Annotated in this window: 37 protein-coding genes (2 of these 37 running past the window's edge); 20 read left to right on the top strand and 17 right to left on the bottom strand. The window is 62.4% G+C overall.

Features of this window, described 5'->3' with window-relative positions; translation table 11 throughout:
- The 5 genes in view from PspR32_RS18065 to PspR32_RS18040 are tightly spaced (at most 25 nt apart) and all read left to right on the top strand, a layout consistent with a single transcriptional unit that may run on beyond the window.
- Positions 1-1219, top strand: partial view of a ShlB/FhaC/HecB family hemolysin secretion/activation protein gene (locus PspR32_RS18065; protein WP_159388985.1) — the 3' portion only. 509 nt of this gene lie to the left of the window's left edge; only the last 1219 of its 1728 coding nucleotides appear in the window; its start codon lies off the left edge, out of view; the stop codon is at positions 1217-1219.
- A 25-nt stretch (positions 1220-1244) separates the two neighbouring features.
- The gene (locus PspR32_RS26415; protein WP_232531757.1) at positions 1245-18110 is read left to right on the top strand and encodes a hemagglutinin repeat-containing protein; all 16866 of its coding nucleotides are present in this window, start codon (positions 1245-1247) and stop codon (positions 18108-18110) included.
- A 2-nt stretch (positions 18111-18112) separates the two neighbouring features.
- On the top strand, positions 18113-18667 hold the full coding sequence (locus PspR32_RS18050) for a hypothetical protein (protein ID WP_159388984.1): 555 nt from the start codon (positions 18113-18115) through the stop codon (positions 18665-18667).
- A gap of 23 nt (positions 18668-18690) precedes the next feature.
- A complete protein-coding gene (locus tag PspR32_RS26740; RefSeq protein WP_080764697.1) occupies positions 18691-19023 on the top strand; it encodes a polymorphic toxin type 24 domain-containing protein in 333 nt (110 codons plus the stop codon).
- On the top strand, positions 19023-19496 hold the full coding sequence (locus PspR32_RS18040) for a hypothetical protein (protein WP_224793722.1): 474 nt from the start codon (positions 19023-19025) through the stop codon (positions 19494-19496). Before PspR32_RS26740 ends, PspR32_RS18040 begins: the two co-directional genes overlap by 1 nt.
- A gap of 770 nt (positions 19497-20266) precedes the next feature.
- On the opposite strand, the gene PspR32_RS18035 is transcribed toward PspR32_RS18040, so the two are convergent.
- Positions 20267-20815 carry an RNA 2'-phosphotransferase gene (locus PspR32_RS18035; protein ID WP_159388983.1) on the bottom strand — a complete coding sequence of 183 codons (549 nt, stop codon included), beginning with the start codon at positions 20813-20815 and terminating at the stop codon, positions 20267-20269.
- Position 20816: 1 nt separating this feature from the next.
- On the bottom strand, positions 20817-21023 hold the full coding sequence (locus PspR32_RS18030) for a hypothetical protein (protein WP_159388982.1): 207 nt from the start codon (positions 21021-21023) through the stop codon (positions 20817-20819).
- Between the two features lie 278 nt (positions 21024-21301).
- Between PspR32_RS18030 and PspR32_RS18025 the strand changes: the two genes are divergently transcribed.
- Both PspR32_RS18025 and PspR32_RS18020 read left to right on the top strand, forming a co-directional pair.
- Positions 21302-23338, top strand: coding sequence for an NADPH-dependent 2,4-dienoyl-CoA reductase (locus PspR32_RS18025; RefSeq protein WP_159388981.1), 2037 nt, complete (start codon positions 21302-21304; stop codon positions 23336-23338).
- A 78-nt stretch (positions 23339-23416) separates the two neighbouring features.
- Entirely contained in the window at positions 23417-24316 is a 900-nt protein-coding gene (locus PspR32_RS18020) for a 1-aminocyclopropane-1-carboxylate deaminase/D-cysteine desulfhydrase (RefSeq protein ID WP_159388980.1), read from the top strand.
- Here PspR32_RS18020 and PspR32_RS18015 read toward each other — a convergent pair.
- A complete protein-coding gene (locus PspR32_RS18015; RefSeq protein WP_010223278.1) occupies positions 24313-24861 on the bottom strand; it encodes a cytochrome b in 549 nt (182 codons plus the stop codon). The two genes, PspR32_RS18020 and PspR32_RS18015, sit on opposite strands and share 4 nt — an antisense overlap.
- A 171-nt stretch (positions 24862-25032) precedes the next feature.
- Here PspR32_RS18015 and PspR32_RS18010 point away from each other — a divergent pair, with 171 nt between their 5' ends.
- Positions 25033-26319: an arsenic transporter gene (locus tag PspR32_RS18010; RefSeq protein ID WP_010223279.1), complete on the top strand. Its 1287-nt coding sequence runs from the start codon at positions 25033-25035 to the stop codon at positions 26317-26319.
- Between the two features lie 75 nt (positions 26320-26394).
- Here the strand turns inward: PspR32_RS18010 and PspR32_RS18005 are convergent, their stop codons facing one another.
- The gene (locus PspR32_RS18005) at positions 26395-27339 is read right to left on the bottom strand and encodes a DUF1853 family protein (RefSeq protein WP_036996454.1); all 945 of its coding nucleotides are present in this window, start codon (positions 27337-27339) and stop codon (positions 26395-26397) included.
- A gap of 133 nt (positions 27340-27472) precedes the next feature.
- Here PspR32_RS18005 and PspR32_RS18000 point away from each other — a divergent pair, with 133 nt between their 5' ends.
- The 11 genes from PspR32_RS18000 to PspR32_RS17950 all read left to right on the top strand — a co-directional run bounded on the left by PspR32_RS18000 (position 27473) and on the right by PspR32_RS17950 (position 39498).
- Positions 27473-28363 carry an NAD(+) kinase gene (locus tag PspR32_RS18000; RefSeq protein WP_010223281.1) on the top strand — a complete coding sequence of 297 codons (891 nt, stop codon included), beginning with the start codon at positions 27473-27475 and terminating at the stop codon, positions 28361-28363.
- Positions 28363-29334 carry a metallophosphoesterase gene (locus PspR32_RS17995; protein ID WP_159388979.1) on the top strand — a complete coding sequence of 324 codons (972 nt, stop codon included), beginning with the start codon at positions 28363-28365 and terminating at the stop codon, positions 29332-29334. Before PspR32_RS18000 ends, PspR32_RS17995 begins: the two co-directional genes overlap by 1 nt.
- On the top strand, positions 29331-30203 hold the full coding sequence (locus PspR32_RS17990) for a rhomboid family intramembrane serine protease (protein ID WP_010223283.1): 873 nt from the start codon (positions 29331-29333) through the stop codon (positions 30201-30203). The genes PspR32_RS17995 and PspR32_RS17990 overlap by 4 nt, the downstream gene beginning before the upstream one ends.
- A 14-nt stretch (positions 30204-30217) precedes the next feature.
- Positions 30218-30478 (top strand): YeaC family protein, encoded by a 261-nt coding sequence (locus PspR32_RS17985; RefSeq protein ID WP_010223284.1) that lies wholly within the window; start codon positions 30218-30220, stop codon positions 30476-30478.
- The gene (locus tag PspR32_RS17980; protein WP_026001334.1) at positions 30475-31305 is read left to right on the top strand and encodes a DUF2797 domain-containing protein; all 831 of its coding nucleotides are present in this window, start codon (positions 30475-30477) and stop codon (positions 31303-31305) included. Before PspR32_RS17985 ends, PspR32_RS17980 begins: the two co-directional genes overlap by 4 nt.
- Before the next feature lie 14 nt (positions 31306-31319).
- A complete protein-coding gene (gene pepN, locus PspR32_RS17975) occupies positions 31320-33977 on the top strand; it encodes an aminopeptidase N (RefSeq protein ID WP_010223286.1) in 2658 nt (885 codons plus the stop codon).
- 231 nt (positions 33978-34208) lie between these two features.
- Positions 34209-35264 carry a WD40/YVTN/BNR-like repeat-containing protein gene (locus PspR32_RS17970; protein WP_081839698.1) on the top strand — a complete coding sequence of 352 codons (1056 nt, stop codon included), beginning with the start codon at positions 34209-34211 and terminating at the stop codon, positions 35262-35264.
- Between the two features lie 20 nt (positions 35265-35284).
- Positions 35285-37663, top strand: coding sequence for an efflux RND transporter permease subunit (locus PspR32_RS17965; RefSeq protein WP_026001336.1), 2379 nt, complete (start codon positions 35285-35287; stop codon positions 37661-37663).
- Between the two features lie 147 nt (positions 37664-37810).
- Positions 37811-38104, top strand: a complete 294-nt coding sequence (locus PspR32_RS17960) for a DUF5629 family protein (RefSeq protein WP_010223289.1) — start codon at positions 37811-37813, stop codon at positions 38102-38104.
- A complete protein-coding gene (locus PspR32_RS17955) occupies positions 38067-39197 on the top strand; it encodes a lactonase family protein (RefSeq protein WP_010223290.1) in 1131 nt (376 codons plus the stop codon). The genes PspR32_RS17960 and PspR32_RS17955 overlap by 38 nt, the downstream gene beginning before the upstream one ends.
- 121 nt (positions 39198-39318) lie before the next feature.
- Positions 39319-39498 carry a hypothetical protein gene (locus PspR32_RS17950; RefSeq protein ID WP_010223291.1) on the top strand — a complete coding sequence of 60 codons (180 nt, stop codon included), beginning with the start codon at positions 39319-39321 and terminating at the stop codon, positions 39496-39498.
- A gap of 212 nt (positions 39499-39710) precedes the next feature.
- Here PspR32_RS17950 and PspR32_RS17945 read toward each other — a convergent pair whose 3' ends face one another.
- The 13 genes from PspR32_RS17945 to PspR32_RS17885 all read right to left on the bottom strand — a co-directional run bounded on the left by PspR32_RS17945 (position 39711) and on the right by PspR32_RS17885 (position 56077).
- Positions 39711-40304: a glutathione S-transferase gene (locus PspR32_RS17945; protein WP_036996449.1), complete on the bottom strand. Its 594-nt coding sequence runs from the start codon at positions 40302-40304 to the stop codon at positions 39711-39713.
- Positions 40301-43948 carry an AAA family ATPase gene (locus PspR32_RS17940; protein WP_159388978.1) on the bottom strand — a complete coding sequence of 1216 codons (3648 nt, stop codon included), beginning with the start codon at positions 43946-43948 and terminating at the stop codon, positions 40301-40303. Before PspR32_RS17940 ends, PspR32_RS17945 begins: the two co-directional genes overlap by 4 nt.
- On the bottom strand, positions 43945-45186 hold the full coding sequence (locus tag PspR32_RS17935) for an exonuclease SbcCD subunit D C-terminal domain-containing protein (RefSeq protein ID WP_010223295.1): 1242 nt from the start codon (positions 45184-45186) through the stop codon (positions 43945-43947). Before PspR32_RS17935 ends, PspR32_RS17940 begins: the two co-directional genes overlap by 4 nt.
- A gap of 51 nt (positions 45187-45237) precedes the next feature.
- On the bottom strand, positions 45238-46863 hold the full coding sequence (locus PspR32_RS17930; protein WP_100782029.1) for a BatD family protein: 1626 nt from the start codon (positions 46861-46863) through the stop codon (positions 45238-45240).
- Positions 46860-48581 carry a VWA domain-containing protein gene (locus PspR32_RS17925; protein ID WP_159388977.1) on the bottom strand — a complete coding sequence of 574 codons (1722 nt, stop codon included), beginning with the start codon at positions 48579-48581 and terminating at the stop codon, positions 46860-46862. Before PspR32_RS17925 ends, PspR32_RS17930 begins: the two co-directional genes overlap by 4 nt.
- The gene (locus tag PspR32_RS17920; RefSeq protein ID WP_010223298.1) at positions 48578-49654 is read right to left on the bottom strand and encodes a vWA domain-containing protein; all 1077 of its coding nucleotides are present in this window, start codon (positions 49652-49654) and stop codon (positions 48578-48580) included. The genes PspR32_RS17925 and PspR32_RS17920 overlap by 4 nt, the downstream gene beginning before the upstream one ends.
- Complete coding sequence (locus PspR32_RS17915) at positions 49647-50141, bottom strand: DUF4381 domain-containing protein (RefSeq protein WP_159388976.1); 495 nt, start codon at positions 50139-50141, stop codon at positions 49647-49649. The genes PspR32_RS17920 and PspR32_RS17915 overlap by 8 nt, the downstream gene beginning before the upstream one ends.
- Positions 50138-51082 carry a DUF58 domain-containing protein gene (locus PspR32_RS17910; RefSeq protein WP_010223301.1) on the bottom strand — a complete coding sequence of 315 codons (945 nt, stop codon included), beginning with the start codon at positions 51080-51082 and terminating at the stop codon, positions 50138-50140. Before PspR32_RS17910 ends, PspR32_RS17915 begins: the two co-directional genes overlap by 4 nt.
- Positions 51083-51086: 4 nt before the next feature.
- Complete coding sequence (locus PspR32_RS17905; RefSeq protein WP_010223302.1) at positions 51087-52046, bottom strand: AAA family ATPase; 960 nt, start codon at positions 52044-52046, stop codon at positions 51087-51089.
- A 213-nt stretch (positions 52047-52259) separates the two neighbouring features.
- Positions 52260-53588: an MFS transporter gene (locus PspR32_RS17900; protein ID WP_036996443.1), complete on the bottom strand. Its 1329-nt coding sequence runs from the start codon at positions 53586-53588 to the stop codon at positions 52260-52262.
- 45 nt (positions 53589-53633) lie between these two features.
- Positions 53634-54827 (bottom strand): L-2-hydroxyglutarate oxidase, encoded by a 1194-nt coding sequence (lhgO, locus tag PspR32_RS17895; RefSeq protein WP_010223304.1) that lies wholly within the window; start codon positions 54825-54827, stop codon positions 53634-53636.
- A 110-nt stretch (positions 54828-54937) separates the two neighbouring features.
- Complete coding sequence (locus PspR32_RS17890) at positions 54938-55648, bottom strand: FadR/GntR family transcriptional regulator (protein ID WP_010223305.1); 711 nt, start codon at positions 55646-55648, stop codon at positions 54938-54940.
- A gap of 75 nt (positions 55649-55723) precedes the next feature.
- Positions 55724-56077, bottom strand: a complete 354-nt coding sequence (locus tag PspR32_RS17885) for a hypothetical protein (RefSeq protein WP_010223306.1) — start codon at positions 56075-56077, stop codon at positions 55724-55726.
- A 347-nt stretch (positions 56078-56424) separates the two neighbouring features.
- Here PspR32_RS17885 and PspR32_RS17880 point away from each other — a divergent pair, with 347 nt between their 5' ends.
- Positions 56425-57671, top strand: the 5' end (the start) of a protein-coding gene (locus PspR32_RS17880; RefSeq protein WP_159388975.1) for an NAD-glutamate dehydrogenase. 3619 nt of this gene lie beyond the right edge of the window; the window shows 1247 of its 4866 coding nt (coding positions 1-1247); it begins with the start codon at positions 56425-56427; its stop codon lies off the right edge, out of view.

Below are 57671 nucleotides of genomic sequence, written 5' to 3'. Positions count from 1 at the left end.
TGAGTTGGCCATGGCCTTTCCGGGTAAGACAGGCGAGCTGCTCAATCTGCGCGAGATCGAGCAACTGGTGGATCAACTCAACCGCTTGCCATCGAACCAGGCGCAGATGGAGTTGGCGCCTGGCAAGGCCGTGGGCGGCAGCGAAGTACTGGTCAAGAACAACCCGAAAAAGCCTTGGCGTGCTGGCCTGTGGCGCAGCAACGAGGGTCAGAAAAGCACCGGTGAGCAGCAATGGGGCAGCAGCTTTGAATGGGACAGCCCCCTGGGGCTGGCGGACCAGTTGATGCTGCGCGGCGGGCGTGACGCGGTCAGTGATCACCAGCGCATCTCCCACAACGAAACGCTCAATTACAACCTGCCAATGGGCTGGTGGAACTTCAACTACAACTTCAATCAGAGTCGCTATCGCTCCCAGGGCGAGGTCAACGGCTTTGGGTTCAAGCAGAGCGGTGATAGCGAGAGCCATCAACTGCGCGCTGAGCGGGTGGTTCACCGAGACGCCCTGAGCAAGACGTCGCTCAACGCCGGTCTGTCGCACCTGCGCACCAACAACTACATCGAGAAGAGCCGCCTGGGGGTCAGCAGCAACCGGCTGACCGAGGCCCAGTTCGGCATCAACCACGGGCGCCGGGTCGGTAATGCGTTCGTCAACCTCGACCTGGGGCTGCAGCAGGGCATCAGTGCCCTGGGCGCTCAGGATCAGGCAGAACGCGGTGAGCTCGGTAGCCGGCAGGCAAACGCCAGGTACCGAAAGTACACCGCCACGATCAGCTACTTGCAGCCCTTCAAGTTGTGGGGTGAGTCGCTGGTGTTCAGCAGCTTGATGACCGGTCAACGCAGCGAAGACATCCTCTTCAGCCCCCAGCGTATGAGCGTGGGCGGGTTGTCGTCGGTGCGTGGCTACAAGGACCAGACTTTGTCCGGCGACAGCGGCGGTTACTGGCGCAACGACGTGCGCTGGAGCCGGGCGGTGACCTGGGACTGGTTACACCCGCTGCTGAGCGAGTATGGCGCTGGCCTTGGCTACGACCAGGGTGTGATCCGTAATGATCGTTACAACGGTGAGGTCCACGGAAGGGCTTCCAGCAATTCCCTGGAGTTGTTCACCCGTGGCCAGCACATGGCCGCCAGCGTGACCTTCGCCCACTCCCTGGAACGCCCGGCCGCCTTGAGTGAGCACGAAGCGCCGATCTACTTCCGCCTGGATTTCTACCTTTAATTTTCGCTTTTCCGAGACAGCCGACATGGACGTTAGCCAATTTGCCTTCCTGGCCCGCCAACCCTCCGCCAGGTTGAAAGCCCGCGATCATTTCTGGGGCATGCCCCGGCGTGGTCTGGCGTTCTTGCTGGCCAACGTCATGTTCTGGCAACCGCTGTGGGCCCAGGCTGAGGGTATTGTGGTCAGTGCCCCTGGCACCACCCTGGGCCAGGCGGGCAATGGTGTGCCGATCGTCAACATTGCCGCGCCCAACGGCAATGGCCTGTCCCATAACCAGTTCCAGGACTACAACGTCGGCCAGCAGGGGGTCATCCTCAACAATGCCACCAACCGCACCCAGGACACTCAACTGGGCGGCATCATTGTCGGTAACCCCAACCTGGATGGCCGTGCGGCCAACATAATTCTCAACGAGGTCAACGGTGGCAGCCCCAGCCAGCTCAAGGGCTACACCGAAGTGGCCGGGCAATCAGCCCATGTCATCGTAGCCAACCCTTACGGCATCAGCTGTGATGGTTGCGGCTTTATCAATACCCCACGGGCGACGCTCAGCACCGGCAAGGCGGTGATCGAGAACGGCCAGATCAAGCACTACCAGGTGGATCAGGGCAGTGTTGCCATCGAAGGCACGGGCCTCAATGCGGGCAATATCGACCGCTTCGAAATCATCACCCGCAGTGCCCGGATCAATGCCCGGATCAACGCCAACAAACTGGAGGTGATCGCCGGCGCCAATGATGTCGACGCCAGCACCCTCAAAGCTACCGCCCGCGCTGCCAACCCGGCGGACGCGCCACAATTGGCCATCGACTCCAGCGCCCTGGGCGGCATGTACGCAGGGGCGATCAAGTTGGTCGGCACCGAGGCCGGGGTCGGCGTGAAGCTCGACGGTACCCTGGCTGCCAGCGCAGGAGACATTCAGCTGGATGCCAACGGCCACCTGAGCCTGGCTCAGACGGTGGCCTCCGGCGCAATCGAGATCAAGGCCGCAAGTGCGCAACTGCAAGGGCCGGTATACGCTGCCTCGACCCTGGACGTTGAAACCCGGGGCGACCTCGAAAACCGAAAGTCGATGGCAGCCGGTGATCGTATCAGGCTCTCCAGTGGGGGGCAGGTACGCAACCAGGATGTGATCGAAGCCGGGGTAAATGCCGATAACAGTCGCAATACCCAGGGCGATCTCAGTGTTTCCGCCCAGGATCTCGACAATCGGGGTGCCAGCCTTATTGCCAGTCGCAACCTGGCTGTCAATACCACCCAGGCTACGAATAACCAGGGCGGCACATTAAGCGCCAGGCAAGCGCTGACCCTCAGCGCAGGCAGCCTGGACAACCAGAATCGAGGCCGAGTGCTGAGCACCGGCAGCCTGCAGCTCAATGCCGAGCAATTGCTCAATGCTCAAGGCGGCCTGGTAACGAGCAGCGGCCCGTTTACCGCGAGCCTTGGCCAGCTGAACAACCGTTCTGGCGAATTATCCAGCCTTGATGCCATGGCCTTGAACGTCACCCGCCTGGATAACCTGGCAGGCTTGGTGTCGGCGGGCACGGGGCTGAGTATCAACGCCCGAGAGGCGATCAATAATCAGGCAGGGCGTACTGCGGCCGGCCAGGACCTGAAGATTGTTGCGGGTTCACTGGACAACAGCCAGAAAGGGCTGCTGAGCAGTCAGGGAACGCTGGGGCTGGAGGTGGCGGGTGCTTTGACCAACCACCACCAGGGACGCATCGAGTCCACCGCTGCACTGGCTGTGAAGGTAGGCGAGCTGGATAACCAGCAGGGCGGTTCGCTCGCCAGCGAGCAAGCACTTGATCTGACGGCCCGGACGGTTAAAAACAGTCAGGGCGGCTCGATTGCCAGTGCTCAAGCGCTGAACGCATCGATCGGCAGCCTGGACCAGCAAGGCAAGGGGCACCTTTACAGCAACACCAGCCTGAGTCTGGACCTCAACCAGGGGCACCTGAATAACCAGGACGGACTGATCAACTCGGCCGGTCAGCTGACGCTGAAGAACCTCGGCAGTGTGGATAACCGCAGTGGCGAGATATCCAGCCCCGAGTCTTTCGCTGTGGTCGCCAGCACGATCAACAACGATGCGGGAAAATTGCTCAGTGATCGGGCCTTGACCCTGCAAGTGGCCCAGCAGTTGAGCAACGGGGCTGGCCTGATTACTGCCAACGGCCTGCACCTGGATGTTGCCAGCCTGATCAATGGCCAGCAGGGCAAAATCCACAGCCGCAGCACCCTGAATGCAAAGGTGACGCGAGAGCTGGACAACCGGGGCGGCAGCATCACGGCGGATGGCGCTGCCCAGCTCAATGCCGGCAACCTGATCAACAGCGCCGGCAAGCTCGCCAGTCAGGGCGCGCTGCAGATTCAGGCAGGCCAACTGAACAATCAGCGCAACGGGCAGGTCAGTAGCGAAGACACCCTGCAGTTGACTTCAGGGATGCTGGACAACAGCAGCGGTGGACGCATTTTCAGTCGTAAAGACCTGACGGCGAATGTCACCGGCCTTGACCAGCAAGGCGATGGTCATCTGTACAGCGCAGCGAATCTGAGCCTGGATCTCAATCGTGGCCACCTGAACAACCAAAGCGGTCTGATCAATGCGCCGGGCACGCTGCTGCTGAAAAACCTCAACAGCGTCGAAAACCAGGGCGGTGAAATCTCCAGCGTCCAGGCGTTCGACTTCAGTGCCGATACCCTGGGCAATCGCGATGGCAAGGTGTTGAGTGACCAGGCTCTGAACCTGACCATCCTCCGTGCGCTGGACAATACCAAGGGGTTGATCAAAGCATCGTCACTCCAGATGCACGCTGGCCGTGTCGATAATGGCGGCGGCGAACTGCAGGCCCGGGAAGGTCTGAAGCTTTCTGCCGACGGTGTGCTGGACAACCGCAGTGGCAAAATCCTTGGGCGGGATTTGCTGCTCAACGTGGCATCGCTGGATAACGCCCAAGGCCTGATCCAAAGTGACAACGGTCTCAAGCTCAACAGCAGCGGCGCGGTCAACAATCGCAACGGCACTGTGCACAGTGGCCAAGCGCTGGAGCTTACTGGCGCCAGCCTGGATAACACCCTGGGCAAGTTGACCAGCGGCGGCGTACTGACTGCCACTATCGCCGGCAACCTGCTCAATCAGACAGGTCTGTTCGCTGCAGGGCAAGGCCTGCAGCTCAGCAGCGCCGACCTTAACAATCAGGCCGGTCAACTGAGCGCTGGCGGCACGTTGCAACTGCGTGCCGGTTTGCTGGACAACCGCAACAGCGGGCGCGTCGACGGCACGGGCCTGACGGTCAGTATCAACGGGCTCGATCAGCGTAATGATGGTCATCTGAGCAGTCAGGCCGACCTGAACTTGGACCTCAATCACGGCTACCTGAACAACCAGGGCGGCCTGATCAATGCGCCTGGGCAATTGCTGTTGAGCAACCTCGTCACGGTTGACAATCAGGGCGGGGAAATCTCCAGCGTGCGCGGGTTTGGACTGACCGCGCAGCAGCTGGACAACCGCAGCGGCAAGGTACTGAGTGAACAGACGCTGACCCTGCGCATTGCCAGGGCACTGGAAAACGCCAAAGGGCTGGTATCGGCCAGGGGACTGGATCTCGAACTCGGCAGCCTGGCCAACAACGAAGGCAGCCTGAACGCTGGGCAGAGCTTGACCCTCAAGGTGGCAAGGGGGCTGGATAACCGCGAAGGCGAGATTCTGGCCAATGACACCTCGCTGGTTGTCGGTTCACTGGACAACAGCCAAGGTGTAGTTCAGGGGGATCATGGGCTGACGCTCAGCGCCGACGGCGCCATCAGCAACGCTGGCGGTACACTTTCGGCTGGCAACACGCTCACGCTCAGCGCGGCCAGCGTCAATAACACCGACGGCAAACTCACCAGCGATGGCGCGCTGACGGCCCGCATTGCCGGGCATCTGCTCAATCAGGCCGGCCTGATCGCCGCAGCCGACGACCTGCAACTGGGCACCGGCAGCCTCGATAACCTGTCCCAGGGTCGGCTTACCAGCAAGGCGAACCTGGTGCTCGACGGCACCCGCATTGATAACCGCACAGGCCGCATCGCTGCGGTCGGCGTGCTGAAGATCAACGCTGATGCCCTGGATAACAGGCAGGGCGGCCTGCTCAATTCGGGCAAGGCCATGCACCTTGCCGTCGATACCCTGGACAACCGTGCCGGGGAAATCTCCAGTGTTACGCAACTGGACCTCACGGGCCGTCAACTCGACAACAGTGGCGGCCGCCTGCTGGCCAACGCCGACCTGCAGCTGACCCTCGATCGGCTGAACAACCAGATCAAAGGCATCATCAGTGGCCAGCAGTCGGTCACGTTGAATGCCGCGCACCTGGACAACAGTGATCAGGGCAGCGTGTTCGCCAAGCGAAACCTGAACATGACCCTGCGCGAGGCAACCGCGCGCGACGCCACGCTTGATGGGCAGTTGAACAATCAACAGGGGTCACTTCGCAGTGATGGCGCGCTGACCCTGCACACCGTCAGCCTGAACAACAACCAGGGCCGGGCGTCCAGCGCTCAGGCGCTGGTGTTGACGGCACAAGGTCTAGTCACTAACCAGGGCGGCGAGTTGCTCAGCGCCGATACCCTGAACCTCACCAGCGCCAGCCTTGATAACCGTCAGGGGCACATTGTCGCCGACGGCGCGGTGCGCGTGGCTACAGGCGCCTTGAACAATCAGCAGAGTGGACGCCTGACCAGTGCCGACGACCTGACTCTGATGGCGGGTGAAGTGGATAACCGCGAACACGGTCGTATTGCCAGCGGCAAAACACTCGATGCCAGCATTGCCGGCCTGGATCAACGGGGCGGTGGCGAGTTCTACAGCAACAATGCCCTGACCCTGAATTTGAATCACGGGTACCTGAACAACACCACTGGCTTGATCAACGCGCCGGGCCCACTGGTATTGCAGAACCTGGCCGGGGTGGTCAACCAGGGGGGCGAAATTTCCAGTAAACAGGCTTTTGCTGTCGCCGCGCAGAGCTTCGATAACAGCACGGGCAAGCTGCTCAGTGACCAGGCTCTGACGCTGAAGGTCGACCAAGCCTTGAAAAACGTCAAAGGACGGATCGCGGCGGCCGGGCTTCAGGCGCAAGGCGGGAGCCTGGATAACAACACGGGCGTCTTCACCAGTTCGACCGACCTGGCGCTGAGCCTGAGCGGTGATCTGCTCAACCAGCAAGGCGAGGTTTCCGCAGCCGGCGTCAGTGTGGTCAACGCTGCGACCCTGAACAACCATCAGGGCCAGGTCACGAGTGACGGTAGCCTCGAACTGAGGATCAAGGGCGCACTGACAAACCATGACGGGAAGCTTGGGGCCGGTCAGCAACTGCGGGTTATGGCGTTGAGCCTGGACAACAGCCTGGGCGGAAGCCTGGCCACCGACGGCAGTTTGACGGTGAAGGTCGATGGTTTGCTGGATAACCAGGCCAAGGGCAGTCTGTTGGCCAAGGGGGTCATGGACGTGCAAGCGGGGAGCCTGGACAACCGCGGTGGCAGCTTTGTCGGGCAAAACCTGTTGACCGTGCGCAGCAATGCACTGGATAACCGTGGCGGCAAAGTACGCGCCAGTCGCGATCTGCTGTTGCAGGTTGGCCAGTTGGATAACCGCCACGGCGAGCTGAAAAGCAAGCAGGCGCTGACCTTCAGCGGGCAGCAACTGAATAACCAGGACGGTTTGCTCCGCGCAGCCGGGCCGCTGCGTCTGAACGCTGAAACCGTGGCCAACAGACACGGCCGTATTGCCAGCCAAGCCGATCTTCAGGCGACCGTTGGCGTGCTGAATCAGCAGGGCGGCGAACTCGTGGCTGAAGGCGACCTGACGCTGGTTGCGACCACGCTCGACAACCGCGATGGCGGCTTGGTGGCTGCTACAAAAGCGCTGAAACTCAAAGCCGGCACTGTCGACAACCGCGCCGGTGAAATCTCCAGCCAGGGCGACACCGATTTCAGCGGCCAGCGCCTGGACAACAGCGCAGGCAAGCTCATGGTCGCAAGCGCGCTGGAGCTTGCCGTGGCTCAGGTTATCAACAACGCCAAGGGCCTGGTGTTTGCCCAGAACGCACGGGTTACCGGTGCACGTCTGGATAACAACCAGGGTACTTTTGCCGGCAAGCACTCGCTGATGATTCAGCTGTCGGCATCCCCAGAGCTCGACGGTCGTCTGACCAACTCCGGCGGCAAGATCAACAGCGAAGGCCGGTTGCAGTTGCAGGGGCAGGTTATCGACAACAGCAATGGCAACCTGTCCAGTGCAGGAACACTGGACATCGCCAGTGTTGCCGATCTGCTTAACCGGAGTGGCACTGTCGAGACAGCGGGTAGTCTCATTCTGACCAGCGCAATGCTCGACAACAGTCAGCAAGGGCTGATCAAGAGTGATGGTGCGGCGAAGCTGACCACAGGTCTGCTCAGCAACACCCCTGGCGGACGCCTGATCAGTGCCGATAGCCTCGAATTGACTGCCGCGCAGGTCAACAATGGCGGGCGTATTGCCAGTGCCGGCGCCTTGCGCGCCAATGTAAAAGGGTTGACTCAACAGGGCGGTGAGCTGATTAGCAAAACTGCCCTGGCCCTGGACCTGAATAATGGCCAACTGAACAACCAAGGCGTGATCAACGCGCCATCGTTGCTGTTGAAGAACCTCAATGGCGTCAATAACCAGAACGGCGAGATATCCAGTACTCAAGCGTTCACCCTGACCGCCAGCAACCTGGATAACAGCAACGGCAAACTCATCAGCAACCAGGCGCTGACCCTGCGCGTCAATCACGCCTTGGCCAACGTCAAAGGATTGATTTCTGCGGCATCGCTGCAGGTGCATAGCGCCAGTCTGGACAACCAGGGCGGCCTGCTCAGCAGTCGCGGTGACCTGGGCCTGGCCATTGACGGTACGTTGAAGAACCAGGCCGGCACGGTGATTGCCGATGGCAGTAGCCGATTCAGCGCGGCCAGTCTGGAAAACAGCGACGGGCAGATTTCCAGCAAAGGTGACCTCACGGCGAGCGTGACAACGGTCAGCAACCAGAACGGTCTGTTGATTGCCGAGGGTGCGCTGGTGCTTGACGGTACGACGCTGGACAACCGCAACAACGGTCTGGTCGGTGCGATCGGAGACGTGCAACTCAAGGTCGTAGATGTCGACAACCGTGGCGGTGAGATATTCAGCACGAGCGGTGTCAGTCTCCAGGGGCTGCAACTGAACAACAGTGACGGTGGTCGGGTTGTTGGCGTAAAAGCGTTGAGCCTTACTGTCGACAAGCTCCTCAATCACAGCAACGGGTTGCTCAGTACATTGGCTGGCATGAGCCTTACAGGTGTCAGCCTGGATAACAGTGGCGGTCGCCTGCTCAGCCAGCAGGGGCTTGACCTCGTACTCAGTGGCGAGGCGCTGAACCGCCAGGGCCTGATCAGCAGCGAAGGCCAGTTGCGCCTGCAAGCGGCCAACCTCGATAACCGCCAGGGCAGTCTGTCCAGCGCGGGTGCCTTGAGTGTGACTACGCTGCAGGCCGTGGATAACCAGGGCGGTGAACTGGTCACCGACAGCACTCTGGATGTTCACAGCGCCAGCCTCGACAACAGCCAAAAGGGCACTCTGAGCAGCAAGGCAGCCCTGAACATCACTACAGGGGCCATGGATAACAGCCACGGCGGCGTGGTCAGCAGCACCGAGACCCTCGATATCACCGCTGGGCCATTGACCAACCAGGATGGCGGTCAGCTCGCCAGCAGCAAGGCACTGACCGCCAGGGTCAGCAGCCTGGATCAACAAGGTGGCAAGCTTTTCAGCAGCACTTCGGTGTCCCTGGACCTCAGCCAGGGTCAGCTGAACAACCAGGGCGGTTTGATCAATGGTCCGTTGCTGGTACTGAAAAACCTCAAGGGGGTGAACAACCAGGGCGGCGAAATCTCCAGTGCCCAAGCCTTCACCCTGGCCGCCGACAACCTGCAAAACAATGACGGCAAACTGCTGAGCAACCAGGCCCTGACCTTGCGCGTCAACCAGGCCCTGAACAACGTCAAGGGCCTGATTGCCGCGCAATCCATCGATGGCCAGGCTGCGACGCTGGATAACAGCGGCGGCATGCTGACCAGCCGCAGCGACCTGCTGCTGAACATCAATGGCCTGTTGCGCAACCAGAATGACGGCCTGATCAACGCCACTGATACGCTGACGCTCAACAGCACCGCGATGGACAACCGCAAAGGTGCGTTGCTGGGCAAAGCCGTTGCCATCGACTTCGGGGTGGCCACCGGCGACCTGGATAACCGTGGCGGCCTGATCACCACCGCTGGCCCCCTGACCCTCCAGCACTTGCGCGACCTGAACAACCAGGGTGGCGAAATATCCAGCGCCCAGCGTCTGGAGCTGAGCGGGCGGACGCTGGACAACAGCAACGGCAAGCTGATCAGCAACAACTTGCTGAGCCTCAAGGGTGTGGATTTGCTCAATCAGGGCGGCCTGATGTCCGGTTGGCAAGGCCTGAACATCTCGGCTGGCAGCCTGGACAACCGCAATGGCGGCACTGTCTCCAGCCGTTTCGGCAACCTTGACGCCCATCTCACCAACAGCCTGCTCAACAGTGGTGGCGGTGCGCTGGTAAGTCAGAAGGCCTTGAGCGTCAATGCTGCCAGCCTCGACAACAGCGCCAAAGGCATCCTCTCCAGTGGTACCAGCCAACGTTTGATCGTTTCCGGCCAGCTGGATAATGGCCAAGGCGGTTTGATCGACAGTGGCACAACGCTTGAGATTCAAGGGCAGGCCCTTGTCAATGCCGTTGGTTCGATCCAGGCCCAACAGGCTATCGATATCAATGGCACTGACCTGGATAACAGTTCCGGTACCTTGGCCAGTAATGGCACCGTGACCCTCGACCTGCTCGGCAAACTGATCAATACCAACGGCAAGCTGGCCAGTGGTAGTGCGCTGATGATCAAGCGTTCCGCCCAGATCGATAACCAGGGCGGCCAACTGGCCAGCCAGGGTCTGCTGAGTCTGTTCACGGGCAACCTCGACAACCGCAATCGCGGTACTGTCGCTGCCAGCGGCCAACTGTCCCTCAATGCCAGCAGCGCTGTGCTCAACAGCGGTGATGGCTTGATCTACAGCCAGAATGCCGGCGTGTCGCTCAAGGCCGGGCGCCTCGGCAACGCCGCAGGTATCGTGCAGAGCCAGGCAGACCTGGACATCGAGGTCGCGGCAGATCTAGACAACCAAGGTGGCAAAATCCTTGCCCAGACCGGTGATGCCACGCTCAAGGCCGGCAGCATCGACAACCGTGCTGGCACCCTGGCCAGCCTCAATGGCGCCCTGCAGGCGCGTACCCTGGGCGTATTGCGCAACGGCTTCGACCTGGACAACCGTCAAGGCGGCATTCTCCAGGCCCAGCGCTTGCAGTTGATCAGTACCAGCGTCGGCAACAATGGCGGGCGAATCGCTGCACAAACCGGCGATGTGAACGTTACTGCCGCTACCTTCGACAACCGCAATGGCGGCCTTTACAGCCAGGGTGCAGTGAAGGTGAGTGGTCATGACTTCATCAACGGCGGCGACGCTCGTGGTCAGATCGCCGGCAACCTGGTCGAGTTCAACCTCAGCGGTGCGCTGAACAACCAGCAAGGCATTATCGAAAGCGACAGCACCTTGAGCGTGCGCGCGGCCAGCCTGGCCAACCAACAGGGGCAACTGCGCGCTCTGGGGCGCAGCGGCAAGACCGAATTCGAGATTGGCGGCTTGCTGGATAACCGTGGCGGTGTGCTTGAAACAGCCAACAGCGACCTGACCCTCAACGCCAGCGACTTCCAGAACAGCGGCGGCAGTGTGTTGCATGCTGGCCGCGGCACCTTCGATATCAGTACCGCCAACCTGACCCGAGCCGGCGGTAACCTGGTCACCCGTGGCGGGCTTACCCTGAGCGCGGACCACTGGACCAACAGCAGCGTGATCCAGGCCGGACGGCTGACGGTCAACGTCAACACCCTCAACCAGGTCGCAGGTGGTCAATTGTTGGCCTCCGACAGCCTGGAGGGCAACGGCGGCAATTGGAACAACGACGGCCTGATCGCCAGTGATGGCAGCCTCAAGCTGAACCTGGGTGGCAGCTATAGCGGTAGCGGTCGTGCCAGCAGTGTCGGCAGCTTCGAGCTGAGCGCGGCGCAGCTGAATCTGGCAGCCGCCGGTAGCCTGGCCGGGGGCGGCGATACGTCGATCGATGTCGCCGGGCTGCTTGCTAACCAGGGCCGTCTGACCTCCGCCGCTGATCTGCGCATTGCCGCCGGTAGCGTGCAGAACACCGGCACGTTAGGCGCCGCGCAGAATGTTGACCTGACCACACAAAGCCTGTTCAACGGCCGCGATGCGGCGGACTCGAACATCCGCGGCTTCATGTTCAGTGGTGAGGACTCGACCTTCAATCTGAACAACCTCACCAACGACTACGGTGAGGTCTACAGCCTCGGCAATCTGACGGTGGCAGGTTTTACCAAGGCAACCTTCGCGCAGAGCGTCAGAAACGTTTCCGGCAGTATGCAGAGCAGGGGCGATCTCAGGCTTTCGGCAAATGAGGTGGTCAACGAGCGGGAGAAATTCAAGCTCAACCAGAGGTTGACGTCCGTGGCGGTCGATCTCAGTTGCTCGCAGCACTGCGGCGGCGGTTGGAGTGACAAAAGACCGGTCATCACCATGAGTCGCACCGTCGAGAGTGTGATCGAGGCGAACTCGCCATCTGCCACGCTCGGGGCTGGCGGCAACCTGGAGATTGCCAGCCAGAACTTCACCAACCGCTATAGCGTGGTGTCCGCTGCCAATGACCTGACGATTCGTGGCGAGAACATCGTGAACCTGGGCGCCACTGGCGGCTCCGGCACCGAGAGTCGGCGCTACGATGGCACCAGTAAAATTTACCGCAATCAATACAACCAACTGTCCCAGGCCGTACAGGACTTCAACCGGTCGAGCCCCGCGGGGGCGCCGGTGGATGAGGCGGCTTTTGCGACATTGATGAGCAAGCTGAGCCCGTCGCTGTTCCCCGGTATCAACCAGCCGTTGGTGGTCCAGGGCAATGGCGAGTCAATGGCGCCGGCCGTTATCCAGGCGGGTGGCAACGCGCAACTCACGGCCAGTAACGACATCAGCAACATCAGCGTGCTCAAGACCGCATTGGCGGTGAATGATCGCTCACTGGATACCCAGGTTGGCGCCAACAAGGCGCCGGTTATCCTGCTCAATGCACAGCTGCCACCCAATCTGGCCCAGCAGCAGATCAACCCGCTGAGCCTGCCGGGTTTCAGCCTGCCCGTGGGCCAGAACGGCCTGTTCCGTCTGAGCGGTGAAACCAGTAGCACCAGCGCCAGCTCTGCACCGCAGAGTTGGACCATGGGCGCTGCTGCCATCAGCAGTACCCAGCGGCAACAAACCCTTCCTGAAACCCACAGCCGCGCTATCGAAACGGCGAACGCTGCGCAGGTGTCCGCCAGCACCCATCAGGTCTCAGTGGCAGCCCGGGAGGCCAGCGGCATCGACGCCAGTAGCCGAGTAATCAATACCGCTGATGTGGCTGAAGCCGACACGGGCGTTTGGCAATCCGGTCGTACCGTCACTGGCGAAATCACTCAAGGCAACAAGGTCAATGGTCTGGATCTGAGCAACGGCTCGTCGCAGTCGGCGGACAAGGCTGTCCAGCTTGATCTTGACTTGCCTGGTTTGGCGCCCGCCGAACGTGATGCCCTTGTGTCGGTGAATGCGCCACAGCCCTCGGTGGTTTCTCCGTTCGCCCCCGTGCCGCGTGATGGACAAACGTCAATCAATCTTCCTGGAGCGATTCCAGTCGAGGTTGATGTACCGAACATGGGTGAGCGGCTTGGGCCTGTCGTCGCTAATCCGCTGGCTGTCGCTAAGCAGATAACCTCAGCGGCCGATCAGGTGGTCAACCGCGTGCAAGGTCTGCCGGACAACACTGCCCGGTCTCAGCCGCACAAGTACCTGATCGAAACCAATCCGGCCCTCACCGACCTCAAGCAGTTCATGAGCTCGGACTACCTGCTGGCCAACCTCGGTTACAACCCCGACGACAGTTGGAAGCGCCTGGGCGATGGCTACTACGAGCAGCGGCTGATCCAGCAAGCGGTAGTAGCGCGTACCGGTGAGCGCCTGCTGGCAGGACAAACCAGTGACGAGCAGCTGTTCAAGTACCTGATGGACAACGCCATCCAGAGCAAGCAAAAGCTTGATCTGGCCATTGGCGTCAGTCTGACCGCAGAACAGGTCGCGGCCTTGACCCACGACATCGTCTGGATGGAACGCGCCGAGGTCAAGGGCGAACAGGTGTTGGTGCCAGTGCTGTACCTGGCCCACTCGAACAATCGGCTGGCGCCCAACGGTGCCTTGATCGCCGGTAACAATCTCAACCTGATCGCCGGGCACAACCTGGACAACGTCGGCACGTTGCGCGCCAGCAATAACCTGTCGGCCCAGGCCGGCAACAACCTGGTCAACAGCGGGCTGGTGGAAGCCGGCAACCGTCTCGATCTGTTGGCGGGCAATAACCTGGTGAACAAGGCCGGTGGCATTATCGCCGGTCGCGACGTCAGCCTCAGAGCCATCGATGGGGATGTCATCAACGAGCGCAGCGTCAGTAGTTTCCAGACTGCCAGTGGTGGCTATAGCGAGCGCCGCGACTTCCTCGACAGCGCCGCCCGCATCGAGGCCGCCAATAACCTGAGCCTGCAGAGTGGGCGCGATGTCAGCAACCTCGGAGGGGTCATCAAGAGCGGCGCCGACACCAGTATCAAGGCCGGGCGCGACATCAATCTGGCCTCGGTGGAGCAGGTGTCGGGCACCAGCCGTGGCACACACTTCAAGGACCAGCGCATCACTCAACATGGCTCAAGCCTTGAAGCCGGCCGCGACCTGAGCCTCAGTGGCGGCCGCGATATCAGCGCCATTGCCAGCCAGATCGACGCCAAGCGCGATATCGCCATAGCCGCCACCGGTGACCTGAGCCTGAGCTCGGCAGCGAATGAGCAGCACTTCTACAGCAAAAGCAAAAAAGTCACCGCGCAAGAGGACCGCATCAACCAGGTTTCGACCACGCTCAATGCCGGAGGCAATATTGCCCTGAGTGCCGGCAACGATATGGATATCATCGCCAGCCGGGTCAAGGGCGGGGCTGATGTCGATCTGGATGCCGGGCGTGATCTGAACATCGCGTCGGCCAAGGATGAGAGCGCTTCTTTCTACTTGAAAAAGAGCAAAGGCTCCTTCGGTCGCAGCAGTAGCAAGCAGCAGGAAAGCTACCACAGCACCAACGTCGCCTCGGTGATCGAAGCGGGGCATGACCTGACCGTCAATGCCAGCAAGACTGCGAGCGGAGGCATCGCTCTGGACGGTGGTCGGGACGTCAGCGTCGTCGGTAGCCAGCTCAAGGCTGGCAACGACCTGCTGGTCGGTGCCACGGGTGACATCGCGGTGCTTTCGGGGATCGAAGAACACGGCGAGTACAGCAAGAAAACCAAGTCAGGCTTCCTCGGCCTGTCCAAGAGCGGCAAGAGCCAGCTGCAAACCAGTGCCACCCAGGTCGCCAGCGTGCTTGAAGCCAGCCACGACGTGGTCGTTGCCGCTGGCAGCGATGTGCGCGTACGCGCCAGTGAAACCAAGGCCGGCAACGATGTCGAGCTGCGTGCCGGGCTGATCGATGCCGGCGGCGACATCAACCTGGTCTCGGCCAACGATACGGCCTACAGCCGGAGCGAGGAGTACCGGAAGAAAACTGGCCTGTCGACCTCCGGCGGCTTTGTCTCGGTGGCTTCGGCCAAGGAATCGGGGCGTCAGGCGCAAAGCAGCACCAGCGTCGGCAGCCAGGTGACGGCCGAGCGTGATGCGATGCTGCAGGCCGAGCGTGACATCAACGTGGAAGGTAGCGGCATCAGTGCCGGGCGCAATGTCAGTTTGAATGCCGGGCGTGACGTCAACGTGGTTGCGGCGCAGAGCGAGCAGAGCGAAACCAACTGGTCCAAGGAAAAGCGCGCTGGCTTCGGGGTTTCCAGTGACGACAACGGCGTGAGCATGTTCGTCGGCGCCGAGCGGCTCAAGACCAAGGATCGCCTTGAGCAGCAGCTCGCTTCCGCCAGCCAGATCAAGGCTGGCAACGACCTGGACATCAACGCCAAGCGCGATATCAACCAGAGCGGCTCCGACCTGCTGGCTGACAACGACATCAACTTCAATGCCGGGCGCGATATCAACGTCGATGCAGCCCGCGAAACCCGCACCCTCGAGCAGATGCGCGAGCACTCCACCCATGGCGCCACCGCCACTCTCAACCACAACTTCGGCAAAACCAAGGACGCCATAAATGGCGCGGGTAAGGGTGAGAACGGCGTCAGCAAAGGGTCAAGCACCTTGCGCGCGGTCGATTCGATCGGAGAGTTTCTGTCCGGACCGACGGGCGACGGCAAGATGGGCGACAGCATCCAGCGCAGCCACCAGGAGCAGGTCGAAGAGTCGAATCGCGCTTCGACGCTCAATGCCGGCAATGACCTCAACTTCAAGGCTGGCAATGATGTCACGGTCAAAGGTGGGCAACTGCAGGCCGGTCGCGACATTGTCGTCCAGGGCCGCGATATCAACCTGGATGTGGCCAAGGGCAGCGTCAGCCAGGAAAGCAGCCAGCGCGTGATCTGGGCGGGGCTGCACGGCGGTACCAGCGGCGGCTTCAAGGCCGGCGTCGGTGGCAGCTATGGTGAAGCCCTCGAGGATGGCACCCAGGGCACGTCGACGCCGACCCAACTGCAGGCAGGGCGCGACGTCAAGCTCGATGCCGGTAATGACCTGAGCATGACCGCGACCCAGGTCCAGGCCGGTCGCGACATCGACCTTGCTGCCGCCAACGACCTGAACATTCGTTCGGCGCAGAACGACAGCAGCAGCGATAGCAATCGCCATAACGGTGGAGGCGAAGTCGGTCTCACCGTCGGTTCTGAAGGCGTGGGCATCTACGTCAGCGTCAGCATGGGTAAGGGCAGTCTGGACCGTGACGCCCAGCGTCAGCAGGACGCCTACCTGTATGCCGGCGACCGTCTGAACTTCACCAGCGGTAAAGACACCACTATCGCCGGTGCCAACTTGCGTGGCGATGAGGTGACCGGCCGAGTCGGCGGCGACCTGAACGTGTCGTCGGTGGCCAATAGCGGTGAGGTCAAGGGCAAGGAGTTCGACATCAGCGTCACCGCAACCTTCGGCCCGGGGGCCGGTGTCAGTGGTTCGGTCGGTTATGGCCAGACCACCGGCAAGACCGACTGGGTCGAGGATCAGACGCGCATCACCGGCAAGAACAAGGTCGATATCCGTACCGAGAATCACACCCAGCTTGATGGAGCCTTGATCGCCGCTGACAACGGCAACCTCAAGCTCGATACCGACACCCTGGGTTTCAGCGATATCGCTGGCAAGGACAAGGAGCACGGCTACTACCTGAACGTTGGCGGCAGCTACAGCGCCGGCAAGGGCAACACCACCCAGGACAGCACGCAGGTGGGCAAGGGCGGCAGGGGTGAAGACGCCAAGACCAGTTGGAGCGTCAACGGCTGGGAGTACGACAAGGACCGCGAGCAGATCGTCCGCGCCACCGTCGGTGATGGCCAGATCGTGGTGCGCAAGGATGCCGAGTCCGGTGACGACTCCACTGCGGGGCTGAACCGCGATGTCGACAGGGCCTACGAGATCACCCGCGATGAAGAGTCGCGTACGGATCTGTATGTCACTGGGTCGTCTGTCGACGCGGTACTCAAGACCGATGAGACCCTCAAGCAATGGTCCAACTCGCTGCTCGACTACGACGAGACCGCCCTGGCCAACTATGAGGAGGCAAGCAAAGGGGTCAACGCGGTTATCAATCGCATGGAACGTGTGCTGGGCCGGGAGATGGCGGCTGGCGCGGCGCAAATCGGCGGCAGGGATTTGGCTGAGAATACCCTGGAGGCTCTGGTTCTTTCGGGTATGAGTCGTCGTGCGGCCATGGCGCAGATGGGGGACGAAAGTTTCCAGAGGGACGTCCTGGCCCAGTTGGCTAGCCTCGAACGCATCCCTCAAGAGGATGTGAAGAGGGTAAAAAACGAGCTGCTGACAAAACTGGGAATTAACAGTGACACGGGCGCCAGACCGCTTGAGATTGACCCAACAGCGGTAAGCCCCACCACCTCGCAGGACGTGCTGGATTACTTTTCGAACATCAACGCCTATATCATCGCCAACCCCGAGAAAGAACAAGCAGTTAAGCTCGTTCTGGCACTTGCTCAGGGACCCAAAGGCGTTGCTCAGTTGGCGGTGGCGAATGCGGTTGGGTCAACACCATTGGGGAAGAAGCTGGAGCAGGCACAAGGTGAACTGTTAACAGCGTTGGGCAAGCCGCTCGCGGAGAAAATGGAGGATCAGGAGCTTGATTCCAACCGCGACAGTCACCTAATTGGTGGCGGAGTGTTGATAGCAAGTATATTGTTTGGCGGCATCCCTGGACGCAAAGGGCATGGCGTTGTTGAAGGTGGCAAGAAGCCGGCGGTCAGCAAGGTTGAATCTGGTCCGGGGCAAGGTGCAAAAGCAACATCGATTGAGTTTTTGCCGAAAGCTACGCGGAATAGTGCAGGACAGATAGAGGCGAACATTACTCGGAGCAGCGCCATAAAGACCCTTGAGTCTAATGGTTATAAAAAGACAATTTCTCAGGATGGCTCAGTTACTGTGTTAACTAATGGAGAGAAGACCTATCGATTTTATCCATCTTCAACGTCCACAGGGCAACCTTCCGCGTCGTTGACTATAGAAGGGGTGAAAAAACCAACTGCGAAAATCAGGTTTTCAGGAGAGTAGTCATGGCTGTTTTGAAAGTTGAAGGTAAAGATTTGAATTCTTTTCTTGACAGGCTGTCAGGTGTCATAAATTTTAATAAAAACTTGCCGATGAATGTTTTTGTTGGTGGTGGATTTCTGTTTTGGTTTTTTGAGAGACCATTGCTCTGCTTTTTTGAAATTTTCTCGGGATTGGTATCGAATAGCGTTTCCAGCTTTAAGTCAGATGTATTTATAAAGTTTTCAGGAAGTGAGCGATTAGGTAACTCTTGTTTTTCCTTCGATGGAAGCGATTTAGAGAAAGATGTTCGTTGGTTGAGTAAAAAGTTTGAAAGTTTTTTTGATGGAGCGGTTGGTTATCCAATAGTTCTATGCGATAGCGCGTGCAAATGGGTTGCCTTTGAAAGCGCATATGAGGAATTTGGCGTTGTTGCTGTGAAAAAATCAGAGCTTCAAGAGGGTTTTTACGAGTATTTAAACTCAAATTTGATCTCGATGGATGAGTTGGCTGAGCTGGCATCCGGTTGCACCGCGGAAGGTATAATCGCAAAGGCTCTGATTTCTTCCTATTCTAGCTAGTCGGTGCAAAAGGCTCAACTAGCATCAATTCTGTTCCTCGTAACGCAAATGATCTTGTTGGAGGTCCGCTTGAAAACGCTACTCAGGTTAGCGGCCGCTTTAAGCATGATGGTGGACCAGCGAATGGAACTGTGTATCGGGCCGATAATCAAGGAAATATCACCAGCTATGCCGTCTATGATTCAGCCGGGATGATTGTTAAGCGAGTTGACGTTACCGGCAAAGCTCATGCTAATGTGTCGACACCACATGTAATAGAATATGGTCGAAATACGTTGCCGGACGGGACGGTCAGGGTTCAGTCGCCGTCTACGAAACTGGCTCCGCGGCCTACCACCCCGGATGAGATTCCATAATGAAGATTAATACAATTAGACCATTTAGTGGTTTGAGCAGATACGAGTTGTGGGCATCAAGCTGGGCTGAAAAAGATAACATTGATATATTTTCTTATGTCAGCGCCGTGTGCAGTCCTGAAGATTGTCTGCTGTTTTGCAGGCTGTTGTTTCCTGATTTTTTTGTTAGTCAGGGCGCTGTTATTTTAAATGCTAAATACGATCATGATGTTTTTTTTGTATGGCTAAAAAAATTTGATGGCGATGTTCGTGCAGTTGAAGAAATAATGAACCATACTCACTTGTACGATGTTTTTTCAGGCTGCAATGATGAGGTCGATGACGTTGTTTTTGAACAGCTAGCTGAAATTGTTTCTTTGTCATGGCGGTTGGTCTTGAAAGACAAATTTCCAGAGAGGAAATTTTCTGTTGAAGTTTCGAATTCGGATCAGGATTACGGGCCTACTGTTACTTTTTATCAAATAACTGAATAGGTGCAAAAGGCGCAGGTTCTGCTGGAAAGGTCGACGAGTTTATCCCGCCAGGAATGGATCGTCCATTCCGCCCTGTCAGCCCGGAGTTTTCGCCAAGCAAGTCTGTTGATGATGTGATGCGGAGCTCGCAAATTAAAAATATGGTGAGCTGCTCAGGATCAGACTGTTCAGGCATTGCAAGAAAGTTATTTTATGCTTCAGGTGGTAAAGGGGAAATTATTGAGGTTCGCCCTTCAAAAGCTGGGGGGTTAAATCTCTATGGAATGCCTAGTGTGGATAGACATTGGGCGGAGAAGCTCCCCCGCAGATCTATTTCCGATCCTGAGATTCCGAGGTGATGATAATGCAGAAGGCTTTTCGTACCTATTCAACTGCGCAGTTACCCGCTGGCTTTAAGTATCCAGAAAAATATCTGGAGCTGGCCAAGTCGGTAGATTTACCTAATGACTTTGTCTGGTGGTTTGATGATGCAAGCACGGAAGGTGGTGAGTTGTCGTGGCGTTTGCGGCACAGTTATGGGGGTAGGTTTAGAGGGTCGAAATTTAATTCCATTTGCTCAGTTAAATGATGACGCCGCTTTTTTTTGATGGTGACGACTTAGGTGGCGATCCTCGAGTTGTTGTTATTGATCTAGGTGGCAAGGGGCGGGCTTATGAGTTGCCGAGCTTTGATGTCTGGCTGAGTGACGTTGCTAAAGTCTGATTTTCAGAGTGGCGTTCTTTGTTGTGTCTTGTTTTGGAATAATTTCTGTTAGACCGTCAAAGGGCAAGCTATTCTTCGCACAAGAATTTTTCTGGCACATGGCTAGTTAGCCAAACTCCATTCTCCGCCTGAAATAACTTGAAGCCCTGTTGGTACATACGCAGGGCTTCAATTTTTAGTACCACAGGTTTTCCATAGCGCTGTCCGACAGCAATCGCTGTTGATCTGTCCTGCGATAGGTGCACGTGGTGGCGTGAGCCAGCAATCAGCCCTTGTTGGCGGATCGACTCCCGGAAGCGTGTTGCTGTGCCATGGTAGAGAAATTCCGGTGGTTCTTTCTCTATGTGCTGAAGGCTGACGTTGGATGTCGAGTGGCCCTGTACGGCGCGGATGCGTTGTCCATCATCCGAGATGCTGAAGCGTTTTTTATCGCTGCTGCTGACGACCGCTTGAATAAGTGCGGTATCTAGCGTTCGCCCGTCTTTAGCCGCGCCGGCAATCAAAAAATCGATATCTGCCCAGCCTTCGCTGTCTAGCTGCAAGCCGATAGCTTGTGGCTCATGCCTGAGAACATAGCTGAGAAACTTGCTGGTTTCGTTGAGTTGTTTGCTGCTCATGTTATTTCCGTGGTTCCTGGCTTATGCCTTGTGAGGCAGCTGCTGCCCATCGACAATCTTGCCCCTGAAATTTCTCCAGCACCACCTCGATTTCCCGCCGCCCCTCGGCGTAGTTTTGCAGTTGTGCGATCACCTCGGGGGCCGGCTCCTGGCCTTTCAGGTCATGGGTGAAATCCCGGCTAGAAATCGTGCCGAAAGTATCAACCATGTCCCCGTACACCTGTCCACCATGTGTCCGGTCCATACAAAGGTGCAAAAGGAGCTATTGGTGCAATCATAAGATTCTTCGGAAAAGAGACAGGTGATTACACACTTTGGGTATTGTGTCCCAAAGGTGCCCGCGCGCAGTAGGATCAATAACTTGTCACTTTCGGTCATTGAGCCGCGCCCGCTGGCTCTTTAATGTCGGCCTCAGATAACTGACGGGCCCCGCCAGCCTTGGCGAGGCGCCTGCATTCCGTGATTACGCCTGTTGTGGAGTTGACTATGGCCACCGCTCAATACCCGCATTTGCTCGCCCCGCTGGACCTGGGTTTCACCACCTTGCGCAACCGCACGCTGATGGGCTCGATGCACACCGGCCTTGAAGAGAAGCCCGGCGGTTTCGAGCGCATGGCGGCCTATTTTGCCGAGCGCGCCCGTGGCGGCGTCGGCCTGATGGTGACCGGCGGCATTGGCCCGAACGTGGAGGGTGGGGTGTATTCCGGCGCTGCCAAGCTGAGCACGCCGGAAGAAGCCGATAAACACCGCATCGTCACCAAAGCGGTGCATGAGGCCGGTGGCAAGATCTGCATGCAGATCCTCCACGCCGGTCGCTATGCCTACAGCCCGAAATCGGTAGCGCCAAGCGCCATCCAGGCGCCGATCAACCCGTTCAAGCCGCGCGAGCTGGATGAAGAGGGCATCGAGAAGCAGATCCAGGACTTCGTCACCTGCTCGCTACTGGCGCAAAGCGCCGAGTACGACGGCGTCGAGATCATGGGGTCGGAAGGCTACTTCATCAACCAGTTCCTCGCCGCCCACACCAACCAGCGCACCGATCGCTGGGGTGGCAGCTACGAGAACCGCATGCGCCTGGCGGTGGAAATCGTCCGCCGGGTGCGGGAAGCGGTAGGGCCGAACTTCATCATCATCTTCCGCCTGTCGATGCTTGACCTGGTCGAGGGCGGCAGCAGCTGGGAAGAGATCGTGCAGCTGGCCAAGGCCGTGGAACAGGCCGGCGCGACCCTCATCAACACCGGTATCGGCTGGCACGAGGCGCGGATCCCGACCATCGCCACCAAGGTGCCGCGCGCGGCGTTCAGCAAGGTCACCGCCAAGCTGCGCGGTGCAGTGCAGATCCCGCTGATCACCACCAACCGCATCAACACCCCAGAAGTCGCCGAGCAGATCCTTGCCGAAGGCGATGCCGACATGGTCTCGATGGCGCGGCCGTTCCTGGCCGACCCGGAGTTCGTCAACAAGGCCGCCGCCGGGCGTGGCGACGAGATCAACACCTGCATCGGCTGTAACCAGGCCTGCCTGGACCACACCTTCGGCGGCAAGCTGACCAGTTGCCTGGTCAACCCGCGCGCTTGCCACGAAACCGAGCTCAATTACCTGCCGGTAACCCAGGTCAAGCGTATCGCCGTAGTGGGCGCCGGCCCCGCCGGCCTGGCTGCTGCCACCGTGGCAGCCGAGCGCGGCCATGAGGTGACCCTGTTCGATTCGGCCAGCGAGATCGGCGGCCAGTTCAACGTGGCCAAGCGCGTGCCGGGCAAAGAGGAGTTCTACGAGACCCTGCGCTACTTCAAGCGCAAGCTGCAGACCACCGGTGTCGAGCTGTGCCTGAACACCCGCGTCGATGCCGAGCAGCTGGCGGCGGGCGGCTTTGACGAGATCATCCTCGCCACCGGTATCGCTCCGCGCCTGCCGGCTATCCCTGGCATTGAACACGCCAAGGTGTTGAGCTACCTGGACGTGCTGCTGCAACGCAAGCCGGTAGGGCAGAAGGTTGCGGTGATCGGCGCTGGCGGTATCGGCTTTGACGTCTCCGAGTACCTGGTGCACCAGGGCGTGGCCACCAGCCAGGACCGCGAGGCGTTCTGGAAGGAGTGGGGCATCGATACCCAGCTTGAAGCCCGCGGTGGTGTGGCCGGCATCAAGGCCGAACCCCATGCGCCGGCGCGTCAGGTGTTCCTCCTGCAGCGCAAAAAGACCAAGGTCGGCGATGGCCTGGGCAAGACCACCGGCTGGATTCACCGCACCGGCCTGAAGAACAAGCAGGTGCAGATGCTCAACAGCGTCGAGTACCTGAACATCGACGATGCCGGCCTGCACATCCGCATCGCCGAGGGCGAGCCGCAGGTGCTGCCGGTGGATAACATCGTCATCTGCGCCGGCCAGGACCCGCTGCGCGAACTGCAGGACGGCCTGGTCGCCGCTGGCCAGTCGGTGCACCTGATCGGCGGTGCCGATGTCGCCGCCGAGCTGGATGCCAAGCGCGCCATCAACCAGGGGTCGCGCCTGGCCGCCGGACTCTGACTGGCGCAGCGCGGCGGGCTGCCGGGCCCGTCGCGCTGTTACACTGCGCTGCCCTGGCAGCCCTGTTGTGCCCCTCCCATGATCGGCAGATTCGACGACCTTCCTCTCGCGCCCCTGCAACCCTTGCCCCTGAGCTGGCTGCGCGCCCATGGCGTGGAGCTGGCGGTGTTGCGCCTGGACCTGATCGACCCGCTGATCAGCGGCAACAAGTGGTTCAAGCTGCTCGAACACCTGCGAATCGCCCAGGCCCAGGGGGCGCCTGGGGTGATCAGCCTTGGCGGCGCCCATTCCAATCACTTGCATGCCCTGGCAGCCGCCGGCAAGCGTTTCGGCTTTGCCACCGCAGGCCTGCTGCGCGGGCACGCGCAAGACACACCGACGGTGCGCGACCTGCAGGCCTTTGGCATGCAGCTGCATTGGCTGGGGTATGGCGGCTATCGCGAGCGTCATCAGCCGGGTTTCTGGCAACCCTGGCAGGCGCTTTACCCCGGCTGGCATTGTGTCGCCGAAGGCGGCGGCGGGGCCCTGGGCGCCAAGGGCTGCGCCTTGATCGTCGAGCAGGCGCACGCGCAATTGGCGGCGCTGGGCTGGGCGGATTATCACGGCTGGTGGCTGGCGGCAGGTACTGGTACCACCCTGGCCGGGTTGGTGCTGGCGGAAGCGGGCAGGCACGAGGTTCATGGCGCCTTGGCCGTGCCGCTGGACCATGGCGTGCCCGAGGCGGTGCAAACGTTGGTGGGCAAGGCCGGTTACCGCTTGCATGAGGCCTGCCGTGGCGGCTTTGCCAAGGTCGATGACGAACTGTTGGCGTTCATGGCCGAGTGCGAGGCGCAGTCGGCGATGCCGCTGGAGCCGCTGTACACCGCCAAAGCCTTGCTGGCGCTACGTCGGGAGGTCGAAGCCGGGGCCTTTGCCCCTGGTACCCGCCTTATCTTCCTGCACAGCGGCGGCCTGCAGGGCCGCCGCAGTTTTGCCTAGTTGTTGCGTGGCAACATGCGCAGCAGGGTGTTATCGCGCTGCACGTAATGATGGTACAGGCCTGCGACCGCATGCAGGCCGATCAGCCAGTAGCCCCAAGTGCCGATACGCTCGTGCCAGCCCTTGATGAATTTGGCCTGGTCCGGGTCCGGGGCGATCAGCGCCGGCAGCTCGAAACCGTAGAACGGGATCGGTTTGTTGGCGGCGCTGAGCAGCAGCCAGCCGGCCAGCGGCAGGCCGATCATCAGCAGGTACAGGGCCAGGTGCATCAGGTGCGCCAGGCCTGTCTGCCAGGCCGGTGGCGCCGGAATGATCGCTGGGGTCGGGCGACCCAGGCGCAGGGCCAGGCGTAACCAGACCAGCACGAACACGCTCAGGCCCAGCATGAAGTGCAGGTCTTTCATCAACGCGCGTTCGGCGCTGTCCTTGGGAAACATGCCGCGCAGTTCGATAAAGGCGTAGACCGCCGCCAGCAGCACCAGCATCAGCCAGTGCAGGGCAATCGACAGGCCACTGTAGCGGGCCTGGTTTTGGCTCAGAGTCATGGGTGTTCCTCATCATCAGGTCGAAGTCCGCGCTCTTCTGGCGCAGTCAGCTAACTGTAACCGCTTGCCAGCTGGTTACCCGGGCATTGCAGCAGAAATTCATCACCGCCGTCTTGATCTGTCGCTAGAATCCGGCGCTTGTGCCCCACTATTTTGCAAGGTTTGTACTTCATGCTGATGGCATCTTTGATTTTCCTGCTGACCATTACCCTGGTGATCTGGCAGCCCCGTGGCCTGGGCGTGGGCTGGAGCGCCACGGGCGGGGCGCTGCTGGCGTTGCTTTGCGGGGTGGTGCAGTGGAGCGATATCCCGGTGGTCTGGCACATCATCTGGAACGCCACTGGCACCTTCATCGCCCTGATCATCATCAGCCTGCTGCTCGATGCCGCCGGCTTCTTCGCCTGGGCGGCGTTGCATGTGGCGCGTTGGGGACGTGGCAGTGGCCGGCGCTTGTTCTGCTACATCGTGCTGCTGGGGGCACTGGTGTCGGCGCTGTTCGCCAATGATGGTGCGGCGCTGATCCTTACCCCGATCGTGGTGGCCATGCTCCTGGCCCTGCGCTTCAGCCCGGCGGCGACCCTGGCGTTCGTCATGGCCGCAGGCTTTATCGCTGATACCGCCAGCTTGCCGCTGGTGGTGTCGAACCTGGTCAACATCGTCTCTGCCGACTTCTTCGGTATTGGCTTCAACCGCTACGCGGCGGTGATGGTGCCGGTCAACCTGGTCGCCGTGGCGGCCACCCTGGCAGTGCTGCTGTGGTACTTTCGCCGCGACATTCCGCGCAACTACGACCCGCTGCAACTGGATGCCCCGCGCAGCGTGGTGCAGGACCCGGCGACCTTCGTCGCCGGCTGGCTGGTGCTGATGATCCTGCTGCTGGGTTGCTTTGCCCTGGAGCCGCTGGGCATTCCGATCAGCGCGATTTCTGCAGTGTGCGCCCTGGTGTTGCTGCTGGTGGCGGCGCGCGGGCACAAAATCTCCACGCGCAAGGTGCTCAAGGAAGCGCCCTGGCACATCGTGGTGTTCTCCTTAGGCATGTACCTGGTGGTCTACGGCCTGCGCAATGCCGGGCTGACCGATTACCTGGCCGGCTGGCTCGACGGTTTTGCCATGGGCGGGGTGTGGGGAGCGGCGCTGGGCACCGGGCTGCTGACCGCGGTGCTGTCGTCGATCATGAACAACCTGCCGACGGTGCTGATCGGCGCCTTGTCGATCGATGCCAGTACCGCCACGGGTGTGGTCAAGGAGGCGATGATCTACGCCAACGTGATCGGCAGCGACCTGGGGCCGAAGATCACCCCGATCGGCAGCCTGGCGACCCTGCTGTGGCTGCATGTGCTGGAGCGCAAGGGGGTGAAGATTGGCTGGGGGTATTACTTCAAGGTCGGGATCGTGCTGACGGTGCCGGTGTTGTTGCTGACCTTGGTGGCGCTGGCGCTGCGGTTGACTGTGGTCTAGAGGTGGCCTGATCGCGGGTCAAGCCCGCTCCCACAGTGGATCTGTGTGCATGTGGGAGCTGGCTTGCAAAACCCGTCACCCTGGCAGGTTCGGCCATAAGTCCGAGACCAGAAACAACCGCTCGGCTTCCTCCCACTCGCCACGCTCACCCTCGACCAGCCGCACCAGCAACTGCGCTGGCGCCAGCGGGTCCAGCGCCTGCAACCAGGTCTCGAAGCGCTGTGCCGACCAGCAGTCCTGCGCCGGGTAACAGGCCGGCGCCAGCCAGGCATGGCGCGGCAATGGCTGCCAGCGACCAGGTGCACTCTGGGCACGGAACGCTGCCCAGTCACGCTGGTGCAACCATCGCCCACGCAAGTGCTGTGGGTTGGCCCCGCGCGGCGCTTGCGCCTGTCCCGGCCAGGGGTACAGCAGGTAGCCGCCCAGCCACAGCTGCGCACTGAACTGCTCGATCTCCAGCGCCGCCAGCGCTTCGCGGCTTTCGCTACGGGCCGATATCGGCAGTTGATGCTCGGCCAGGTGCGCAAGCTTGCGGTCCAGGCGATCGTGACAACCCGGCCCCAGCCACTGCGCCGGGTTGTCGTCGGTGCCGTGCTGCGGGCCCAGGTATAGCTTGATTGCCAGTTCCAGGTGGTGCACGCCGTCACTGTCGCGCAGCAGCAGGTCCAGCTCGCCGAGGGTATGCCCGCCGTTGCGGATCGGCAGGTTGGCGGCCAGCAGGGTCACGCCCGGGGCATGCTGGAGGACAAACTGCCATAGACGTTCGTAGTACAGCCCCAGGCGCCGGGTGCTGGCCTGGGTCAGCCAGTACAGCAGGGCGTGGCTGTCACGGTCCTGCTCGAGCAGCCACTGCTGCAGCCGTTCTGGCTCGGCCACCCAACGGCTGGCGGCCAGTGGATGACGCTGCGGCCACGGCGTGTCGCGCAGCATCGGCGGCGCGAGAATGACCCAGGCCAGGTCGCGCACCTGAGGCTGGCGCAACTGGCGGGGCAGGTCGATCAGGCTGGGAAACGGGTTCATTCAGCGAGCATAGCCGCTAAGCCTGCGCGCCTGGCGAATTTCTCCGGCGTTTGCCGCTGCACGGCGCTTTCGCCCATAATCGAACTCTTTGGCGAGCATCGCCTTTTTACCCGCCGTAGAGCCCTGGAGCCCCATGGAGCAATTTCGCAATATCGGTATCATCGGCCGCCTCGGCAGCTCCCAGGTGCTCGATACCATTCGCCGACTGAAAAAATTCCTGCTGGAGCGGCATCTGCACGTCATCCTTGAGGACACCATCGCCGAAGTCCTGCCCGGCCACGGCCTGCAGACCTCAACGCGCAAGCTGTTGGGCGAAGTCTGCGACCTGGTGATCGTCGTCGGGGGCGACGGCAGCCTGCTTGGCGCCGCCCGCGCCCTGGCCCGGCACAACATTCCGGTGCTGGGTATCAACCGTGGCAGCCTGGGCTTCTTGACCGACATCCGTCCCGATGAGCTGGAAGTGAAAGTCGCCGAGGTACTCGACGGCCATTACCTGGTGGAAAACCGTTTCCTGCTGCAGGCCGAAGTCCGCCGCCACGCCGAAGCCATCGGCCAGGGCGATGCCCTCAACGATGTGGTGCTGCACCCGGGCAAGTCGACGCGGATGATCGAGTTCGAGATCTACATCGACGGCCAGTTCGTCTGCAGCCAGAAGGCCGATGGCCTGATCGTCGCCACCCCGACCGGTTCCACCGCCTACGCGTTGTCGGCGGGCGGGCCGATCATGCACCCCAAACTCGACGCCATCGTCATCGTGCCGATGTACCCGCACACCCTGTCCGGGCGGCCGATCGTGGTCGACGGCAACAGCGAGCTGAAGATCGTGGTGTCCAAGGACCTGCAGATCTACCCGCAGATTTCCTGTGACGGCCAGAACCATTTCACCTGCGCACCGGGCGACACCATCACGGTGAACAAGAAGCCGCAGAAGCTGCGCCTGATCCATCCGCTGGATCACAATTACTATGAGGTATGCCGGACCAAGCTCGGCTGGGGCAGCCGCCTGGGTGGTGGAGGCGAGTGATGCTCGATCCCGCTCGCAGTTTCGACCTGATCGGTGACGTGCACGGTTGTGCGCACACCCTCGAACGCCTGCTCGATGCCCTCGGCTACAAGCGCCAGGGCGGCGTCTGGCGTCACCCGTCGCGCCAGGCGCTGTTCCTCGGCGACATCATCGACCGTGGCCCGCGGATTCGCGAAGCGCTGCACATCGTCCATGACATGGTCGAAGCCGGCCAGGCCTATTGCATCATGGGCAACCACGAGTACAACGCCCTGGGCTGGAACACCCCGGTGTTGCCCGAGAGCGGCAAGCATTACGTGCGCGAGCACACCCCGCGCCATGGGCGGCTGATCTACGAGACCCTGACCCAGTTCGAACAGCACCCGGGCGACTGGCAGGACTTCCTCGAGTGGTTCTACGAGCTGCCGCTGTTCATCGACGCCGGGCGTTTTCGCCTGGTGCATGCCTGCTGGGACGCGCGCCTGATCGAGCCGCTGCGCCAGCAGTACCCGGACGGGCGCATCGACGAGCATTTCATCCAGGCTTCGGCGGTGCCGGAGAGCTTTGCCGCCACGGTCTGCAACCGCCTGTTGCGCGGCACCGACATGCGCCTGCCGGACGGTTTGACCCTGACCGGGGGCGACGGCCTGACCCGCGCGTTTTTCCGCACCAAGTTCTGGGAAGAAGACCCGCAAACCTACGGCGATATCGTCTTCCAGCCCGATGCGCTGCCCGAGCAGGTAGCCAACGCGCCGCTCAGCCACAGCCAGAAGAACGCCTTGCTGCGCTACAGCGAGGACGAACCGATGCTGTTTGTCGGCCATTACTGGCGCAGCGGCAAACCAGCGCCGATCCGCGCCAACCTGGCCTGCCTGGACTACAGTGCGGTGCTGTACGGCAAACTGGTTGCTTACCGTCTGGATGCTGAAACCCGCATCGACCCACGCAAGTTCGTCTGGGTCGATGTCGACCGGCCGGAGGCCAGCCAATGACTGTAGTGGAGGTATTACGCATGCCGCTGAGTACCGATCTCAGCGGTTTTGTCGGCCTGTTACGGCGCCTGCAGGTGCCGCACCGGGTCAGCGAGGAGGGCGGCGACCTGGTGTTGTGGGTGGCCGAGGACTTCGCCGAAGACGTGCGCGAGCTGTATCAGCGCTTCCCAGAGGGCAATGCGGAGTTTGAATTGCCGGCCGACACCGCCCTGGCGCCACCGGCACAGCCAAGCGTCGGCGAGCAGTTGCGCGCCAGCAAGGCCACGGCGGCGATCCTGCTGCTGTGCCTGATCGTCGCCGGCCTCACCGGGCTTGGCGACAACTTCGCCACCTTGAGCTGGCTGACCTTCCTCGATTTTCGCGTGCAGGGCGATTACCTGTACTTCACCCCGCTGGCCGCAAGCCTTGCCGATGGCCAGTGGTGGCGCCTGTTCACACCGATGCTGGTGCATTTCGGCATCCTCCACCTGGCCATGAACGGCCTTTGGTACTGGGAGCTGGGCCGGCGCATCGAGCTGCGCCAGGGCCCGTGGAACCTGCTCGGCATGACCCTGCTGTTCAGCCTGGTGTCCAACGCCGCCCAGTACCTGTTTGGCGGCCCGAGCCTGTTCGGCGGCCTGTCGGGGGTGCTCTACGGTTTGCTCGGGCATGTCTGGCTGTACCAATGGCTGGCGCCCAACCCTGTGTATCGCATGCCGCGCGGCGTGCTGGTAATGATGCTGGTCTGGCTGTTGCTGTGCCTGTCCGGTTTGATCAGCCTGCTCGGCTTCGGCCAGATCGCCAACGCCGCTCATGTCGGCGGGCTGTTGGTCGGTTGCCTCAGCGGGCTCTTGGGCGGGGCGCTGGCCCGGCGTAAACTGACCGCTTGATTTTGGGAGACGTTATGTCCACTTTTGCGCAAATGATTGAAAACATCACCCCGGAAATCTACCAGAGCCTGAAACTGGCCGTGGAACTGGGCAAATGGGCAGACGGGCGCAAGCTCACCACCGAGCAGAAAGAGCTGTCGCTGCAGGCGGTGATCGCCTGGGAACTGCAGAACCTGCCCGAGGAAGAGCGCACCGGTTACATGGGGGCGCAGGAATGCAGCTCCAAATCGGCACCGGTGGCGAACATCCTGTTCAAGTCGGATGCGATCCATTGATCGAACTCGGCCGCGGCTCCATCAGCAAAATGTCGGCGCGCCTCGACGCGTCGATGGTGCAGTACGCTTTTCGCCTGGGCGAGCAGGAAGTGCCGGTCAACCCCTTGATCGGCAAGACCGTGCGCCTGGAATACCTCGGTGCCATCCATTGCAGCCACTGCGGGCGCAAGACCAAGACCAGCTTCAGCCAGGGTTACTGCTACCCGTGCATGACCAAGCTTGCGCAGTGCGATGTGTGCATCATGGCCCCGGAAAAATGCCATTACGATCAGGGCACCTGCCGCGAACCCGCGTGGGGCGAGCAGTTCTGCATGACCGATCATGTGGTGTACCTGGCCAACTCCTCGGGCATCAAGGTCGGCATCACCCGCGCCAGCCAGCTACCGACGCGCTGGCTTGACCAGGGCGCCAGCCAGGCGCTGCCGATCGTGCGGGTTGCCACCCGCCAGCAATCGGGGCTGGTCGAGGACCTGTTCCGCAGCCAGGTCGCCGACCGCACCAACTGGCGCGCCTTGCTCAAGGGCGATGCCGAGGCGGTCGACCTGCTGGCCGTGCGTCAGCAGTTGTTCGACAGCTGCGCCGAGGGCTTCAGCGCCCTGCAGACGCGATTCGGCCTGCAGGCGATCCAGCCGCTGACTGACGCCGAGGTGCTGGAAATCCGCTACCCGGTCGAGGCCTACCCAAGCAAGATCGTCAGCTTCAACCTGGACAAGAATCCCGTGGCTGAAGGCACGCTGCTGGGCATCAAGGGCCAGTACCTGATCTTCGACACCGGCGTGATCAATATTCGTAAATACACGGCGTACCAGCTCGCCGTGCATCAGTAAAAAAGGACCGCCACATGCGTACCGAACAGCCGCAAGTGATCTACCTCAAGGACTATCAGGCCCCCGAGTACCTGATTGACGAGACGCACCTGACCTTCGAACTGTTCGAGGACCACAGCCTGGTCCACGCGCAACTGGTCATGCGCCGCAACCCGGCCCGTGGTGCTGGCCTGCCGCCGCTGGTGCTCGACGGCCAGCAGCTGGAGCTGCTCAGTGTGGCCCTGGACGACCAGGCCCTGGCTGCCGGTGACTACCAGCTTGACGATAGCCACCTGACCGTACAGCCCAAGGCTGCGACCTTCACCCTCGACACCAGCGTGAAGATCCACCCCGAGAGCAACACGGCCCTCGAAGGCCTGTACAAGTCCGGCAGCATGTTCTGCACCCAGTGCGAGGCCGAAGGGTTTCGCAAGATCACCTACTACCTCGACCGCCCGGACGTGATGAGCGCGTTCACCACCACGGTGATCGCCGAGCAGCATCGCTACCCGGTGCTGCTGTCCAACGGCAACCCGGTCGGCAGCGGCCCACAGGACGACGGCCGGCACTGGGCGACCTGGGAAGACCCGTTCATGAAACCGGCCTACCTGTTCGCCCTGGTCGCCGGTGACCTGTGGTGCGTTGAAGACAAGTTCACCCGCCAGTCGGGCCGTGACGTGACCCTGCGCATCTATGTCGAGCCGGAAAACATCGACAAGTGCCAGCACGCCATGACCAGCCTGAAGAAGTCCATGCGCTGGGACGAAGAAGTCTACGGCCGTGAGTACGACCTGGACATCTTCATGATCGTTGCGGTCAACGACTTCAACATGGGCGCCATGGAAAACAAGGGCCTGAACATCTTCAACTCCAGCTGCGTGCTGGCCCGTGCCGAAACCGCCACCGACGCCGCCCACCAGCGGGTCGAGGCGGTGGTCGCCCACGAATACTTCCACAACTGGTCGGGCAACCGCGTGACCTGCCGCGACTGGTTCCAGCTGTCGCTCAAGGAAGGCTTCACGGTGTTCCGTGACTCCGAATTCAGCGCCGACATGAACTCGCGCACGGTCAAGCGCATCGAGGATGTCGCCTACCTGCGTACCCACCAGTTCGCCGAAGATGCTGGGCCCATGGCCCACGCCGTGCGCCCTGACAGCTTTATCGAGATCTCCAACTTCTACACCCTGACCGTGTACGAGAAGGGTTCGGAAGTGGTGCGCATGGTCCGCACCCTGCTTGGTGCCGAGGGTTTCCGCAAAGGCAGCGACCTGTACTTCGAGCGTCATGATGGCCAGGCGGTGACCTGCGATGACTTCATCAAGGCCATGGAAGACGCCAACGGCGTCGACCTGAGCCAGTTCAAGCGCTGGTACAGCCAGGCCGGCACGCCGCGCCTGGCGGTCAGCGAGGCCTACGACAGTGCTGCGCAAACCTACAGCCTGACCTTCCGTCAAAGCTGCCCGGCAACCCCGGACAAGGTCGAGAAAAAACCGTTCGTGATCCCGGTGGAACTGGGCCTGCTCGATGCCCAGGGCAACGATATCGCCCTGCGCCTGCAAGGCGAGGCGGCTGCGGTCGGCACTTCGCGGGTGCTGTCGGTGACCGAAGCCGAGCAGACCTTCACCTTCGAAGGCGTTGCCGCCAAGCCGCTGCCATCGTTACTGCGTGGTTTCAGCGCACCGGTCAAGCTGAGCTTCCCCTATGACCGCGACCAGCTGATGTTCCTCATGCAGCATGACAGCGATGGCTTCAACCGCTGGGAAGCCGGCCAGCAACTGTCGGTGCAGGTGCTGCAGGAGCTGATCGCCCAGCACCAGCAGGGTGCCAAGCTGGTGCTTGACCAGCGCCTGGTGACCGCGTTGGGCACGGTGCTGGCTAACGAGCAACTGGATCAGGCCATGGTCGCCGAAATGCTTTCGCTGCCCAGTGAGGCCTACCTCACCGAAATCAGCGAAGTGGCCGATGTCGATGCCATCCACGCCGCCCGCGAGTTCGCCCGCCAACAGATCGCCGAGCAGCTGTTCGAGGCCCTGAATGCACGCTACCAGGCCAACCGCGGGGTATCGCGTGGCACCGAGTACCTCGCCGAGGCCGAGCACTTTGCCCGGCGCAGCCTGCAGAACATCGTGCTGTCGTACCTGATGCTCAGCGCCAAGCCTGAAGTCCTGGCCGCGACCCTGGAGCAATTCGACGCCTGTGACAACATGACCGAGCGTCTCACCGCGCTGGCCGTGCTGGTCAATTCGCCGTTCGAAGCCGAGCGGGCCAAGGCCCTGGAGAGCTTTGCCGAGCACTTCAAGGACAACCCGCTGGTCATGGACCAGTGGTTCAGCGTACAGGCGGCCAGCACCCTGCCGGGCGGCCTGGCACGGGTCAAGGCACTGATGCAGCACCCGGCGTTCACGATGAAGAACCCGAACAAGGTCCGCGCCCTGGTCGGTGCCTTCGCCGGGCAGAACCTGGTCAACTTCCACGCTGGCGATGGCTCGGGTTACCGCTTCCTGGCGGACCTGGTGATCGAGCTCAACGCACTCAACCCGCAGATCGCGTCGCGCCAACTGGCGCCGCTGACCCGCTGGCGCAAATACGACAGCGCGCGTCAGGCGCTGATGAAAGGTGAGCTGGAGCGCATTCTGGCTAGCGGTTCGCTGTCCAGTGATGTGTATGAGGTCGTGAGCAAAAGTCTGGCTTGATGGCCTCATCGCGGGTCAAGCCCGCTCCCACATTTAGTGTGGGAGCGGGCTTGACCCGCAATTGCTTCCCCGCAAATCCCCCCCGCTTAACAAAAGATAACGTCCCGTTCGTTGTCAGTCCTTTGCAAACCCCGATAGGATGGCTCTCAGCTATTGCGGGGCTCTGGAACACGGTTTTTGGCAGTACCTGCATATAGATTGACCCAAATAACAATAAAGGGGGATAGATCTATGACTGAGCCTGTCATGGCGGGTCTCGGCGGTGCTGCGCGTAAAGCCGGCAGTCGCCCTTGGGCATTGGCCGCCAGCGGCTTGCTGGTAGTGGCAATCGGGCTTTGGGCCAACACGGTCGAGGCTGCAGCCGCTGCAACCGATGTCTACTCCACCGAATCGTCCAAGGCGGTAAACAGCCTGCTGCTGGACGTCACCAAGGCCGGCGCGCGCCTGGTCGCTGTCGGTGATCGCGGCCATATCCTGTTTTCCGATGACCAGGGCAAGACCTGGACCCAAGCCAAGGTACCGACCCGGCAACTGCTCACGGCGGTCTATTTTGTCGACGACCAGCACGGCTGGGCGGTCGGCCACGATGCGCAGATCCTCGCCAGCACTGACGGTGGCGCCACCTGGAGCAAACAATTTGAAGACCTGGCGCGCGAAGCGCCGTTGCTCGACGTCTGGTTCAAGGACACCCAGCACGGCTTCGCCGTGGGTGCCTACGGCGCATTGCTGGAAACCACCGACGGCGGCAAGACCTGGAACGAGGTCGGCGATCGGCTGAACAACGAAGACCAGTTCCACCTCAACGGTATCGCCGCGGTGAAAGACGCCGGCCTGTTCATCGTTGGCGAGCAGGGCAGCATGTTCCGCTCCAGCGACGACGGTCAGACCTGGGAAAAGCTCGAAGGCCCCTATGAAGGCTCGCTGTTCGGTGTCACCGGCACCGCCCAGCCGCGTACCTTGCTGGCCTACGGATTGCGCGGCAACCTCTACCGCTCCACGGATTTTGGCGATAGCTGGCAACAGATCGAATTGAAAGCCGCGCGCGGCAACCTCGAATTTGGCCTGGCAAGCGCTACGCTTCTCGATGATGGCAGCCTGGTACTCGTGGGCAATGGCGGCAGTGTGTTGCGCAGCAGCGACGACGGCCAGAGCTTCAGCGTGTTCAACCGGGCCGATCGCATCGCCCTGGCCGGCGTCAGCGGGCTGAGTGGAGGGCGCCTGGTGCTGGTAGGCCAGGGTGGCGTGCACCTGGCTTCGGCCCAGGGCGCCGAAGGAGTGCAGCCATGACCGGTCAGGAGCAGTTCAACATGAACCAGCAACACCATCAGGACAAGACAACTTTGCTCGAACGCCTGATCTTCAACAATCGCCCGGTGGTGATCCTCATCTGCTTGCTGGTCAGCGTGTTCCTGTTCTGGCAGGCCACGCAGATTCGTCCTTCCACCAGTTTCGAAAAAATGATCCCGCTCGAGCACCCCTTCATCGAGAAGATGCTCGAGCACCGCAATGACCTGGCCAACCTCGGCAACACCGTGCGCATCTCGGTGGAGGCCACCGACGGCGATATCTTCAGCAAGGAGTACATGGAAACCCTGCGTCAGGTGCATGACGAGGTGTTCTACATTCCCGGCGTCGACCGTTCCGGGCTGAAGTCGTTGTGGAGCCCCAGCGTGCGCTGGACCGAAGTGACCGAAGAGGGCTTTGCCGGTGGCGAAGTCATCCCGCAGACCTACAACGGCTCGCCGGAAAGCCTCGACAAGCTGCGTAACAACGTGCTCAAGTCCGGGCAGGTCGGGCGCCTGGTGGCCAACAACTTCAAGTCGAGCATCATCGATATTCCGCTGCTGGAGTCCTATCCCGACCCGCAGGACCAGGGCAAGCTGATCAAGCTCGACTATCAGCAGTTCTCCCATCAGCTGGAAGAGAAGATCCGCGACAAGTTCCAGGCCCAGAACCCCAATGTGAAGGTACACATCGTCGGCTTCGCCAAGAAGGTCGGCGACCTGATCGACGGCCTGATGATGGTGGCGATGTTCTTCGGGATCGCGCTGGTGATCACCTGGGTGCTGCTGTACTGGTTCACCTGGTGCATCCGCAGCACCATCGCCGTGTTGATCACCACCCTGGTGGCGGTGGTCTGGCAACTGGGGCTGATGCACGCGGTGGGCTTCGGCCTTGACCCGTACTCGATGCTGGTGCCGTTTTTGATCTTCGCCATCGGCATCTCCCACGGGGTGCAGAAGATCAACGGCATCGCCTTGCAGTCCAGCGATGCCGACAACGCCCTGACCGCCGCGCGGCGTACCTTCCGCCAACTGTTCCTGCCGGGGATGATCGCCATTCTCGCCGACGCCGTGGGCTTCATCACCCTGTTGATCATCGACATCGGCGTGATCCGCGAGCTGGCCATCGGTGCGTCGATCGGTGTAGCCGTGATTGTCTTCACCAACCTGATCCTCCTGCCGGTGGCGATCTCCTATGTCGGCATCAGCAAGAAGGCCATCGAGCGCAGCAAGAAGGACGCCACCCGCGAGCATCCGTTCTGGCGCCTGCTGTCCAATTTTGCCAGCGCCAAGGTGGCGCCGGTGTCCATTGTCCTGGCCTTGCTGGCCTTCGGTGGCGGTCTCTGGTACAGCCAGAACCTGAAGATCGGCGACCTCGACCAAGGCGCGCCGGAGCTGCGTCCGGACTCGCGCTACAACCAGGACAACGCCTTCATCATCGACAATTACTCGACCAGTTCCGACGTGCTGGTGGTGATGGTCAAGACCCCGACCGAAGGCTGTTCGGTACACGCGACCATGGCGCCGATCGACGAGCTGATGTGGAAGATGGAGAACACCCCTGGGGTGCAGTCGGCGATCTCGCTGGTGACCGTGTCCAAGCAGATGATCAAGGGCATGAACGAGGGCAACCTGAAATGGGAAAGCCTGTCGCGCAACCCGGACGTGCTCAACAGCTCGATCTCCCGTGCCGACGGCCTGTACAACGCCGACTGCTCGCTGGCGCCGGTGCTGATCTTCCTCAACGACCACAAGGCCGAGACCCTCGACCGTGCGGTCAAGGCGGTGCAGGAGTTTGCCGACAGCCATAACAAGGAAGGCCTGGAATTCCTCCTGGCTGCCGGTAACGCCGGTATCGAGGCGGCCACCAACGAAGTGATCAAGTCGGCCGAGCTGACCATTTTGATCCTGGTGTACATCTGCGTGGCGGTGATGTGCATGATCACCTTCCGCTCCTTCGCCGCGACCCTGTGCATCGTCCTGCCGCTGGTGCTGACCTCGGTGCTGGGCAACGCGCTGATGGCCTACATGGGCATCGGCGTCAAGGTCGCGACCCTGCCGGTGGTGGCACTGGGCGTAGGCATTGGCGTGGACTACGGCATCTACATCTACAGCCGCCTGGAGAGCTTCCTGCGCGCCGGGTTGCCGCTGCAGGAAGCCTACTACCAGACCCTCAAGTCCACCGGCAAGGCGGTATTGTTCACCGGCCTGTGCCTGGCCATCGGCGTGTGCACCTGGATCTTCTCGGCGATCAAGTTCCAGGCCGACATGGGCCTGATGCTGACCTTCATGCTGCTGTGGAACATGTTTGGTGCGCTGTGGCTGCTGCCGGCTCTGGCGCGGTTCCTGATCAAACCGGAGAAAATGGTGGGCAAGGAGGGCGGTTCGATTTTTGCCCATTGACCGCTGCTGTCATCGGGGCTACTTCGTAGCCCATCGCCGGCAAGGCCGGCTCCCACAGGTGCGCATTACCTGTGGGAGCCGGTCTTGCCGGCGATGCTTTTGACGATCAGGTATCATGGGGGTTTTCCCGCCAGTGATCTTCCTGCAATGACAACCCTCTCCCAAGCCCTCGAATCCAGCAACATGCTCCTGATCGACGGCCTGCACGCCTTTGACTTCACCTTCGACGAAACCGGCCTGAGCATCGAGCTGATGGACGGCCGTGCCTTGAAAAAATACAAGTTCTCCCCCGAGCAGATCGGCGCCGCCCGGCTTGAAGGTACCGACTGGCTGGTCGCGGCCGAGACTGGCGAGCATCGGCTAGTCTGTATGAGTGCCTTTAGTGCCTGCGATGAGGAAGACGATGACGCGCCTGCTGAAGAACCTGCTGATCGCCAGTAGCATGAGCCTGACGCTCACCGCCCAGGCCCACGACCTGCTGGTCGGCAGCTATACCGCAGGCAGCAGCGAAGGTATCTACCGCTACCGCTTCAACAGTGACAGCGGCCAGATCGACCCTGCGCCGCTGCAGATCCTCATGAGCGAAAACCCGTCCTGGCTGACCCTCTCGGTAGACAAGCGCCTGCTGTTTGCCGTCAACGAGAACGGCGCCGGCAACGGCCAGGTCAGCAGTTTTGCGATTGGCAAGGACGGCAACCTCAAGGCGCTGAACCAGGTGCCAAGCCAGGGCGATGAACCAACCCATTCCAGCCTCAGCCAGGACCAACGCTACCTGTTCGTCGCCAATTACGGCGTGTTGCCCGCCCCGGGCGGCAGCCTGAGTGTGTTGCCGGTGGGGCGTAACGGCTACCTGCAAGCCTCGGTGCAACAAGACCGGCACAAGCCCAGCGGCGTCAACCCGGAGCGCCAGACCGGGCCCCATGTGCACTCTGTGGTGTCATCGGACGACGGCAAGTACGTGTTCGCCAGCGACCTGGGGGCCGACAAGGTGTTTGTCTACCGCTACGACGGCGCCAGCCCCACGCAACCACTGAGCGCGGTCGAGCCGGTTAGCCTGCCACCGGGCAGCGGGCCGCGGCACCTGCTGTTTGACCGCGATGGCAAGCATGCCTACCTGACCCTGGAGATGAGCGCCCAAGTGGTGGCCTTCGATTATCAGGACGGCAAGCTGGTGGAGCTGCAGCGCCTGCCATTGACCGAGCAGAACGATGCCTCGGCCAAGGCGGCGGGGGCATTGCACCTGTCGGCCGACGGGCGCTTTCTGTATGTCAGCAACCGTGGCACGGCCAACGAGCTGCTGGTGTTTGCCGTGGATGACAAGAGCGGCAAGCTGATGCAGGTGCAGCGGCGCAGTGTCGAGGGCGATCACCCGCGGGAATTTACCCTCGACCCTACCGGCAAGTACCTGTTGGTGGCCAATCAGAAGAGCAACCAGATCGTGGTGATCCGCCGTGATCCACGCAGTGGCCTGCTGGGCGAAACCGTACAGAAGCTGGCCCAGGATGCGCCGTCGGACCTGAAGTTCGTCAACTGACTATCAATTGCCTTGATGTTGGCTACTGCTGCAATGAATTTCTGTGCGCCGCGCCAGCGGCGTAAGTTTGAACCACGGCCCCAAGCGGCCACTTCAAACCACAGACTTCGAGGTCAGCGCCATGAACTTCAACCTTTTCCCGGTCATCGCCGCTTCCGCCATTTCTGCTTCGGTGGTCCTGCCGGCCAACGCCCATGTCGAGCTCAGCGAGCGTAAATCGTCGACCCAGAGCTATACCCAGAAATACCTGCAACAAAGTGCCAACTTCTACGCTGCGCTGGACCACAAGTCGCAGCATTGAGCGTGTAGATTTTTCTGGTAATAGCATATCGCCATGTGATTGAATTTGACGCTAATTTATTGACGTCAGGGGATAACACATGAAATGGCGAATTCTGGCGGTGTTGCTGTTCCTCTATTCTTCGCCGATTCTGGCGCTGTAGCTTCTGGCCTCATCGCTGGCAAGCCAGCTCCCACAAGGGCCCTGTGGGAGCTGGCTTGCCAGCGATGGGTTCAACGCGCCATGATCGCCTTGAACAATGCCGACTCCAGCCACCTCTGCAACCATGCCCGCAAGTGCGGGTAGGGCGCGTGGGCGAACCACTCAGGCTCCACCCCGGCAAACTGGCGCATCAACGGCAACAATGCCGCGTCAGCCAGGCTGGGATGGTCCGCGAACAGGTACGCCTGCTGCGCCAGTCGCGCATCCAGTTCCACCAACCAGCTTTCGGCCTGGGCCCGGTAATGTTCCCGTGAATGCTGCGGATAGCGTTCGGCGTACTTGTACAGGTTGACCTGGGCCTTGAACTCGCGATCATTGCGTGCGATCAGCGCATCAGCGGCTTGCGCCGCCTGCGGGTCGGCCGTCAGCCGCCAATCGTGCGGGTCGTGCCGGGCCAGGGCCCAGCGCATGATGTCCAGGCTTTCCTCCAGTACCAGGTCATCGGCACTCAACACCGGCACCGTGCCCTTGGGCGACAGGGCCAGCAGTTCGGCTGGCTTGGCCTTGAGGCTGACTTCGCGGATCTCTACCGGGCACTGGGCGTAGCGCAGGGCCAGGCGCGCGCGCATGGCCCAGGGGCAGCGGCGGAACGAGTAGAGGATCATCCGCTGACCTCCACGGTACTCAGGCCATTACCCTGGCGGCGGACCTGGATCTGCACCGGGATGCGCTCGTGCATCTCCTGCACGTGGGAGATCACCGCGACCTTGCGGCCCTGGGCCTGCAGGCCGTCGAGCGCGTCCATAGCCAGTTGCAGCGATTCCGGATCGAGGCTGCCGAAGCCTTCGTCGATAAACAGCGATTCGATGCGCAGGGTGCTCGAAGCCATCGAGGCCAGGCCCAGGGCCAGGGCCAGCGAGACCAGGAAGGTCTCGCCGCCCGACAGCGAATGCACCGAGCGCAGTTCGTCACCCATTTCCGTGTCCAGCACCAGCAGCCCGAGCAGGCTGCCACCGCGCTTGAGCCGGTAGCGCCGGGCCAGTTGGCGCAACTGGGCGTTGGCGTGGTGCACCAGCAGGTCGAGGTTGTAGCCCTGGGCGATCTTGCGGAAGGTATCGCCGGTGGCCGAGCCGATCAGGGCATTGAGCCGTCCCCAGCGCTGCCACTCGCTGTAGGCCGTGGCGATCTGCTCGGCCAGGGTCTGGTGAGCCAGTTGCCGGCGCTGGTCTTCGGCCTGGGCGGCACGCAGTTCAGCGCAGGTCTGTTCGCTGGCGGTCAGTTGCACCTGCAGGCTGTCGAAGGCCTGTTCCAGCGTTTCGCGGGTGAGCTCGGCATTGCCCTGGGTCTGATGCTGGTCCAGGCGTTGCTGGCGCTCCTGCAGCAGGGTACGCGCCTGTTCGATGGCCTTCTCGCTGTCCTGCAGCCCCTGGCGCAGTTGCGCCACGGCGTTGTCGTCGAGCGCCAGCAACTGCTCCAGGCCGCTGTCGTCCAACTCCGGGTGGCCCTGGCGCCATTGTTCGATCTGGCCGCGCACCTCATGGTGTTCCTGCTCCAGCGCGCTCAGGCGTTCGCCCTTGGCTTTGAGCTCGGCGGCCAGTTCGATCAAGCGTGCCTGGGTCTCCTGCAACTGTTGGCCGGCCTGGGTTTCGGCCTGGCGCGCTTGCTCCACCGCCTGGTCCAGATGCTGCTGCCAATGCTCGGCGCTGGCCTGTTCGCCGAGCAGGCTGGCAAGGCTGTCGCGGCTGGCTTGATGCTGGCGCTCCAGCTCGCTGAACTGCTGTTGCAGTTCTTCCTGCTTCTGAATCCGTGCCTGTTGCTGCAACTGGGCTTTGTCCAGGGTCTGCTGGCGCTCGCCGTGCTCCTGCTGTTCGTCCTTTTGCCGTTGCAGCAGGTCCAGGCGCAGGGCCAGTTGCTGGTCCAGGCGCATGAAGGCGGCAGCCGGCTCCTGGCGCAGGTCGTTGAGGATCTCGCCAGGCAACAGGCTGGCGAAACTGGCCAGTTCCTGCTCCAGGCGCTCTTGGTCACTGGCCAGCGCCGTTTGCTGCTGGCTCAGGTGCTGGTTGGCCTGCTGACTGGTGTCTTGGGCTGCCTGCAATTGCTGTTGCAGGCGGCTGGCGTCTTTCTGCAGGGCCAGTAGGGCGTTCTGGCGCTGTTCGTCACGACTGATGTCGTGGTTCAGGTTGCGCACCTGCAAGTCCAGCCAGGCGCTGCGCTGGCTGGCGTCCTGGTCGGCCAGCGACGGGTACAGCGGGTGCGCTTCAAGGCTTGGCTGCAACGCGTGTTGCTGGTTGCCCAGTTGTTCCTGCTGGTGCAGGTATTCCTTGATCTGGCCGTTGACGCCACCCAGTTGAGTGCGCAGTTCATCGAGCTGTTTCTTCAGCCCGTCGACCATTTGCTGTGCGTTGGCCTCTTCGTTCTGGTCGTGGCGGCCGAGGCTTTGCAGCAGGGCTTCGGGCTGGTGATAAGGGTGCTCCTGGCTACCGCACACCGGGCAGGGCTGGTCGTCTTGCAGTTGCGCGCGCAGCTCTTCGACGCTCTGGCTGCGGGCCAGGCGTTGGCGTTCGAGCAACTGGCGGGTAACGCTTAGCGCTTGCTCGGCGGCGGTCAGCTGGTTCTTGCCATTGAGGCCTTCGCTGATCAGCTGCTCGCGTTGCTTCAACGCCGCTTGCTGGCGCTCGCGCAAGGCTTGCAGGCGCTGTTCGAGGTCCTGCTGGTTGCTCCACAGCCGGCTCAGTTCTTCGACCTGACGCTGCTGCTGGCGGTTTTTCTGCAGCAGCTCGCCGAGCAGGCCGATCTGTTCGGCCAGGGCCTGGGGTTCAGCCTCGGCTTCGCGGTAGAGCAGGGCCAGGGCGGCGCGCTGCTCCTCAAGCTGGGCACTGGCCTGGCTGGCACGCTCCTGCAGGCCAGGCAGCTCGGCGTGGCCCTGGTTGAGGCGGTTGCCCAGCTGCATCAGTTGCTGCAGGCGGTCGCGATAGGCGCTCCAGGCTTCGCTCAGCCCGGCCAGCGGCGCGCTTTGCTCCAGCTGTTGGCCGATCTGCTGCAGGCGCTGTTCGCTCAGGCGTTGCTGTTCATCGAGGGTCAACAGCTGTTGCTGGCCCTCGGCACTGGCCTGCTCGGCCTGGTGCTTGAGCGTCGCGCTGTTGGCCAGTTCCTGGTGCAGGCGGGCGAGGGTGTTCTGCTCGGCAAAGGCCTGGCGCACCGATGGCGCGCTGTCGGTTTGTTGTGCCAGGGCCTGGGCGAGGGCCGCGTGGGCCTTGCCCAGGTCGTCCTGCAGTTGCTGCTGGTGGCCATGCAACAGGTCATGCTGCTGGCGCTGCGCGGCGATGCTCATCACCAGCGGGCTGAGCTGGGCATTGAGCGCCTGCTGGCGGGCAAACTGGTGACGCTGCGGCGCCAGCTGTTCCAGGCGCGCGAGTTTCAGCCGCTCGCTGTGCAGGCTGTCGTTGTGCTGCTGGGCACTGTGCAGTTGCGCCGTGCTGGTCTGCACCTGTTCCTGCAGTTGCAGCAACTCGGTGAGCCAGCTGCGCTGCTGTTCAAGCTGGCGCAGTTGCGCCTGTTCGGTCTTGAACCGATCGAGGGCCCCGCTGTAGCGCTGGTCGAGTTCGGCGCGGGCCTCGGCGGCCATAGGCATCACGCCGCTGGCCTGGTCCAGCAGGGCCTTGTGCGCCTCTTCGGCTTCCTTGCTCTTGCTGTAGGCGCGGCGGCCCAGCTGGCTGTAGATCGCCGTGTTGGTAAGCTTTTCCAGCAGCTCGCTGCGCTCTTTGTCATCGGCCTTGAGAAAGGCGCTGAACTCGCTCTGGGCCAGCATCACCGCGCGGGTGAACTGTTCGAAGTTCAGGCCCAGGCGCGACTCGATCAGTTGCTTGTATTCGGCCTTGCTCTGGTTGCTCAGCAGCTGGTCGCTGTCCAGGTCATGCAGGCTCTGACGGCTGCCTTGCAGCTTGCCGTTGGCCTTGTCGCGGGCGCGGTTGGTTTCCCAGCGGGCGCGGTAGCGCCGGCCGTCGATGCCGACGAAATCCACCTCGGCAAAACCGCTGCCCGAGCCCCGGCGTAGCAGGGTGCGCGGGTCGCTGGTGAGGATGTCGCTGTCGACCTCCGGCAGCTTGGTCTCGCGGCCGATGTTGTTCAGCCGTGGCACGGCGCCGAACAGCGCCAGGCACAGGGCGTCGAGCAGGGTACTCTTGCCGGCGCCGGTGGGCCCGGTAATGGCAAACAGGCCGGCGCTGGCCAGCGGCTCGGCGGTGAAGTCGATCTCGATCGGGCCTTCCAGCGAGGCCAGGTTCTTCAGACGGATGGCGAGAATCTTCATGGCTGTTCTTCCTCCTGCTGGACGTCCTGCAGCAACAGGGCAAAGTCGGCCAGGGTCTGTTCGTCGACGGCATTGCCATAGGCCTGCTCCCAGGCGCGGCTGAACAGCTCGTGCGGGGTCAGTTGGCCCAGTTCCAGCAAGTCGGCGCCGCTCTCATCCTCGCTGCGCCCGTTGCCGGCATACTCGGCCGCGATGCGCACCAGGCGCACGGCCTTGCCGTGCAGGGCGCCTTCGAGCTGGGCGCGCAGGTCGGGCAGGGGCTCGTCCAGGCGTACGCGGATCTCCAGCCAGGGTTGGCGCTGCGGATCGTCGAGCAGGTCAATCACCGGCAGCTCGGCCAATTGCTCGAGCACTTCGGCCAGTGGCGCCGGGCCCAGCCGTTGCAGGTGCACGGCCCGCGGCACCAGGCGCGATTCGACGCTGGCCAGGTTGGCGCCATCCAGTTCGATTTCAAGGATCTGGTGTTGATAGCCGATTTCCGAGAACGACAGCGGGATTGGCGAGCCGCTGTAGCGGATGCGCTCTTCGCGGTTGACCTTCTGCGGCTTGTGCAGATGGCCGAGGGCGACATAGCTGATTTGCGGGGCGAACAGGCGCGCTGGCAAGGCTTCGGCGTTGCCGATGATCAGGCTGCGTTCGGAGTCTTCCGAGACCGAGCCACCGGCCATGTGCGCGTGGCTCACGGCAATCAGTGCCTGGCCGGCCTTGCGCCGTTGCAGGGCGGCGGCGATGAGTTTCTCGTGGACCTGGGCAATGCCACGCAGGTAGTCATCGCCCAGGTGCGCACCGGTGACTTCCGCCGGGCGCAGGAACGGCAGCGCCAGGCACCAGGCGGCGACCTTGCCCTTGGCGTTGGTCAGCGGAATCAACAGGCGCTCGCTGTCCAGTTCACCTTCGTCCAGCCACTGCACCCGGCCCAGGGCGTGGGTGCGCAGGCGGCGCATCAGCGGCGCCGGTAGTTCAATGCGCGAGCCGGAGTCGTGGTTGCCGGCGATCATCACGATGTTCAGCTTGGGCTGCTGTTCGTGGGCCTGGACGATGAAGTCGTAGAGCCGCTCCTGGGCTTTGACCGGCGGGTTGACGGTGTCGAAGATGTCGCCGGCAATCAGCAGCGCATCGGGCTGGCGCAGCTTGAGCTGGCCGAGCAGCCATTCGAGAAAACAGGCGTGTTCGAAATCGCGTTCCTGGCCGTGCAGGGTTTGTCCCAGGTGCCAGTCGGAGGTGTGAAACAGACGCATGAAGGGTTCCGCAGTGTGCCGGCATAGCGCCCGGGGCGCCACGCCTTGAGTTTATTTGGGGTACAGCGGCGGCAGGCTGCCGCTCTCGCTTTGTGCAGGCTGGACCTGCTCGGCGGCCGGGATGGTGCCAATGGCCCGCCATAATTCTTCACCTTGCCAATACTGCCCGCTTTCGCTGTACAGCGCGCCGTTGAGGCCATCGAGGGCATCGGACAGCGGTACGAAACGTGCGGCCATCTCGGCCAGGGTTTCCGGTTGCTGACGCGCCCAGGCATCCAGGGCCTGGCGCGTGGCTTGGGGGTCGTTGGCCTGGCACGCGCGCTTGAGGTCATCAAGCAGGGTGCGCGGGCTCGGCCCGGTTTGCGCCGCACGCAGCACCGCCGGTTGCGAGCGCGCCCGCCACCAGAGGGCAAAGCCCAGCAGGGTGGTCAGGGCCAGTACCAGGGTACTCAGTTGCCAGGGCCAGAGCAGGTGGGTTTGCACTGTGACCGGATCGACGCTGGCCGGTTTGTCGGCGCTCAACGCCGGGTTGTCCTCGATCTGCAGGCTACGAGCGGGCAGGCTGCTGCGTTCCAGGTGATCTTCGCGGGTGTTCCACCAGACCACTTCCTGGCTCGGCAGTTCCAGCCGGCCGCTGTGGGTCGGCACCAGCGCTTCGCGCTCTTCACGCACACCGAGCAGGCCACGGTCGTTGACCTGGTTGCGCAATTGCGGCTGGTCCGGGTAGCGGCGCAGGCCGGTGACTTCGGTGCCCGGCAGCGGCGGCAGCTGGGCGCTGGACAAGCCCTCGGCCTGGAGGATCACGGTGCGGGTCAGCGAGTCGCCGATCTGGGTCTGCTGCTGGGCCGGGTCCGGGCTCCAGTGTTCTTCCAGGGTCAGGCTGTTGGCCGGCAGCCAGGGCGCATTGGCCGGGTAGTCGGCCGGGATCGGGTCGACTGTCAGCACCAGCGGCGTCGAGCTGACCTGCACCTGCTTGCCGGCGCGCGGGGTGTTGAGCTCCTGCTCGGCATCGTTCTGGGCAGCGGTGGCACTGAAGTTCAGGGCCGGGATTTTCAGGTCGCCACTCTGCTGGGGGTAGATCGCATAGCGCATTTCGATCACGCCGTGGCGCACGCCGTCGATGAGTTTCTCGAAGGTGCGCGACTCGCCCAGCGGCTCGACCCTGGCGTTGTCCAGTTGCAGCGGGCTGAGGCTGCTGTCGTCGTACAGCGGTACCGAGTGGTAGATGCTCAGGGTCAGCACCGCCTGGGCCTGGACGTAGACTTGCGGCTGGTCGAGGCTGGCGTCGATGAACACCGGGCCCTGGTTTTCGCGACTGACCTCGTTGGCCTGGATCTGCAGGCTGATCGGCTGGCTGCGCACTTCGCCCAGCTGCAGGGCGGGAATTTCCACACTGCCGCTCTGGCGCGGCAACAGGGTAATGATCCAGCGCGTATTGGCGCTGCTCTCGTCAAGGCTGTTGAGGCTGTTGACCTGGCGCGTGCCACGTACTTCGAAGTTGGCCTGCAGCGGCGTCAGGTCGGGTTTGCCGAACTGGGTGACGTCCTGGGTCTCGAGGGTCAGCTCAAGGGTTTCGCCGGCATTCAGGCGTGTGCGGTCGACACTGGCGAGCAGCGCCGCTGCCTGCACCTGCAGGGCGAGAAAGAGGCTGAAGACCAGGACGCAAACGCGACTCATCGATGGGTTTCCTGATGTTGTTGCTGTTCATACCAGAATTTACGCCGCAACAGTTCGGCCGGGTTGTCCGGGATCTGTCGCAGCCATTGTTCCAGGGCCTGGCGCTGTTCGGCATCGAGGCTGCTGTCAGCCGGGCGCTGGGGCGGCCGGGTGGTGTCATCGTCGTCAGCGCCGCTGGCGCTGTTCTGCGCCTGCTCGCTGCTGCTGTCCTGGGCCTTGGCCGCTTCATCCGGATCCTGCGCAGGTTTTGCCGCGGCCTGGTCCTGGGCGTTCTGCGAGCTGCTGGCAGTATCGCTGCTGCTGTTGGGGTTGCTCTGCGGGTTGTCTTCCGGCGGCTGTTCGGGTGCGTGTTCGGCCTGGCGTTGTTGCAGCAACTGTTCGACCAGTGCCTTGTTGACGAGTGCCGGTTGCAGTTCCGGTTGGCGTTCCAGGGCCTGCTCGTAGGCATCCAGCGCCGCTTCCAGTTCACCGCTGCGGGCCAGGGCGTTGCCGCGATTGTAATGGTCGGCGGCGCTGTTGCCCTGGGCGAACTGGCGGGCGGCGCCGTTGAAGTCGCCGGCCTGGTACAGCGCCAGGCCTTTCCACTGCGGGTCTGCGAAGTGCCGGGCGGCATCGGCCGGACGTTGCCGTTCAAGCAGGCGCTGGCCTTGCTGGTCAGGGCGCAGCCACAGGTCGTTGAACTCGAAGGCGTGGCTGGGCTGCGGCACGGCCAGCAGCAACGGCAGGCAGAACAACCAACCGCGACGGCCGGCGCACGCGGCCAGCAGCAACAGTGGCAGCAACAGCCAGTAGCCTTGGTCGGCCCAGCTGTCGAGTTGTACGGTCTGGCCATCGTCACGCAGACTGCGCGGGTTGTCGAACAGGCGCAGGCCGCGTAGGTCGAGGTCGTCGATACGGGCACTGCGGTAGCGCCCGCCGGTGCTGTTGATAAAAGCCTTGAGGCTGGCGCTGTCCAGGCGCGGCAGGAGGATCCCGCCCTGGTCGTCCTTGAGGAACTCGCCGTTGGCCTGCTTGACCGGCGCCCCCTCGGCGCTGCCGACGCCGAGCATCAGCAGGCTCGGGCCCTGGCGGCCGAGGGCCTGGACAATGCCCTGGCGTTCCTGGGCATCGAGCGAGGAGCCGATCAACAGCAGGCGGCCCTGGCCCAGGCCGGCCTGAGCGAGCAGGGCCAGGCCCTTGCGCACGGCCAGGTCGGCGTGCTGCCCGGCTTGCGGCATGATCGCAGGATCCAGGGCTTCGAGCAGATTGCGACTGGTGGCCAGGTCGTCGGACAGCGGCACCAGGGTGTGGGCGCTGCCGGCATAGACGATGATCGCAGTCTGGCTGTCGCGGCGGTGCTCGAGCAGGTCGAGGATCTTGCGTCGGGCCTGTTCCAGGCGGGTTGGCGCCGCGTCGTCGGCGAGCATCTGCGGGGTCAGCTCAAGCAGGATCACCAGCGGGTCGGCCGGGCGCTGGCGGGTATCTTCCAGGCGTTGCCAGCTGGGCCCGACCAGGGCCAGCACGGTGATCAACCAGGCCAGGCCCAGGGCGATCCACGGCAGTTTGCTGTCGCGGCCGCTGCCGCCACCCAGCAGCACGGCATGAAAGGCCGGTGGCAGGATCATCTGCCAGCGCCCGGCGCGTTTTTGCCGGTGCCACAGCTTCCATAGCAGCCAGGCCAGCAGCGGCAGGACGAGCAGCCACAGCGGGCGCAGCCATTGCGGCCACAATTCGCTCATCGGCGCCTCCTCAAGCGCAGCCGTTGCAGGCGCTGACGCCATTCCGGGTGCGGCTGCAAGAAGCGCGGGCGGCGCAGCAAGCGCTGCAGCAGGTTGTCCGGCCATTGCTGCTCGATCACCAGCAGCAGGCTCAGCACCAAGGCCAAGGCCAGCGGCCAGCTGTACAGCGGCTGGGCGGTGCGCGCCTGGGTCGGCTGCTGGGCCACAGGTTCCAGGCGGTCGAGCGCTTCGCCGATGGCATGCAGTTCTTCGCCGTCGTGGGCGCGGAAGTAGCTGCCACCGGTGAGCTCGGCGATTTCCTTGAGCGAGGCTTCGTCCAGGTCCAGGCTTGGGTTGATGCCCAGCAAGCCGGCGGTACCGGTTTGTTCCGGGTCGGCACCGATGCCGATGGTGTAGATGCGCACGTTTTCCTGGGCGGCCAGGCGCGCGGCGGTCAGCGGGTGAATCTGCCCGCCGTTGTTGGCGCCGTCGGTGACCAGCACCAGCACCCGGCTCTGTGCCGGACGTTGGCGCAGGCGCTTGAGGGCCAGGCCAATGGCGTCGCCGATGGCGGTGTTCTTGCCGGCGATGCCGATCTGCGCTTCGTCGAGGAAGGTACGTACGGTGCGCCGGTCGAAGGTCAACGGGGCCTGCAGGTAGGCCTGGCTGCCGAACAGGATCAGGCCGACGCGATCGCCCTGGCGGTCTTCAAGAAAATCACCGAGCAGGGCCTTGACCAGGGTCAGGCGGCTGACGTCGTCGCCTTGCCACTGCATGTCGGGAAAGTCCATGGAGCCGGAGACGTCCACCGCCACCAGCAGGTCGCGGCCACTGGCGGCCACCGGTAACGGCTCGCCCAGCCATTGCGGGCGGGCGGCGGCAAACAGCAGCAACAGCCACACCAGCACGAACGGCGCCTGCTGGCGCCAGGTCGGCAGGTTCAGGCGCGCGCGGCGCCCAGCCAGGCCTTCGAGTTCATCGAGAAAGCTGACCTTGAGCACCGGCTCACCACTGTCGGCGGCCGGCAGCAGCAGGCGCGCCAGCCAGGGCAGCGGCAACAGTATGAAGACCCACGGCCAGGCCAGCTCAAACATGTTTGCGGATCCAGGTTTCGACCGACTGGTTGAGGCCGTTGATGGCTTTGTCGTCGAGTTTGCATTCGGGTTTGTAGGCGCCTTCGACCAGCACCATCCAGCGGGTCAGGCCGGCGGCCGGGCAGCGGTTATCGAGAAACGCCAGCCATTGGCGACCGTTGAGGGTATGGCTGTGACTGCCCGGATAATGGTTGCGGCACAGGCGTTTGAGCAGGGCGTTGATCTGCTGCAGCCAGGCACCGGCCGGGGCGCCGTCGTAGGGTTTGGGCAGGCGCGCGAGTTCGGCCAGGGCTTCGATGCGTACCGGGTCCAGGGGCAGCTCGGCGCGCACGATGGCCTTTTTGCCTGGGCGCCAGTGGCGCAGCCGCCACAGGCTCCAACCCAGCAGGGGCAGCAGCAACAGCAGTGCCCACCAGCCCGGGGCCAGCGGCCACCAGCCGATCGGCGTCGGGGTGATCAAGGGTTGCAACTGATCGAGCGGGTTCACGAGGTTTTCCCCGGTCGTTGCGCGTTGAGGTACTCGCGCAGTTGCTCGATCATTTCGCTCTGGGTGCTCAACGGCATCAACACCACCCGCAGCTTTTGCGCCAGCAGTTCCCAGCGCTCGATGCGCGCTTCGCTTTGCTGGCGGTAGCTCTTGCGCAGGGTCGGGTCGAGGGTGTCGAGCTCCAGTTGCGCACCGTGCTGGGCAAAGCGCAGCAGGCCGGCGGCGGGCAGGGCGTGGTCGAGCGGGTCGGACAGCGGCAACAGCAGCAGGTCGCAATGGCGCGAAAGCAGGCTCAGCTGTTGTTCGACCGCAGGCGTCAGCGCCCGCTCGTCGCAGATGATGATCGCCAGGCTGCCGGGGCGCAGCACTTCACGGGCGCGGCGCAGGGCAATGCCGAGGCTGTCGGCCTGGGGCACGGCTTCGGTATGCAGCGACTGGTTGACCCGCGCCAGGCGGTTGAGCAGTTGCAACAGGCTCTGCTTGCTGCGCCGTGGCTTGATCTCGTAGTGCTCGTTGTCACCGAACACCAGGCCGCCAATGCGGTCGTTGTGGCCCAGGGCGGCCCAGCCGATCAGCGCCGCGGCCTGGGCGGCGAGCACCGACTTGAACATCAGTCCCGAGCCGAAGAACAGGCGCTGGCTTTGTTCGACGAGAATGAAGATCGGTCGCTCGCGTTCCTCATGAAACAGCTTGGTGTGCGGCTCCTGGGTGCGCGCGGTGACCCGCCAGTCGATGTTGCGCACATCGTCGCCGGCCTGGTAGACCCGCACCTGGTCGAAGTCGACCCCGCGTCCGCGCAGTTTCGAGTGGTGCAGGCCCACCAGCGGGCTGCGCTGGCCCGGCCGGGAGAACAGTTGCACTTCGCGCACGCGGTGACGCATCTCGATCAGCTCGGTGAGGCTGATGCGGATTCCGGGCGCGGCCAGCAGGCGATTGGGCATGGGCTCAGGCGACGGCGACGACGTCGAGGATGCGCTGGATCACCCGGTCCTGGTCAATCCCGGCGGCCTCGGCCTCGAAGGAAAGAATGATGCGGTGGCGCAGTACGTCGAACAGCACCGCCTGGATGTCTTCGGGGCTGACGAAGTCGCGCCCGGCAAGCCAGGCATGGGCCCGCGCGCAGCGGTCCAGGGCAATCGAGCCCCGCGGGCTGGCGCCGTAGGCGATCCAGTCGGCCAGTTCCAGGTCGTACTTGGCCGCAGTGCGGGTGGCCATGACCAGCTGCACCAGGTATTCCTCCACCGCATCGGCCATGTACAGGCCGAGGATTTCCTTGCGCGCGGCAAAGATCGCTTGCTGGCTGACCCGGCGCTCCGGCTTGGTCTCGCCATTGAGCGCTTCGCCACGGGCCTGCTGGAGGATGCGCCGCTCGACGGCGGCATCCGGGAAGCCGATCTTGACGTGCATGAGGAAGCGGTCGAGCTGGGCTTCAGGCAGCGGGTAGGTGCCTTCCTGTTCGATCGGGTTCTGCGTGGCCATCACCAGGAACAGCGGCGACAGCTCGTAGGTACTGCGCCCGACACTGACCTGGCGCTCGGCCATGGCTTCGAGCAGCGCCGATTGGACCTTGGCCGGGGCGCGGTTGATTTCGTCGGCCAGTACCAGGTTGTGAAAGATCGGCCCTTGCTGGAACACGAAGCTGCCGGTTTCCGGGCGATAGATCTCGGTGCCGGTGATGTCGGCAGGGAGCAGGTCGGGGGTGAACTGGATACGATGGAACTCGGCTTCGACACCTTCGGCCAGTTCCTTGATGGCCTTGGTCTTGGCCAGGCCCGGGGCGCCCTCTACCAGCATGTGGCCGTCGGCGAGGAGGACGATGAGCAAGCGCTCGACGAGTTTTTCCTGGCCCAGGATCTGGGTTGAAAGAAAGGTGCGCAGCGCGATCAGCGCCTCACGGTGTTCCATCGTTGAAGGTTCCTGGAAATAAGCCAGGGCGTGCGGCGTAAAAGCGCCCGGGCGGGGGCTGATACTTTAATCCATCCGGAGGGCTGGCGACTAACGGCAGCAGGGAAATTTGTTCAAATCGCAAAGTCAGGGGCTGCTGCGCAGCCCATCGTCGGCAACGCCAACTCCCACAGGGATCGCGCTGACCCAGTGGGAGCTGGCCTTGCCGGACACTCAGTTCTTGAAGCTGGAATGCTTGCGCCCCTGGTCACACAGGGCAAACACCACCACCAATACCGCCGCTACCACCAGGATCAGCGCCACGCCATCGGTGGAGTGAGTGGCCGAATTGGCCACCAGCGCCAGGCCACCCAGCGGTGCCAGGCCGCCCGCCACCGCCGTGCCGATCTCGCGCCCGGTGCCAAAGCCCGAAGAGCGGGTCTGGGTCGGGAACTGGCGGCTGAGGAACGAACCCTGCGGGGCAAACATCATCGGCGCGAGGATGCCGGTGCCGATGGCAATCGCCAGGTAGATCATCATCGGCTCGCCGGTGTTGAGCAGGCTCAGGAACGGGTAGGCGAACAGCACCGAGAACATCCCGCCGAGCATCAGCACGGTCTTGCTGCTCCATTTGTCGCACAGCCAGCCGAAGAACGGCACGGCAATGATGGCCACCAGGCTGGCGATGGTCACCGACAGCGAGGTGACATGGGCTTCGACGCCCTTGTACTGGGTCAGGTAGGCCAGCGAGAAGGTCTTGAAGATGTAGCTCAGGGCGTTGTAGCCGATGGCCACGAAGAACACCACGGCCAGGCCTTTGAGGTCATTCCTGAACAGCAGCTTGAGCGGCGATTCCTGGTTTTTGGCCGGGGTTTTGTCGAGCTCTTTGAAGTCCGGGGTTTCCGGGATGCTTTTACGCACCCAGAGGCCGACACCGACCAGCACGATGCTGCAGATGAACGGGATGCGCCAGCCACCGGAAAGCAGGAACTCGTTGCCGTTCATGGTCAGCAGGTAGACGGTCAGCGACGACAGCAGCAGGCCCAGGTTCAGCCCCAGTGCCGGCCAGGCGCCCTGGCTGCCACGCTTGCCTTCGCTGGCGTGCTCGTAGGAGGTCACTGCCGCGCCAGACAGCTCGGCGCCGGCGCCCAGGCCCTGGATGATGCGCACCAGCACGAGGATGATCGGTGCCCAGATGCCGATCGAGGCGTAGCTTGGGATCAAGCCGATCAGGGTGGTGCACACGCCCATCATGCAGAAGGTGATGACCAGCACCTGCTTGCGCCCGAAGCGGTCGCCCAGGTAGCCGAACAGCACACCGCCGAAGGGGCGGGCGATAAAGCCGATGGCAAAGGTTGAAAACGCCAGCAGCGACGCCACCGCCGGGTTGCTCGGGTCGAAGAAGATCTTCGAGAAGACGATCGCCGCCATGGTCGCGTACAGGTAGAAATCGTACCACTCCAGCATCGAGCCGAAGATGGTCGCGGCGGCGACCTTGCGCAGGCGCTTGCGTTTTTGTTCCGGGGTTTCGGTCGCGGCCGCAGCCGCCTCATGTACCGACATCTGAGGTTTCCTTTTTTGTCTTTGTAGTTAGGTGTGCAGCAGGGTTCAGCGGGCGTTGAAGATCCTTTCGGCGATCATCTGGCCGATCGGGATGGCCGAGGTGGCCGCCGGTGACGGGGCATTGCAGACGTGCACCATGCGCGGGGTCTCGGCGAACAGGAAGTCGTGCACCAGGGTGCCGTCGCGCATCACCGCCTGGGCGCGGATGCCGGCTTCATAGGGCAGCAGGTCTTCGACATTCAGCGATGGGCAGTACTTGCGGCACTGCTCCAGGTAGCCGCTTTTGAACAACGAGTTTTTCATCTCGGCGGTGCCGGAACCGAGGTTGTTCCAGAGGGTTTTCCAGAACCCCGGAAAGCGTGCGTACTCGGCCACGTCGCGCCAGTTCACCGAGAACTTGCGGTAGTTCTCCCGGCCAAGGCCGAGCACGGCGTTGGGCCCGACGGTAACGCTGCCGTCGATCATCCGCGTCAGGTGCACGCCGAGAAACGGCAGCTCCGGGTCGGGGATCGGGTAGATCAGGTGGTTGACGATGTCGTTCTTGGCCGCTGGCAGGCGGAAGTATTCGCCGCGGAAGGGGATGATCTGGTGGTCGATTTTGACCCCGGCCAGGGTGGCCAGGCGGTCGGATTGCAGGCCGGCGCAGGCGACCAGCTGGCGCGCGCTCCAGACCTTGTCGTCGCTGCTGATGGTGACCTTGTCGGCGGTTTCGACGATGGCCCGCACGGTGGTCTGCAGCTGCACTTCGCCGCCGAATCTCTGGATCACCCGGGCCATGGCTTCGCAGACCTGCGTGTAGTCGACGATGCCGGTGGCATCGAGGAACAGGCCGCCGAGGCCGATAATGTTCGGCTCGCGCCGTTGCAGCTCTTTGGCATCCAGCTGCTCGACCTTCAGGCCGTTCTGTTGCGAGCGCTGGTACAGGGCGTGCATGCGCTCGACTTCCAGCGGCGTGGAGGCCACCAGCAACTTGCCGCAGACCTCGAACTTGATCTGGTGCTCGGTGCAAAAGTCCTTGGTGGCCTGGGCGCCGCGCTTGCACAGGTCGGCCTTGAGGCTGCCCGGGGCGTAGTAGATGCCCGCGTGGATCACGCCGCTGTTATGCCCGGTCTGGTGCTTGGCCAGGCTGCTTTCCTTTTCCAGGATCAGCAACGAAGCGCCCGGTTGGCGTTCCAGCAGCGCCATGGCGGTGGCAAGGCCGACGATGCCGCCGCCGATGATGCAGTAGTCGTAGATCATGCAGGTGTCACCTTGGTTTGTTCTTATCAGAGAGTCTGCTTATCAGGTTGTCAGACTAAGTAGGTCAAACAAAAGGGCGCTATCTATCGGCGCCCGTTAAATACGCGGGTTCAGTCGATGCTCGGCAGGTCCAGTTTCAGGCGCTTGGCCGACGCCCGCAGGTGCGCTTCGGCGCAAGCTGCAGCACCAGCCCGGTCGCCATCGGCGATGGCCTGGTACAGCGCCTGGTGCTCACGATGGGCATCGGCCGAGCCGCCCACCGAATGCGCCGCGGAGTTTTCCCAGGCAGTACGGCGGGCAGCGGCCAGCTGGCCACGGAGAAAATCATGGAAGGCGACGAAGTAATCGTTCTTGCTGGCTTCGGCGATGGCGCGGTGGAACTCGACATCAGCCGCGGCGGCCACGGCAAAGTCGCTGCGCTTGTCGAGCATTTCCTGCAGGGCCTTGCTCATGCGCGCAAGGTCGGCGGCATCGCGGCGCTGGGCAGCCACCGAGGCGGCCTGGGTCTCGATCCACAGGCGCACTTCGAACATTTGCACCAGGTCCGGGCTGCGGCCTTGCGCAGAAGGAAAGCGGAATACCGTGCCGGTCGGGGTTTGCGAGATGTACGAACCCAGGCCACGGCGGGCGATCAGCACCCCGTCAGCCTTGAGCTGAGCCACGGCCTCACGCACCACCGAGCGGCTGACGTTCAATTGCTCGGCCAGTTGCTGTTCGGTGGGCAGGCGCGATTCGGCCGCCAGGCGACCGGAATCGATTTCGGCACGGATGGCGCCGACAACCCGTTCGACCAGGGTATCGGGGCGCTGAAGCTCAAGCATGAAGGGTGGCTCATTAATCAGGTTGTCAGACAATGCCTCTTGCGGCGGTTCCTTGTCAAGAAACCGCGTGGGCGATTACAGCTCGCTGACGTAGGTGCCGGTGCCCTTGAGGATGTTCTGCAGGGTTTCTTCGACCTCGGCAAGGTCGGTGCCGTCGGAGGTCAGGGTAATCTCCAGGTGATCGTCGCCTTTGAACACATCGGCATCGCCTGGCGCCACCTCGATCAGCAAACGCTTGGCGCTGAGGCTGACCTTGAGGCCGTCGAGGGTGCTTGGCTCGTCATCCAGGGTGATGTCCACCGTGTCTTCGTCTGGATAGCGGGTCATGAGAAACATCTGGCCCTTGTCGCTGTGGCAGCACAGGGTGGCCATGTTGTCTTCTTCATCATCGCAGGGGGTGGCGAAGAGCAGGGCGGTTTTCAGTTGCATGAGCGGCTCGATCAGTAAGTTGAAAGAGGATTCTGCCAGTCTTCGGCCGGTGGATAAACGTGCGGTTGCACCTCAATGACCGAATATGTCGCAGCATCGCAAGCAGGGGCGGGCGGGCACTCGTTAAGCTGCGCTGTCGATGGACACCCGTAAAGACACAGCCCGTCTGGCAGTCGTTTTTGCAGATGCCCATCCGTGGAGCGGGAAGATGTGACTTGCAGGTCACATCGAGCGCCTGTTTCTATGGTTTTACCGTCCTCCTGCTACGGGTTGGCTATCGTTGATCCGTAAACGGCGGACGCGCGCGACGCTTCACTCAATAATAAAGCCCAAGCGGAGTACCACAGATGGCGTTTTTCACCGCAGCCAGCAAAGCCGACTTCCAGCATCAACTGCAAGCGGCCCTGGCGCAGCACATCAGCGAACAGGCACTGCCACAAGTGGCGCTGTTCGCCGAACAGTTCTTCGGCATCATCTCTCTGGACGAACTTACCCAGCGCCGTATGTCGGACCTGGCCGGTTGCACCCTCTCTGCCTGGCGCATCATCGAGCGTTTCGATCACACCCAGCCTCAGGTTCGCGTCTACAACCCCGATTACGAGCGCCATGGCTGGCAGTCGACCCACACGGCGGTCGAAGTCCTGCACCATGACCTGCCATTTCTGGTCGACTCGGTCCGCACCGAGCTCAACCGCCGCGGCTACAGCATCCACACCCTGCAGACCACTGTCCTGAGCGTGCGTCGCGGGCCGAAGGGCGAGCTGCTGGAAATCCTGCCCAAGGGCACCCAGGGCGAAGGCGTACTGCAAGAGTCGCTGATGTACCTGGAGATCGACCGCTGCGCCAACTCCGCCGAACTCAACCTGCTGACCCACGAGCTTGAGCAGGTGCTGGCTGAAGTGCGCGTCGCCGTCGCCGATTTCGAGCCGATGAAAGCCAAGCTGCGCGAGGTCGTGGCGCTGGTTGAACAAACCGCCTACGCCCCGGCACAAAATGAAAAGGCCGAGGTCAAGGCGTTCCTCGAGTGGCTGCTGGGCAACCACTTCACCTTCCTCGGCTACGAAGAATTCGTCGTGCATGGTGACGCCCAGGGCGGCCAGCTGCAGTACGACGAGCAGTCGTTCCTCGGCCTGACCCGCATGCTGCGCGCCGGCCTCACCGCTGAAGACCTGCGCATCGAAGACTACGCCGTCAACTACCTGCAAGAGCCGCTGCTGCTGTCTTTCGCCAAGGCCGCGCACCCAAGCCGCGTACACCGTCCGGCTTACCCGGACTACGTGTCGATCCGCCAGCTGGACGCCGACGGCAAGGTCATCAAGGAATGCCGCTTCATGGGCCTGTACACCTCCTCGGTGTACGGCGAAAGCGTACGCGCGATCCCGTACATCCGCGGCAAGGTCGCCGAAGTCGAGCGCCGCTCGCACTTCGACCCCAAGGCGCACCTGGGCAAGGAACTGGCCCAGGTTCTCGAAGTGCTGCCCCGTGACGACCTGTTCCAGACCCCGGTCGACGAGCTGTTCAGCACCGTCATGTCGATCGTGCAGATCCAGGAGCGCAACAAGATTCGCGTGTTCCTGCGCAAGGACCCGTACGG

The organism is Pseudomonas sp. R32, assembly GCF_009866705.1.
Lineage (GTDB): Bacteria > Pseudomonadota > Gammaproteobacteria > Pseudomonadales > Pseudomonadaceae > Aquipseudomonas > Aquipseudomonas donghuensis.
Note: the sequence above shows the minus strand (reverse complement) of the source record. Positions and strands in the feature narration are given on the sequence as shown.

Bases quoted from the DNA above. Each gene is read 5' to 3' on its own strand.
- PspR32_RS17935 (WP_010223295.1), bottom strand. From the start codon at position 45,186: ATGCGTCTGTTTCACACCTCCGACTGGCACCTGGGACAAACCCTGCAC.
- PspR32_RS17960 (WP_010223289.1), top strand. From the start codon at position 37,811: ATGACAACCCTCTCCCAAGCCCTCGAATCCAGCAACATGCTCCTGATC.
- PspR32_RS17955 (WP_010223290.1), top strand. From the start codon at position 38,067: ATGACGCGCCTGCTGAAGAACCTGCTGATCGCCAGTAGCATGAGCCTG.
- PspR32_RS18005 (WP_036996454.1), bottom strand. From the start codon at position 27,339: ATGAACCCGTTTCCCAGCCTGATCGACCTGCCCCGCCAGTTGCGCCAG.
- PspR32_RS18020 (WP_159388980.1), top strand. From the start codon at position 23,417: ATGATCGGCAGATTCGACGACCTTCCTCTCGCGCCCCTGCAACCCTTG.
- PspR32_RS18035 (WP_159388983.1), bottom strand. From the start codon at position 20,815: ATGAGCAGCAAACAACTCAACGAAACCAGCAAGTTTCTCAGCTATGTT.
- PspR32_RS17995 (WP_159388979.1), top strand. From the start codon at position 28,363: ATGCTCGATCCCGCTCGCAGTTTCGACCTGATCGGTGACGTGCACGGT.
- PspR32_RS18030 (WP_159388982.1), bottom strand. From the start codon at position 21,023: ATGGTTGATACTTTCGGCACGATTTCTAGCCGGGATTTCACCCATGAC.
- PspR32_RS17885 (WP_010223306.1), bottom strand. From the start codon at position 56,077: ATGCAACTGAAAACCGCCCTGCTCTTCGCCACCCCCTGCGATGATGAA.
- PspR32_RS18010 (WP_010223279.1), top strand. From the start codon at position 25,033: ATGCTGATGGCATCTTTGATTTTCCTGCTGACCATTACCCTGGTGATC.
- PspR32_RS17950 (WP_010223291.1), top strand. From the start codon at position 39,319: ATGAACTTCAACCTTTTCCCGGTCATCGCCGCTTCCGCCATTTCTGCT.
- PspR32_RS17985 (WP_010223284.1), top strand. From the start codon at position 30,218: ATGTCCACTTTTGCGCAAATGATTGAAAACATCACCCCGGAAATCTAC.
- PspR32_RS17925 (WP_159388977.1), bottom strand. From the start codon at position 48,581: ATGAGCGAATTGTGGCCGCAATGGCTGCGCCCGCTGTGGCTGCTCGTC.
- PspR32_RS17930 (WP_100782029.1), bottom strand. From the start codon at position 46,863: ATGAGTCGCGTTTGCGTCCTGGTCTTCAGCCTCTTTCTCGCCCTGCAG.
- PspR32_RS17965 (WP_026001336.1), top strand. From the start codon at position 35,285: ATGAACCAGCAACACCATCAGGACAAGACAACTTTGCTCGAACGCCTG.
- PspR32_RS17910 (WP_010223301.1), bottom strand. From the start codon at position 51,082: ATGCCCAATCGCCTGCTGGCCGCGCCCGGAATCCGCATCAGCCTCACC.
- PspR32_RS18025 (WP_159388981.1), top strand. From the start codon at position 21,302: ATGGCCACCGCTCAATACCCGCATTTGCTCGCCCCGCTGGACCTGGGT.
- PspR32_RS26415 (WP_232531757.1), top strand. From the start codon at position 1,245: ATGGACGTTAGCCAATTTGCCTTCCTGGCCCGCCAACCCTCCGCCAGG.
- PspR32_RS17940 (WP_159388978.1), bottom strand. From the start codon at position 43,948: ATGAAGATTCTCGCCATCCGTCTGAAGAACCTGGCCTCGCTGGAAGGC.
- PspR32_RS17890 (WP_010223305.1), bottom strand. From the start codon at position 55,648: ATGCTTGAGCTTCAGCGCCCCGATACCCTGGTCGAACGGGTTGTCGGC.
- PspR32_RS17920 (WP_010223298.1), bottom strand. From the start codon at position 49,654: ATGTTTGAGCTGGCCTGGCCGTGGGTCTTCATACTGTTGCCGCTGCCC.
- PspR32_RS17970 (WP_081839698.1), top strand. From the start codon at position 34,209: ATGACTGAGCCTGTCATGGCGGGTCTCGGCGGTGCTGCGCGTAAAGCC.
- PspR32_RS18015 (WP_010223278.1), bottom strand. From the start codon at position 24,861: ATGACTCTGAGCCAAAACCAGGCCCGCTACAGTGGCCTGTCGATTGCC.
- PspR32_RS17945 (WP_036996449.1), bottom strand. From the start codon at position 40,304: ATGATCCTCTACTCGTTCCGCCGCTGCCCCTGGGCCATGCGCGCGCGC.
- PspR32_RS17900 (WP_036996443.1), bottom strand. From the start codon at position 53,588: ATGTCGGTACATGAGGCGGCTGCGGCCGCGACCGAAACCCCGGAACAA.
- PspR32_RS17990 (WP_010223283.1), top strand. From the start codon at position 29,331: ATGACTGTAGTGGAGGTATTACGCATGCCGCTGAGTACCGATCTCAGC.
- lhgO (WP_010223304.1), bottom strand. From the start codon at position 54,827: ATGATCTACGACTACTGCATCATCGGCGGCGGCATCGTCGGCCTTGCC.
- PspR32_RS18050 (WP_159388984.1), top strand. From the start codon at position 18,113: ATGGCTGTTTTGAAAGTTGAAGGTAAAGATTTGAATTCTTTTCTTGAC.
- PspR32_RS17905 (WP_010223302.1), bottom strand. From the start codon at position 52,046: ATGGAACACCGTGAGGCGCTGATCGCGCTGCGCACCTTTCTTTCAACC.
- pepN (WP_010223286.1), top strand. From the start codon at position 31,320: ATGCGTACCGAACAGCCGCAAGTGATCTACCTCAAGGACTATCAGGCC.
- PspR32_RS18000 (WP_010223281.1), top strand. From the start codon at position 27,473: ATGGAGCAATTTCGCAATATCGGTATCATCGGCCGCCTCGGCAGCTCC.
- PspR32_RS18040 (WP_224793722.1), top strand. From the start codon at position 19,023: ATGAAGATTAATACAATTAGACCATTTAGTGGTTTGAGCAGATACGAG.